At 72.8% G+C, this 56,115-nt stretch carries 52 protein-coding genes, 1 tRNA gene and 1 pseudogene (1 of these 54 only partly in view); 36 read left to right on the forward strand and 18 right to left on the reverse strand.

Going from position 1 to position 56,115, the window contains the following annotated elements; genetic code table 11:
• Positions 1-117 precede the first annotated feature (117 nt).
• A complete protein-coding gene (locus AB0G56_RS34960) occupies positions 118-732 on the reverse strand; it encodes a 5-formyltetrahydrofolate cyclo-ligase (RefSeq protein WP_360977899.1) in 615 nt (204 codons plus the stop codon).
• Positions 733-833: 101 nt separating this feature from the next.
• Here AB0G56_RS34960 and galU point away from each other — a divergent pair, with 101 nt between their 5' ends.
• From galU to AB0G56_RS34995, 7 genes are all read left to right on the forward strand, one after another.
• Complete coding sequence (gene galU / locus AB0G56_RS34965; protein ID WP_360977901.1) at positions 834-1,736, forward strand: UTP--glucose-1-phosphate uridylyltransferase GalU; 903 nt, start codon at positions 834-836, stop codon at positions 1,734-1,736.
• Between the two features lie 5 nt (positions 1,737-1,741).
• Positions 1,742-3,064: a gephyrin-like molybdotransferase Glp gene (gene glp / locus AB0G56_RS34970; protein ID WP_360977903.1), complete on the forward strand. Its 1,323-nt coding sequence runs from the start codon at positions 1,742-1,744 to the stop codon at positions 3,062-3,064.
• Between the two features lie 85 nt (positions 3,065-3,149).
• The gene (gene moaC, locus AB0G56_RS34975) at positions 3,150-3,701 is read left to right on the forward strand and encodes a cyclic pyranopterin monophosphate synthase MoaC (RefSeq protein ID WP_360977905.1); all 552 of its coding nucleotides are present in this window, start codon (positions 3,150-3,152) and stop codon (positions 3,699-3,701) included.
• Entirely contained in the window at positions 3,698-4,240 is a 543-nt protein-coding gene (locus AB0G56_RS34980) for a MogA/MoaB family molybdenum cofactor biosynthesis protein (RefSeq protein ID WP_360977907.1), read from the forward strand. Before moaC ends, AB0G56_RS34980 begins: the two co-directional genes overlap by 4 nt.
• A gap of 20 nt (positions 4,241-4,260) precedes the next feature.
• Positions 4,261-4,875 (forward strand): GNAT family protein, encoded by a 615-nt coding sequence (locus AB0G56_RS34985; protein ID WP_360978092.1) that lies wholly within the window; start codon positions 4,261-4,263, stop codon positions 4,873-4,875.
• Positions 4,876-5,129: 254 nt separating this feature from the next.
• Positions 5,130-6,398: a gephyrin-like molybdotransferase receptor GlpR gene (gene glpR, locus AB0G56_RS34990; protein ID WP_360977910.1), complete on the forward strand. Its 1,269-nt coding sequence runs from the start codon at positions 5,130-5,132 to the stop codon at positions 6,396-6,398.
• A gap of 144 nt (positions 6,399-6,542) precedes the next feature.
• Positions 6,543-6,616 (forward strand) — tRNA-Ala (locus tag AB0G56_RS34995).
• Between the two features lie 149 nt (positions 6,617-6,765).
• On the opposite strand, the gene AB0G56_RS35000 is transcribed toward AB0G56_RS34995, so the two are convergent.
• Complete coding sequence (locus AB0G56_RS35000) at positions 6,766-7,245, reverse strand: GNAT family N-acetyltransferase (RefSeq protein WP_360977913.1); 480 nt, start codon at positions 7,243-7,245, stop codon at positions 6,766-6,768.
• Between the two features lie 91 nt (positions 7,246-7,336).
• Here AB0G56_RS35000 and AB0G56_RS35005 point away from each other — a divergent pair, with 91 nt between their 5' ends.
• Positions 7,337-8,140, forward strand: coding sequence for an exodeoxyribonuclease III (locus tag AB0G56_RS35005; protein WP_360977916.1), 804 nt, complete (start codon positions 7,337-7,339; stop codon positions 8,138-8,140).
• 49 nt (positions 8,141-8,189) lie between these two features.
• On the opposite strand, the gene AB0G56_RS35010 is transcribed toward AB0G56_RS35005, so the two are convergent.
• Complete coding sequence (locus tag AB0G56_RS35010; protein ID WP_360978095.1) at positions 8,190-8,810, reverse strand: MerR family transcriptional regulator; 621 nt, start codon at positions 8,808-8,810, stop codon at positions 8,190-8,192.
• A gap of 201 nt (positions 8,811-9,011) precedes the next feature.
• On the opposite strand from AB0G56_RS35010, the gene AB0G56_RS35015 reads away from it, so the two are divergent.
• The 4 genes from AB0G56_RS35015 to AB0G56_RS35030 all read left to right on the forward strand — a co-directional run bounded on the left by AB0G56_RS35015 (position 9,012) and on the right by AB0G56_RS35030 (position 12,739).
• On the forward strand, positions 9,012-10,541 hold the full coding sequence (locus AB0G56_RS35015; protein ID WP_360977919.1) for an NAD(P)/FAD-dependent oxidoreductase: 1,530 nt from the start codon (positions 9,012-9,014) through the stop codon (positions 10,539-10,541).
• On the forward strand, positions 10,538-11,545 hold the full coding sequence (locus tag AB0G56_RS35020) for an alpha/beta hydrolase (protein ID WP_360977922.1): 1,008 nt from the start codon (positions 10,538-10,540) through the stop codon (positions 11,543-11,545). The genes AB0G56_RS35015 and AB0G56_RS35020 overlap by 4 nt, the downstream gene beginning before the upstream one ends.
• Positions 11,542-12,435 carry an SDR family oxidoreductase gene (locus AB0G56_RS35025; RefSeq protein ID WP_360977925.1) on the forward strand — a complete coding sequence of 298 codons (894 nt, stop codon included), beginning with the start codon at positions 11,542-11,544 and terminating at the stop codon, positions 12,433-12,435. Before AB0G56_RS35020 ends, AB0G56_RS35025 begins: the two co-directional genes overlap by 4 nt.
• 97 nt (positions 12,436-12,532) lie before the next feature.
• Positions 12,533-12,739 (forward strand): hypothetical protein, encoded by a 207-nt coding sequence (locus AB0G56_RS35030; RefSeq protein ID WP_360977928.1) that lies wholly within the window; start codon positions 12,533-12,535, stop codon positions 12,737-12,739.
• Between the two features lie 115 nt (positions 12,740-12,854).
• On the opposite strand, the gene AB0G56_RS35035 is transcribed toward AB0G56_RS35030, so the two are convergent.
• Positions 12,855-16,310 carry a S41 family peptidase gene (locus AB0G56_RS35035; RefSeq protein WP_360977931.1) on the reverse strand — a complete coding sequence of 1,152 codons (3,456 nt, stop codon included), beginning with the start codon at positions 16,308-16,310 and terminating at the stop codon, positions 12,855-12,857.
• A gap of 196 nt (positions 16,311-16,506) precedes the next feature.
• Here AB0G56_RS35035 and AB0G56_RS35040 point away from each other — a divergent pair, with 196 nt between their 5' ends.
• From AB0G56_RS35040 to AB0G56_RS35075, 8 genes and pseudogenes are all read left to right on the forward strand, one after another.
• Positions 16,507-17,154 carry a TetR/AcrR family transcriptional regulator gene (locus tag AB0G56_RS35040; RefSeq protein ID WP_360977934.1) on the forward strand — a complete coding sequence of 216 codons (648 nt, stop codon included), beginning with the start codon at positions 16,507-16,509 and terminating at the stop codon, positions 17,152-17,154.
• Positions 17,155-17,272: 118 nt separating this feature from the next.
• Positions 17,273-19,489: an MMPL family transporter gene (locus tag AB0G56_RS35045; protein ID WP_360977937.1), complete on the forward strand. Its 2,217-nt coding sequence runs from the start codon at positions 17,273-17,275 to the stop codon at positions 19,487-19,489.
• 150 nt (positions 19,490-19,639) lie between these two features.
• Positions 19,640-20,492: pseudogene (locus tag AB0G56_RS35050) on the forward strand (helix-turn-helix transcriptional regulator).
• The gene (locus AB0G56_RS35055; RefSeq protein WP_360977940.1) at positions 20,489-20,689 is read left to right on the forward strand and encodes a DUF397 domain-containing protein; all 201 of its coding nucleotides are present in this window, start codon (positions 20,489-20,491) and stop codon (positions 20,687-20,689) included. The pseudogene AB0G56_RS35050 and the gene AB0G56_RS35055 overlap by 4 nt, the downstream one beginning before the upstream one ends.
• Complete coding sequence (locus AB0G56_RS35060; protein WP_360977943.1) at positions 20,686-20,871, forward strand: DUF397 domain-containing protein; 186 nt, start codon at positions 20,686-20,688, stop codon at positions 20,869-20,871. The genes AB0G56_RS35055 and AB0G56_RS35060 overlap by 4 nt, the downstream gene beginning before the upstream one ends.
• A gap of 39 nt (positions 20,872-20,910) precedes the next feature.
• Positions 20,911-21,414, forward strand: coding sequence for a YbaK/EbsC family protein (locus AB0G56_RS35065; protein WP_360977946.1), 504 nt, complete (start codon positions 20,911-20,913; stop codon positions 21,412-21,414).
• On the forward strand, positions 21,411-22,256 hold the full coding sequence (locus AB0G56_RS35070) for a DMT family transporter (protein ID WP_360977949.1): 846 nt from the start codon (positions 21,411-21,413) through the stop codon (positions 22,254-22,256). The genes AB0G56_RS35065 and AB0G56_RS35070 overlap by 4 nt, the downstream gene beginning before the upstream one ends.
• 84 nt (positions 22,257-22,340) lie before the next feature.
• The gene (locus tag AB0G56_RS35075) at positions 22,341-22,616 is read left to right on the forward strand and encodes a DUF1876 domain-containing protein (protein WP_360977952.1); all 276 of its coding nucleotides are present in this window, start codon (positions 22,341-22,343) and stop codon (positions 22,614-22,616) included.
• Between the two features lie 57 nt (positions 22,617-22,673).
• Here AB0G56_RS35075 and AB0G56_RS35080 read toward each other — a convergent pair whose 3' ends face one another.
• The 4 genes from AB0G56_RS35080 to AB0G56_RS35095 form a co-directional block, all read right to left on the reverse strand.
• Positions 22,674-23,957: a serine hydrolase domain-containing protein gene (locus AB0G56_RS35080; RefSeq protein ID WP_360977955.1), complete on the reverse strand. Its 1,284-nt coding sequence runs from the start codon at positions 23,955-23,957 to the stop codon at positions 22,674-22,676.
• A gap of 67 nt (positions 23,958-24,024) precedes the next feature.
• Positions 24,025-24,777 (reverse strand): ABC transporter ATP-binding protein, encoded by a 753-nt coding sequence (locus tag AB0G56_RS35085; protein WP_360977958.1) that lies wholly within the window; start codon positions 24,775-24,777, stop codon positions 24,025-24,027.
• The gene (gene cbiQ / locus AB0G56_RS35090) at positions 24,774-25,535 is read right to left on the reverse strand and encodes a cobalt ECF transporter T component CbiQ (RefSeq protein ID WP_360977961.1); all 762 of its coding nucleotides are present in this window, start codon (positions 25,533-25,535) and stop codon (positions 24,774-24,776) included. The genes AB0G56_RS35085 and cbiQ overlap by 4 nt, the downstream gene beginning before the upstream one ends.
• 1 nt (position 25,536) lies before the next feature.
• Positions 25,537-26,595, reverse strand: coding sequence for an energy-coupling factor ABC transporter permease (locus AB0G56_RS35095; protein WP_360977964.1), 1,059 nt, complete (start codon positions 26,593-26,595; stop codon positions 25,537-25,539).
• Positions 26,596-26,777: 182 nt separating this feature from the next.
• On the opposite strand from AB0G56_RS35095, the gene AB0G56_RS35100 reads away from it, so the two are divergent.
• Positions 26,778-27,137: an SsgA family sporulation/cell division regulator gene (locus tag AB0G56_RS35100; protein ID WP_360977967.1), complete on the forward strand. Its 360-nt coding sequence runs from the start codon at positions 26,778-26,780 to the stop codon at positions 27,135-27,137.
• A gap of 38 nt (positions 27,138-27,175) precedes the next feature.
• Here AB0G56_RS35100 and AB0G56_RS35105 read toward each other — a convergent pair whose 3' ends face one another.
• The 3 genes from AB0G56_RS35105 to AB0G56_RS35115 form a co-directional block, all read right to left on the reverse strand.
• The gene (locus AB0G56_RS35105; RefSeq protein ID WP_360977970.1) at positions 27,176-28,843 is read right to left on the reverse strand and encodes a penicillin-binding transpeptidase domain-containing protein; all 1,668 of its coding nucleotides are present in this window, start codon (positions 28,841-28,843) and stop codon (positions 27,176-27,178) included.
• A gap of 288 nt (positions 28,844-29,131) precedes the next feature.
• Positions 29,132-30,754 carry a penicillin-binding transpeptidase domain-containing protein gene (locus AB0G56_RS35110; RefSeq protein ID WP_360977973.1) on the reverse strand — a complete coding sequence of 541 codons (1,623 nt, stop codon included), beginning with the start codon at positions 30,752-30,754 and terminating at the stop codon, positions 29,132-29,134.
• A 156-nt stretch (positions 30,755-30,910) separates the two neighbouring features.
• Positions 30,911-32,662 carry a phospholipid carrier-dependent glycosyltransferase gene (locus AB0G56_RS35115; protein ID WP_360977977.1) on the reverse strand — a complete coding sequence of 584 codons (1,752 nt, stop codon included), beginning with the start codon at positions 32,660-32,662 and terminating at the stop codon, positions 30,911-30,913.
• A 98-nt stretch (positions 32,663-32,760) separates the two neighbouring features.
• Between AB0G56_RS35115 and rsmI the strand changes: the two genes are divergently transcribed.
• From rsmI to AB0G56_RS35145, 6 genes are all read left to right on the forward strand, one after another.
• A complete protein-coding gene (rsmI, locus tag AB0G56_RS35120) occupies positions 32,761-33,612 on the forward strand; it encodes a 16S rRNA (cytidine(1402)-2'-O)-methyltransferase (protein WP_360977980.1) in 852 nt (283 codons plus the stop codon).
• A gap of 503 nt (positions 33,613-34,115) precedes the next feature.
• Positions 34,116-34,556 (forward strand): hypothetical protein, encoded by a 441-nt coding sequence (locus AB0G56_RS35125; RefSeq protein ID WP_360977983.1) that lies wholly within the window; start codon positions 34,116-34,118, stop codon positions 34,554-34,556.
• Positions 34,557-34,619: 63 nt separating this feature from the next.
• A complete protein-coding gene (locus AB0G56_RS35130) occupies positions 34,620-35,507 on the forward strand; it encodes a TatD family hydrolase (RefSeq protein ID WP_360977986.1) in 888 nt (295 codons plus the stop codon).
• Between the two features lie 254 nt (positions 35,508-35,761).
• Positions 35,762-37,180: a ubiquitin-like domain-containing protein gene (locus AB0G56_RS35135; RefSeq protein WP_360978098.1), complete on the forward strand. Its 1,419-nt coding sequence runs from the start codon at positions 35,762-35,764 to the stop codon at positions 37,178-37,180.
• Positions 37,181-37,351: 171 nt separating this feature from the next.
• Positions 37,352-38,239: a 16S rRNA (adenine(1518)-N(6)/adenine(1519)-N(6))-dimethyltransferase RsmA gene (rsmA, locus tag AB0G56_RS35140; RefSeq protein WP_360977989.1), complete on the forward strand. Its 888-nt coding sequence runs from the start codon at positions 37,352-37,354 to the stop codon at positions 38,237-38,239.
• Positions 38,236-39,129: a 4-(cytidine 5'-diphospho)-2-C-methyl-D-erythritol kinase gene (locus AB0G56_RS35145; protein ID WP_360977992.1), complete on the forward strand. Its 894-nt coding sequence runs from the start codon at positions 38,236-38,238 to the stop codon at positions 39,127-39,129. The genes rsmA and AB0G56_RS35145 overlap by 4 nt, the downstream gene beginning before the upstream one ends.
• Positions 39,130-39,140: 11 nt before the next feature.
• On the opposite strand, the gene AB0G56_RS35150 is transcribed toward AB0G56_RS35145, so the two are convergent.
• Complete coding sequence (locus AB0G56_RS35150) at positions 39,141-39,764, reverse strand: Uma2 family endonuclease (protein WP_360977995.1); 624 nt, start codon at positions 39,762-39,764, stop codon at positions 39,141-39,143.
• A gap of 157 nt (positions 39,765-39,921) precedes the next feature.
• On the opposite strand from AB0G56_RS35150, the gene AB0G56_RS35155 reads away from it, so the two are divergent.
• The 4 genes from AB0G56_RS35155 (at position 39,922) to AB0G56_RS35170 (ending at position 47,049) form a co-directional block, all read left to right on the forward strand.
• Entirely contained in the window at positions 39,922-41,742 is a 1,821-nt protein-coding gene (locus AB0G56_RS35155; RefSeq protein WP_360977998.1) for an ABC-F family ATP-binding cassette domain-containing protein, read from the forward strand.
• Positions 41,743-41,995: 253 nt separating this feature from the next.
• Positions 41,996-43,969 carry a PQQ-binding-like beta-propeller repeat protein gene (locus tag AB0G56_RS35160; protein ID WP_360978001.1) on the forward strand — a complete coding sequence of 658 codons (1,974 nt, stop codon included), beginning with the start codon at positions 41,996-41,998 and terminating at the stop codon, positions 43,967-43,969.
• Positions 43,970-44,302: 333 nt separating this feature from the next.
• Positions 44,303-46,198 carry a PQQ-binding-like beta-propeller repeat protein gene (locus AB0G56_RS35165; protein WP_360978003.1) on the forward strand — a complete coding sequence of 632 codons (1,896 nt, stop codon included), beginning with the start codon at positions 44,303-44,305 and terminating at the stop codon, positions 46,196-46,198.
• Positions 46,199-46,380: 182 nt separating this feature from the next.
• Positions 46,381-47,049: a LuxR C-terminal-related transcriptional regulator gene (locus AB0G56_RS35170; RefSeq protein WP_360978101.1), complete on the forward strand. Its 669-nt coding sequence runs from the start codon at positions 46,381-46,383 to the stop codon at positions 47,047-47,049.
• 21 nt (positions 47,050-47,070) lie between these two features.
• Here the strand turns inward: AB0G56_RS35170 and AB0G56_RS35175 are convergent, their stop codons facing one another.
• A complete protein-coding gene (locus AB0G56_RS35175) occupies positions 47,071-47,409 on the reverse strand; it encodes a hypothetical protein (RefSeq protein WP_360978006.1) in 339 nt (112 codons plus the stop codon).
• A gap of 21 nt (positions 47,410-47,430) precedes the next feature.
• Complete coding sequence (locus AB0G56_RS35180; protein ID WP_360978009.1) at positions 47,431-49,131, reverse strand: sodium:solute symporter family protein; 1,701 nt, start codon at positions 49,129-49,131, stop codon at positions 47,431-47,433.
• A gap of 232 nt (positions 49,132-49,363) precedes the next feature.
• Here AB0G56_RS35180 and galT point away from each other — a divergent pair, with 232 nt between their 5' ends.
• The 4 genes from galT (at position 49,364) to AB0G56_RS35200 (ending at position 53,416) form a co-directional block, all read left to right on the forward strand.
• Positions 49,364-50,449 carry a galactose-1-phosphate uridylyltransferase gene (galT, locus tag AB0G56_RS35185; RefSeq protein ID WP_360978012.1) on the forward strand — a complete coding sequence of 362 codons (1,086 nt, stop codon included), beginning with the start codon at positions 49,364-49,366 and terminating at the stop codon, positions 50,447-50,449.
• A complete protein-coding gene (galE, locus tag AB0G56_RS35190; RefSeq protein ID WP_360978015.1) occupies positions 50,446-51,414 on the forward strand; it encodes a UDP-glucose 4-epimerase GalE in 969 nt (322 codons plus the stop codon). The genes galT and galE overlap by 4 nt, the downstream gene beginning before the upstream one ends.
• Positions 51,414-52,568 carry a galactokinase gene (gene galK / locus AB0G56_RS35195; RefSeq protein ID WP_360978018.1) on the forward strand — a complete coding sequence of 385 codons (1,155 nt, stop codon included), beginning with the start codon at positions 51,414-51,416 and terminating at the stop codon, positions 52,566-52,568. Before galE ends, galK begins: the two co-directional genes overlap by 1 nt.
• Before the next feature lie 167 nt (positions 52,569-52,735).
• Positions 52,736-53,416: an adenosylcobinamide amidohydrolase gene (locus tag AB0G56_RS35200; protein WP_360978021.1), complete on the forward strand. Its 681-nt coding sequence runs from the start codon at positions 52,736-52,738 to the stop codon at positions 53,414-53,416.
• Positions 53,417-53,558: 142 nt separating this feature from the next.
• Here the strand turns inward: AB0G56_RS35200 and AB0G56_RS35205 are convergent, their stop codons facing one another.
• From AB0G56_RS35205 to AB0G56_RS35215, 3 genes are all read right to left on the reverse strand, one after another.
• Positions 53,559-53,783 carry a hypothetical protein gene (locus tag AB0G56_RS35205; protein WP_360978024.1) on the reverse strand — a complete coding sequence of 75 codons (225 nt, stop codon included), beginning with the start codon at positions 53,781-53,783 and terminating at the stop codon, positions 53,559-53,561.
• Positions 53,780-54,070, reverse strand: coding sequence for a hypothetical protein (locus tag AB0G56_RS35210; RefSeq protein ID WP_360978027.1), 291 nt, complete (start codon positions 54,068-54,070; stop codon positions 53,780-53,782). The genes AB0G56_RS35205 and AB0G56_RS35210 overlap by 4 nt, the downstream gene beginning before the upstream one ends.
• Positions 54,071-54,167: 97 nt before the next feature.
• The gene (locus AB0G56_RS35215; RefSeq protein ID WP_360978030.1) at positions 54,168-54,611 is read right to left on the reverse strand and encodes an N-acetyltransferase; all 444 of its coding nucleotides are present in this window, start codon (positions 54,609-54,611) and stop codon (positions 54,168-54,170) included.
• Positions 54,612-54,899: 288 nt separating this feature from the next.
• Here AB0G56_RS35215 and AB0G56_RS35220 point away from each other — a divergent pair, with 288 nt between their 5' ends.
• Entirely contained in the window at positions 54,900-55,673 is a 774-nt protein-coding gene (locus AB0G56_RS35220; protein WP_360978033.1) for a response regulator transcription factor, read from the forward strand.
• Here the strand turns inward: AB0G56_RS35220 and tamR are convergent.
• A protein-coding gene (gene tamR / locus AB0G56_RS35225; RefSeq protein ID WP_360978036.1) for a MarR family transcriptional regulator TamR crosses the window boundary here: on the reverse strand, positions 55,632-56,115 show its 3' portion. Its footprint extends 14 nt past the window's final position; 484 of the gene's 498 nt are visible here — the last part of the coding sequence; the start codon falls outside the window, past its right edge; its stop codon occupies positions 55,632-55,634. The two genes, AB0G56_RS35220 and tamR, sit on opposite strands and share 42 nt — an antisense overlap.

Consider the following 56,115-nt stretch of genomic DNA (forward strand, 5'->3'; position numbering starts at 1 on the left):
CGCCCCCGCGGGGGGCAAACGGGGCGCCCGGGGCCCGGGGGCCCCCGGCCCCCCCCGGGGCCCCGGCCCCCCCCGCGCGCGCGTGGAGGGCCGTCGCCGTACCGGGACTCCCGGGGGTCAGGTGAAGCGCCGGACCCCCGAAGGCGTGACGACCGCCTGCACCGGTCGGTCGTGCGGCTCGGCGGGGACGTGCTCGACGACCTCATGGTCGTAGAGCAGGACGACGAGGGCGGGATGCGCGTCCGCCCGTTCCAGGCGCGCCAGGACACGGTCGTAGGAGCCGCCGCCGCGCCCCAGCCGCATCCCGCGCGTATCGGCGGCGAGGCCCGGCAGCAGGACGACGTCGGCGGCCGTCACGGCGTCCGGGCCGAGCCGCCGGCCGGCCGGTTCGGACAGCGCCATCCGCCCGCCGTGCCGCACGCGCGCGAGGGACCCCTGACCGGCGTAGGCGCCCCAGTCCAGGTCGTTGTCCGGCAGCAGCGCGGGCAGCAGCACACGCACCCCCCGCGCGCGCAGCGCGTCGAGCAGCGCGAGGGTGCCCGGCTCGGCGCCCACGGAGACGTACGCGGCCACCGTGCGCGCCCGCGCCAGCTCGGGCAGTTCCAGCGCGTGCCGGGCCAGCGCCTCCGCGGCCTCGCTCACGTCGTCCGAGGTCAGCCGGGAGCGCTCGGCGAGCAGCTCCCGCCGCAGGGTCCGCTTGTCCGGCCCCGCCGTCCCTCCGATGTGGCTCAACGTCGCTCCCCTACCCTTCCTCGAAAAGTAAATGTGCTCATATGTGTCCAATGAACCTGAGGCGCGGAGGGCCCCCAAACGCAGCGGTTAAGGTTGCCGCCATGAGTCACGCGCACCCCAGGATCAGCAAGGCTGTCATTCCCGCGGCAGGCCTCGGCACCCGGTTCCTCCCGGCTACCAAGGCCACTCCCAAGGAGATGCTGCCGGTCGTGGACAAGCCGGCGATCCAGTACGTGGTCGAGGAGGCCGTCTCCGCCGGTCTCGACGACGTCCTCATGGTGACGGGCCGCAACAAGCGCCCCCTGGAGGACCACTTCGACCGCAACTACGAGCTGGAATCGGCCCTGGAGAAGAAGGGTGACTCCGAACGGCTCGCCAAGGTGCGGGAGTCCAGCGACCTGGCGATGATCCACTACGTCCGCCAGGGCGACCCGAAGGGCCTGGGCCACGCGGTGCTCTGCGCGGCCCCGCACGTGGGCGAGGAACCGTTCGCCGTGCTGCTCGGCGACGACCTGATCGACCCCCGCGACCCGCTCCTCCAGCGGATGATCGAGGTCCAGGGGCAGTACGGCGGCAGCGTCGTCGCCCTCATGGAGGTCGCGCCCGAGCAGATCCACCTCTACGGGTGCGCGGCCGTGGAGGCCACCGGGGACAGTGACGTCGTCCAGGTGACCGGCCTGGTCGAGAAGCCCGAGCCGGCCGACGCCCCGTCGAACTACGCGATCATCGGCCGCTACGTCCTCGACCCGCACATCTTCGAGATACTGCGCAAGACGGAGCCCGGCCGGGGCGGCGAGATCCAGCTCACCGACGCCCTGCAGCGCCTCGCCGAGGCGGAGACCGTCGGCGGTCCGGTGCACGGCGTGGTCTTCAAGGGGCGCCGCTATGACACCGGTGACCGTGGCGACTACCTCCGTGCCATTGTCAGACTCGCGTGCGAACGTGATGACCTGGGCCCCGACTTCAGGACCTGGCTTCAGCGGTACGTAGCCGAGGAGATGTAACGACGTTGAGCAGCGCCGCGCACCACATCGCAGACCCGGACCGCCTGTGGTCGGTGGACGAGCATCTGGAGGACGTCCTCACCACCGTCCGCCCGCTCGAACCCATCGAGCTGCAACTGCTCGACGCCCAGGGGTGCGTCCTCGTCGAGGACGTCATGGTGCCGCTCTCGCTGCCGCCGTTCGACAACAGCTCCATGGACGGGTACGCGGTCCGGGTCGCGGACGTCGCCGGAGCGAGCGAGGAGTTCCCGGCCGCCCTGGAGGTCGTCGGGGACGTCGCCGCGGGCGCGGCCGAGCCGGTCCGGGTGGGCCCCGGCCAGGCCGCCCGGATCATGACCGGCGCCCCGCTGCCGCCCGGCGCCGAGACCGTCGTGCCCGTGGAGTGGACCGACGGCGGGCTCGGCGAGGGCCCGGTGCGCGGCATGCGCGCCCGCAGCCTGGCCCCCGAGGGCGCCGCCGGGCAGGTGCGCGTGTACCGCCCCGCACAGGCACGCGCGCACGTGCGCGCGGCGGGCAGCGACGTGCAGGCGGGCGACCGCGCCCTGAAGGCCGGTACGGTCCTCGGGCCGCCGCAGATCGGGCTGCTCGCGGCGATCGGCCGCGGCACGGTACGCGTGCGCCCGCGCCCGCGCGTGGTGGTGCTGTCCACCGGCAGTGAACTCGTCCAGCCCGGCGAGCAGTTGTCGGGCGGCCAGATCCACGACTCCAACAGCTTCGCCCTGACCGCCGCGGCCCGCGACGCCGGCGCCATCGGCTACCGGGTGGGCGCCGTCGCCGACGACGCCGACACCCTGCGCTCCACCATCGAGGACCAGCTCGTGCGCGCCGACCTGATGGTCACCACCGGCGGAGTGAGCGTCGGGGCGTACGACGTGGTCAAGGAGGCGCTGTCGCACGTGGGGGACGAGGACGAGCCGGGCGGCGGGGTGGAGTTCCGCAAGCTCGCCATGCAGCCGGGCAAGCCCCAGGGCTTCGGCACCGTCGGCCCCGACCACATCCCGCTGCTGGCGCTGCCCGGCAACCCCGTCTCGTCGTACGTCTCCTTCGAGCTGTTCGTCCGCCCCGCGATCCGCACGCTCATGGGCCTGCCGGACGTGCACCGGCCGACGGCCCGCGCGAGACTGGCGGCGGACAAGGCCCTGACGTCGCCGCGGGGCCGCAGGCAGTTCCTGCGCGGGACGTACGCCGACGGCGAGGTGACCCCCGTCGGCGGCACCGGATCGCACCTGGTCGCGGCGCTCGCGCAGGCCGACGCGCTGATCGTCGTCCCCGAGGACACCGAGTCCGTCGAGCCCGGTGCCGAGGTCGAGGTGGTCCTGCTCGGCTGACCGGCCCGACTTGGCGGTAGCGTGTCGCGCACAACAGGCCCGCGCACCGCACCGCGCCGGGCCCGGACCGGGAGCGCCACAGAGCATGACCACACCTTCCCGGGGGGAGACCCCCGGACCCGTGCAGGACCGACCGCAGGACCGAGCGCAGGGCGGCGTGCGGGACCAGGACCGACTGACGCACATCGACGAGGCGGGCGCCGCCCGGATGGTCGACGTGTCCCGCAAGGACGTGACCGCGCGCACGGCCCGGGCCACCGGCCGGGTACTCGTCTCGCCCCGCGTCGTCGAGCTGCTGCGCGGCGAGGGAGTGCCCAAGGGCGACGCCCTCGCCACCGCGCGGATCGCCGGGATCATGGGGGCCAAGCGCACCCCGGACCTCATCCCGCTGTGCCACCCGTTGTCGGTGTCGGGTGTGAGACTGGAACTGTCGGTCGCGGACGACGCCGTGGAGATCACGGCCACCGTGAAGACGACGGACCGCACGGGCGTGGAGATGGAGGCGCTCACCGCGGTCTCCGTCGCCGCGCTCACCGTGATCGACATGGTCAAGGCGGTCGACAAGGGGGCGGTCATCACGGACGTCAGGGTCGAGGAGAAGACAGGCGGCAAGTCCGGCGACTGGAGCCGGGCATGACCTCCGACGCACAGACGGGCGGCGCCCTGCCCGCGCCGTACAGCGCTCTCGTGGTCACGGCCTCCAACCGGGCCGCCGCCGGGGTCTACGAGGACCGGGGCGGTCCGCTGGTCGCCGACGGGCTGAAGCGCCTCGGCTTCGCCGTCGACGGGCCCCGGGTGGTCCCCGACGGCGACCCGGTCCGGGTCGCGCTGCGCGCCGCCGTCGAGGCCGGGTACGACGTCGTGGTCACCACCGGCGGCACCGGCATCTCGCCCACCGACCGCACACCCGAGGCGACCCGCAGCGTGATCGACCAGGAGGTGCCGGGCATCGCGGAGGCCATCCGGGCGTTCGGCCGGGAGAAGGTGCCGACCGCGGCGCTCTCGCGGGGACTGGCCGGGGTGGCCGGACGGACCCTGATCGTCAACCTGCCGGGTTCCACCGGCGGAGTGAAGGACGGACTGGCCGTTCTGGAGCCCCTGTTGACGCACGCCGTTGACCAGGTGCGCGGCGGTGACCACCCCAGACCCGCCGCCGGCCCCGGGGGTGCGAGCTGAACAGCCCATCCTGGCCCGTGGTGCTCGCGGAGGGCGATGTCGTCCTGCGGCCGATAAAGCTGCGCGACCAACGGGTCTGGCGCGAGGTGAACCGGCGCAACCGCACCTGGCTCAGGCCCTGGGAGGCGACCGTCCCGCCGCCCACGCCCGGCGGTCCGATCACCCACCGGCCCACCTACCGCCAGATGGTGCGGCACCTGCGCGCGGAGGCCAGGGCGGGCCGGATGCTGCCGTTCGTCATCGAGTACCAGGGGCGGCTGGTCGGGCAGTTGACGGTGGCCGGGATCACCTGGGGTTCGATGTGCTCCGGGCACGTGGGGTACTGGGTGGACGAGGCGGTGGCGGGCCGCGGGGTGATGCCGACGGCCGTGGCGCTGGTCGTGGACCACTGTTTCCACACCGTGGGACTGCACCGCCTCGAGGTCTGTATTCGCCCCGAGAACGGCCCGAGCCGCCGGGTCGTGGAGAAACTCGGATTCCGCGAGGAGGGGCTGCGCCCGCGATATCTGCACATCGACGGGGCCTGGCGGGATCACATGGTCTTCGCGCTGACCGCGGAAGAGGTGCCGGACGGGCTGCTGAGCCGCTGGCGGCGCACCCGCGCCGACCGGACGCCCAAGGGAAACCCGGCCTGACCCTCCCGCCTCCCCCCTGCCCTCTCCCGCCCTCTTGCGCCTCTCCGGGCACCGCCCCCGGCGATCACTGGTTGAAATTGAATAAGTGTTCGAATTTGAGTCGGGCCTGATCAGCTCGTGCCGTGTAATTCCCCGCCTTGATGGTCGGCTGATCGCATCGGTCGCAAAAAAAAGTTCGAAATATCAGCCAGATCGTGCGACACACCGGCCCAATTGGCCGATGGCCTCACGCAAACCCCTCTACGGTGTGAGGCGTGAGCAGCAGCGGCCTCATCTACGCAGTCATTGTCGGGGCCTGGGCCGCCTACTTGGTGCCGATGTGGCTCCGTAGGCAGGACGAGCTGAACGAGGCCCGTCCGACGGAACGCTTCAGCACCGCCATCCGGCTGCTGTCCGGACGGGCGGGCATGGAACGCCGTTACGCCAGGGACCTCAGGGCGCGCTCCGCCGACGAGGGGGAGTCCAGCGCCGTGGAACCGGACGCCGTCACCGACTCGGTGGACGTCCGGGCCTTCGCCGTACCCCCGGGCCGTGCGGACGTTCCCGCGCCCGGGGCCGAGGCCGGGCGGATGGCCCGGCCCGCGGTACCGCCCGCACCGGCGGCCCGGGTGACGGCGCCGGCGGCGGAGTCCGCACCGGCGCCGGATGCCGGCCCCGAGGCGGAGACCGCCCGGACGGACGAGGGCGCCCCCACCCGCAAGCGGATCCCCGCGGCCCGGCGCGCACCCGGCGCGGAGGCGGCAGCCGCACGCGCCCGGCGCTCGAAGGTGCTCGCGCGCCGCCGACGCACCACCGTCGTGCTCTTCCTCGCCTTCACCGTGGGCGCGGTCGTCGCCGCCGTCGGTGGGCTCGCCTTCCTGTGGGCGCCGGCCGTGCCCGCCGTGCTGCTCAGCGCGTACATCGCCTACCTGCGCACCCAGGAGCGGCGCCGCTTCGCCTACCAGATGGACCGCCGCAGCGCCGAGGCCGCCGCGCAGCGGCTGCGGGAGAGCCGCCGCCAGCCGCGGCGGCGCGCGCCCGTGGGCGCGACCACGGAGGCGGACCTGGAGGAGCCGGACGCGGGCCCCGAGCCGGAGACGGACCCGGGACTGTCCGCGCTCGCCGCCGACCGGCGTGCCCTGGTCGAGCAGACGGACCACGCGGAGTGGCTGGACCAGCAGCAGCGCGAGCGCCGGCGGCGCCCCGGCCGCGGGGACAGCTGGGACCCGGTGCCCGTGCCGCTGCCGACGTACGTGACCGCGCCGGTCGCCCCGCGGGCCACCTCCGACGTGGACCTGGGCGCACCGGACACCTGGAGCTCGGCACGCTCGTCCTCCGCCGTGCCCGAGCAGGAGGCGGCCCCCGCCGCCGAGGAGCCGCAGGCGCCCGCGACGGGCGCGGCGGACGCGGAGGACCGCCCCGCCGCCGACGGCCGCACCGACGCCCGCCGTGCCGCCTCGGCCCGCCGCTCCCGCGAGCGCGGCCGTACCCCGCTCTTCGACCAGTACGAGGACGGCGACCGCCCCCGCGCGGCCAACGAGTAGGGCGCTACGGCGAGCGCTCGGCGAAGGAGCGCCCCGGACTCGGTGACACAGCCTCAGAAGCCACCCGGGACCCCCGTCGCTGACCAGCCCGGGAACGGATTTCCAACCACCCGGATGAGGATGCTAGAGTTTCACTCGTTGCAAGGGCCTGTGGCGCAGTCCGGTAGCGCACCTCGTTCGCATCGAGGGGGCCAGGGGTTCAAATCCCCTCAGGTCCACGCAGCACGAGATCCCGATCAGACGGTCACCGTCGGATCGGGATCTCGTCGTTTCGGCGCACCGTCGGCCGGATGCCGGATGCCGGATGTCGAGCGGCGGATGGCGGGGAAGGGGCCCGGCCGGTCCCTTCCCGTCGCTCATCGTGCCGTCACCCGAGGGCCTTGGCGTAGCACAGGCTCGACTCGTACTCCCGGTAGTAGCCGAACTTGGCGCACGGCTCGTAGCCGCTGGAGGTGTACAGGGCGATCGCCTCCGGCTGCTGGTCACCGGTCTCCAGCACCATGCGGACGCGGCCGGCCTCGCGGGCGTCGTCCTCCAGGGCGGCGAGGATGCGGCGGGCCAGGCCCCGGCCGCGCATCGACTCCACGACGAACATCCGCTTCAGCTCGGCGTCGCCGTCCTCGTTGCCCTCGGCGTTCTTGTCCTGGCTGCGCCAGCCGCCCGTGGCGACGGGGGTGCCGTCCTCGTCGTAGGCGATGAGGTACACGCCGTTCGGCGGCCGGAAGTCGGCCGGGTCCAGGTGCGTGGCGTCGCCGCCGTCGCCGTAGCGCACGTGGTACTCGGCCTGGACCTCGTCGTTCAGCTTGACGGCGTCGGGATGGTCGAAGGCAACCGGACGAATAAACATGTTATGTACCGTATATCAATGCAGTAGTGACGGGAGAGTCTGGACGGGGTCTCTTACGGGACCCCGTCCAGTGTGACGGTAAAGTGCGCCTGTGCTGACTGTGACCTCCGCCAACGTCAACGGACTGCGAGCCGCCGCAAGGAAGGGCTTCGTGGAGTGGTTCGCCGGGACCTCCGCCGACGTGCTCTGCCTCCAGGAGGTGCGGGCCGAGCCGCAGCAGCTGCCCGAGCACGTGCGCACGCCCGAGGGCTGGCACGTGACGCACGCTCCCGCCGCCGCCAAGGGCCGCGCCGGGGTCTCCCTCTACACCCGCCGCGAGCCCGACGCCGTCCGCGTCGGCTTCGGGTCGGCGGAGTTCGACGGCAGCGGACGGTACGTCGAGGCCGACCTGCCCGGCGTGACGGTCGCCTCCCTCTACCTGCCCTCCGGGGAGGTCGGCACCGAGCGGCAGGAGGAGAAGCTCCGCTTCATGGGCGAGTTCCTCGCCCATCTGAAGGAGCTGCGCGAGCGGTCCGCCGCCGACGGCCGCGAGGTCCTGGTCTGCGGCGACTGGAACATCGCCCACCAGCAGGCCGACCTGAAGAACTGGCGCGGCAACACGAAGAACTCCGGCTTCCTGCCCGAGGAGCGGGAGTGGCTCGGCCAGGTCCTCGCCCGGGAGGCGGGCGGGTACGTGGACGTGGTGCGCGCGCTGCACCCGGACGCCGAGGGCCCGTACAGCTGGTGGTCCTACCGGGGTCGCGCCTTCGACAACGATGCGGGCTGGAGGATCGACTACCACGTGGCCACGCCCGCTCTCGCGGGCCGTGCCGTCAAGGGGTTCGTGGAGCGGGCGGCCACCCATGCCGAGCGGTGGTCGGACCACGCGCCCGTGACGGTCGTGTACGACCTCTAATCCTCTGGACCTCTAGGTCCCTCAGCCCCCTCCTGGCGGACGGCCGGCCCTACGGGTCCTTGCGCAGCCGCCGGTCCAGGGCCATCGACAGTTCCGCGTCCACCACGCTCTTCGCCAGGGGGCGCAGCCGGTGGAGGTCCTCCTCGGGGGCGTGGCGGGTGATCAGGTCGGTGAAGAGGTCCGCCAGTGCCTCGGCGTGCTGCCGGACGCGGTGGCCGGCGTCGAGGACCTCGGCGAGTGGGATGCCCTCGCGGACCAGGGCGGCGGAGACGTCCAGCAGGCGGCGGCTGATGTGGACGATCTCGTCGCCGTCGGTGCCGAGGTAGCCGAGGTTCATGGCGGCGGCCAGGTTCTCGGCGGTGACCTCGCCCGCGAAGTGGTCGGCGAGTTCCTCGGGGGTGAGGCGGACCGGGGTCTCCTCGGTCGGGGCGCCGACGCCGAGGAGGTCGCCGACGTCGCGGCCGTGGTCGAAGGCCTCGGCGAGTTCGGCGATGCCGCTCAGGGTGTGGCCGCGTTCCAGCAGCGCCGTGATCGTGCGCAGGCGGGCCAGGTGGTGGTCGTCGTACCAGGCGATGCGGCCCTCGCGGCGGGGCGGCGGTATGAGCTTGCGTTCGCGGTAGAAGCGCAGGGTGCGCACGGTGATGCCGGCCAGCCGGGCCAGCTCCTCCATGCGGTACTCGCGCGGGCCAGCGCCCTGTCCGTCGCGTCGTCCAGCGTCGTCTGCCACACCGGAAGCCTATGTTGTACCGCCGGTAACTTTCCCCGGCCCAACCCCTACCGCTCAGTAGGCGCCTCCTCTACGCTCCCCATTGCGCCAGTGTTCACTGGCAGAGTTGCTGGGAGCCGGTACGCGAGTCATGGAGGGCGCTCAATGGCCGAGCACGAGTACGAGCACGTACGGGTGGCGGTGATCGGGTCGGGTTTCGGCGGGCTGGGCGCCGCCGTGCGGCTGCGCCGGGAGGGGATCACCGACTTCGTCGTCCTGGAACGCGCGGACAGCGTCGGCGGCACCTGGCGCGACAACAGCTACCCCGGGTGCGCCTGCGACGTCCCCTCCCACCTCTACTCCTTCTCCTTCGCGCCCAACCCCGAATGGCCGCGCACCTTCTCCGGGCAGCGGCACATCCGCGCCTACCTGGAGCACGTGGCCGACGTCTTCGGGCTCCGTCCGCACCTCCGCTTCGGGGCCGAGGTCGAGAAGACGGCCTGGAACGCCGAGCGGCTGTGCTGGGACATCGAGACCGCCGGCGGGAGGTTCCGCGCCGACGTCGTGGTCTCCGCGACCGGCCCGCTGTCCGACCCGAAGGTCCCCGACATCCCGGGCCTGGACACCTTCCCCGGCAAGGTCTTCCACTCCGCCCGCTGGGACCACGACTACGACCTGGCGGGCAAGCGGGTCGCCGTGATCGGCACCGGCGCCTCCGCCATCCAGATCGTGCCCTCGATCCAGCCCGAGGTGGCCCGCCTGACCCTCTTCCAGCGCACCCCGCCCTGGGTGATGCCCCGCGTCGACCGCGCCATCAGCGGCCTGGAGCGCTCGCTGCACCGGGCGGTGCCGGCCACCGGCCGGCTGCGCCGCGGGATGCTGTGGGGCATCCGGGAACTCCAGGTCCAGGCGTTCACCAAGCGCCCCGACGAGCTGGGCTTCGTGGAGCAGCTGGCCAAGCGCAACATGGCCCGTGCCGTCAAGGACCCGGCGCTGCGCGCCAAGCTCACCCCCGACTACCGCATCGGCTGCAAGCGGATCCTGCTGTCCAGCACGTACTACCCGGCGCTCGCCCAGGACAACGTGGACGTGGTGGCCGGCGGCCTCAGCGAGATCCGCGGCTCCACCCTGGTCGCCGCCGACGGCACCGAGGCCGAGGCCGACGCGATCGTCTTCGGCACCGGTTTCCACGTCACCGACATGCCGATCGCCGAGCGGGTCGTCGGCGCGGACGGCCGCACCCTCGCCAAGACCTGGAAGGACGGCATGGCCGCGCTGCGCGGCGCCACCGCGGCCGGCTTCCCGAACTGGATGACGATCATCGGCCCCAACACCGGCCTCGGCAACTCCTCGATGATCCTCATGATCGAGTCCCAGCTGAACTACATGGCCGACTACCTGCGCCAGCTCGACGTCCTCGGCGGCCGGGTCGCGCTGGACGCCCGGCAGAGCGCGGTGGACGGCTGGAACCGCACGGTGCAGGAACGCATGAAGCGCACGGTGTGGAACACCGGCGGCTGCACCAGCTGGTACCTCGACGCCAACGGCCGCAACACCACCGTATGGCCGGGTACGACCACCGAGTTCCGGCGTGCCACACGGCGGGTGGACCTCGCGGAGTACGAGGTCGTACGGCCGCCCCGGCCCGCCGCCGCCCGGGCCGCGGCCCCCCGGCCCGCCGAGGTGGACGCGTGAGCGGGGCGGTGCGCGCCCCCTCCGCCGCCGGCGCCCCGCCGGCCCCCGCCCGCCACCTCACCGCGGTCTCCACCGACGGCGCCCGCCTGCACGTCGAGGTGCACGGGCCCGAGGGCGCCCCCGCGGTCGTCCTCGCCCACGGCTGGACCTGCTCCACCGCCTTCTGGGCCGCGCAGATCCGCGAACTGGCCGCCGATCACCGGGTCATCGCCTACGACCAGCGCGGCCACGGACGCAGCCCGGCGAACCCGGCGTGCAGCACGCGGGCGCTCGCCGACGACCTGGAGGCCGTGCTCGCCGCCACCCTCGCGCCCGGCGAGAAGGCGGTGGTCGCGGGCCACTCCATGGGCGGGATGACGGTGATGGCCGCGGCCGGCCGGCCCGGCTTCCGGGAACACGCGGCGGCCGTCCTGCTGTGCAGCACGGGCAGTTCACGGCTGGTCGACGAGTCGACCCTCCTGCCGATCAGGGCCGGCCGGCTGCGCACCCGGCTGACCCGGCGCGTCCTCGGCTCCCGCGCGCCGCTCGGCCCCGTCACGCCGCTCGCGCTGCGGATCCTCAAGTACGGGACGCTGGGGCCGGGTTCGGCGGCGCACGTGGTCGAGGCGTGCGCGCGGATCGTGCACGCCTGCCCGCGCCGGGTGCGCCACGCCTGGTCGCAGGTGCTCGACACGCTCGATCTCGACGACGGTGTACGGCAGTTGCGCGTGCCGGCCGCGGTCCTCGCGGGCACCTGTGACCGGCTGACCCCGCCGGTGCACGCGCGGGCGCTGGCGGCGGCGCTGCCGGACTGCGTCGGCCTGACCGAGCTGCCCGGGATCGGCCACATGACCCCCATGGAAGCGCCCGAGCAGGTCACCGGGAAGATCCGGGACCTCGTCACCGCCCACATACCCGCGCTCGGGCACGACGACGACACCGCCGATGACACCGACACCGACATCGACATCGACACCGACACCGACACCGACAACGACGCCGCACGGATCGGAGAGGGCGCATGAGCAAGGTCAGCCTGGAAGGACAGGTCGCGGTCGTCACGGGGGCCGCGCGCGGCGTCGGTGAGCTGCTCGCCCGCAAACTGTCCGCGCGCGGCGCGAAGGTCGCGCTGGTCGGTCTGGAGCCGGACGCCCTCAAGCAGGTCGCGGAGCGGCTGCACGGCGAGAGCGCCCACTGGTACGCCGACGTCACGGACCACGAGGCGATGGCCCGGGTCGCGGCGGAGGTCCAGGAGCACTTCGGCCGGGTCGACGTCGTGGTCGCCAACGCGGGCGTGGCCACCGGCGGTCCGTTCGCGGCCTCCGACCCGGAGTCCTGGCGGCGCGTGATCGAGGTCAACCTCATCGGATCGGCGGTCACCGGCCGTGTGTTCCTGCCCGCGTTGAGCGCGAGCCGGGGCTACCTGCTCCAGATCGCCTCGCTCGCCGCGATCACCCCGGCGCCGATGATGACCGCGTACTGCGCCTCCAAGTCCGGGGTGGAGGCGTACGCGCACAGCCTGCGCGCCGAAGTCGGCCACCAGGGCGTGCGGGTGGGCGTGGCCTACCTGTCGTGGACCGACACCGACATGGTGCGCGGGGCCGATCAGGACGACGTCATGCGGGAGTTGCGCCAGCGGCTGCCGTGGCCGTCCAACAAGACCTACCCGCTGGGCCCGGCCGTGGACCGGATCGTGGACGGCATCGAGCGGCGCGCCGCCCACGTGTACGGGCAGTGGTGGCTGCGCGGGATGCAGGGGGTGCGCGGGTACCTGCCCGGCGTCATCGGGACCGTGGGGCAGCGGGAGGTGCGGCGGTTCGCGGACCGGCTGGCGGGGATGCGGATCGGGCTCGTCGGGGCGGGCGGAGCCGCCGACGAACAGCACCGGACGGCCTCTGTCACGCACCGTCACTGATCGACATGCACAGGGTCACCGCCCGTGTGAATCTGGTCGAGGTCGATCCCCGCACCGACGTGGGGATCCCCCTCATCCACACGGGAGTTGAACCAGCATGGGTATGAAGGACAAGTTCCAGGAGCAGTCCGAGAAGGCGCGGCAGCAGGGCCAGGAGCGCACGCAGCAGGGCCGCGAGAAGGCCGGCCGGCGCGAGGGCCAGCCGTCCGAGCGTGCGCGTCAGGGCGCTGAGCGTGGGCGTCAGAACATCGATGACGCGCACGACGAGATGGAGGACCGCCTCAACGAGGACTACGACCGGTAACCGGTTCTCAGCCGAGATCCGTTGCTGAGCTGTGGGGTGCCCCGCCCTGTGTGCCGGGGCACCCCACGTTCACGACCGCGCCACCGCCCGCCGCGGCGTGCCGGCCGGGGGTACGTCAGCCGTTGCGCGGGGGCAGCTTCGGGCGGGCGAGGTCGGGGACGTCGCCGTAGTCCGGCGGGGTCGCGGCCGGGTGGGACTCGAGGAGCCGCAGGGCCAGTTCGATGGCGTCGTCCATCCCGACGTGGCGGCCCTCGGCCCAGTCCAGCGGGGTGCGCAGGGCCTCGACGTCGGGTGAGACGCCGTGGTTCTCCACGGACCAGCCGTACGCGTCGAACCAGGCCGCGTTCATCGGGACGGTGATGACCGTGCCGTCGCCCAGGCGGTGCCTGCCGGTCATGCCGACCACACCGCCCCAGGTGCGCTGGCCGACCACCGGGCCGAGCCCGAGCAGTTTGAAGGCGGCCGTGATCATGTCCCCGTCGGAGGAGGTCGCCTCGTCGGCGAGGGCGACGATGGGGCCCCGGGGCGCGTTCGAGGTGTACGAGACCGGCTGGGCGTCCCGCGTCAGGTCCCAGCCCAGGATGGTCCGGGTCAGCTTCTCGATGACGAGTTCGCTGATGTTGCCGCCCGCGTTGCCGCGCACGTCCACGATGAGCGCGGGCCGGGACATCTCCATGCGCACGTCGCGGTTGAACTGCGCCCAGCCGGAGCCGCCCAGGTCGGGGATGTGCAGGTAGCCGCACTTGCCCTCGCTCAGTTCATGGGTGACGGCACGGCGTTTGGTCACCCAGTCCTGGTAGCGCAGCGGCCGGTCGTCGATCAGGGGGACGACCGCGACCCGGCGCGCGGGCCCCTCGCCCCCGGCGGGCGAGAACGTCAGCTCCACGGTCGTACCGCCGGAGCCGTCCAGCAGCGGATAGGGCCCCGCCACCGGATCGACCGGGCGGCCGTCGACGTGCGTCAGGACGGAGCCCTCGCGGATGCCGGTGCCGGCCAGCGGCGAGCGGGCGCGTGAGTCGGAGGAGTCGCCGGGCAGGATCCGCCTGACCACCCAGCCGGCGTCGCGGCGCACCAGGTCGGCGCCGAGCAGTCCCTGCCAGCGCTGGTAGTGCGCGGGGCCCTCGTTGCGGCGGGCCGCGGCGACGTAGGCGTGGGAGGTGCCCAGTTCGCCGAGGACCTCGCGCAGCAGGTCGGCGAACTCGTCGGGGGAGGCGACCCGTTCGACCAGCGGCCGGTACTGGGCGAGGACGCCGTCCCAGTCGATGCCGCACATCCGCGGCTCCCAGAAGTAGGCGCGGATCAGCCGCCCGGCCTCCTCGTACGCCTCGCGCCACTCGGCGCCCGGGTCGACGACGTGCATGACGCGGCGCAGGTCGATCCAGGTCGTGGTGTCGCTGTCGCCCAGCTCGGTGGCGGGGACGGCGCGCAGGTCGCCCTCGTCGACCACGACGAGCCGGGTGCCGTCGCCGCTGACCGTGAACCAGTCGAGGTGGGCGACGAGTTCGGACTTCTTCGCCTTGCCGAGGGTGAAGTACTCCAGGGTGGGCCTGCCGGTCGTGTCGTCCGGGTTGGCGAACGTCTCCCCGAGCGCGCCGGAGATCGGCCAGCGCAGCCAGACCAGGCCGCCGCCCGCGACCGGGGTGAGCGCGGAGTACTTGGAGGCGGTGACGGGGAAGGGGGTGACCCGGTTCTCCAGGCCCTCCACCTCCACCGTGACGGCGCCGGGCTCGCCGCTCTCCTCGTCCTCGACGGGGTCGAGTCCGCCCGCGGCCGGCCGGCCCTCGGGGTTGAGCGCGAAGGGGGAGGGCGTGGCGGAGGAGAGCGGGACCAGGTAGGGCTTGCAGCCGAGCGGGAAGGACAGGTCGCCGGTGTGCACGTCGTACACCGGGTCGAAGCCGCGCCAGGACAGGAAGGCCAGGTAGCGGCCGTCCCGGGTGAAGACGGGGTTCTCGTCCTCGAAGCGGCCGTTGGTGACGTCGACGACGTGCCGGTCCTTGATCCGCGCCATCTTGATCTGCCGCAGGGTCCGGCCGATGCCGGGGTGCGACCAGGTGAGCCACGCGCCGTCCGGGGAGAAGGCGAGGTCGCGCACGGGGCCGTTGACGGACCGGACGAGTTCGGTGACGCGCGCGCCGCCGGCCTCGGTCCCGGCCTCGGTCCCGGCCCCGGGTCCGGTGCCTTCCGCGCCGGTCTCCCCGGTGCCGCCGCCGGCCTCCGCGGCCGTGTCGCCGGTGCTTGCCGTACCGGTGCCCCCGGCCGTTTCCGTACCTGTGTCCCTGATGGGGTCCGTACCGGTGTGCCCGGCCGTTTCCGTACCGGTGTCCCCGGTGGTTTCCGAGCCGTCCTCCTCCTCTACGTCGAGCAGCAGCAGCCGTCCGTCGTGCGAGGCCAGGGCGAGCCTTTCGCCCTCCGGGTCGGAGACCATCTCCAGCACCCGGCCCAGTTCCCCCGAGGCGAGCCGGCGGGGCGGGCGGGCACCCGTAGCACGGGGCAGGTGGGCGATCTCCACGGCGTCGTCGCCGTCGGCGTCGGTGACGTAGGCGATCCGGCCGCTCGCGCCGAGCATCTCCGGGAGCCGGACGCGGACGCCAGGCGTGTCGGTGAGGGTGCGCGCGGGGCCGTCGCGGTGCGTGAGCCAGTACAGGGAGCCGCGGACGACGACGGCGCTGGCCCGGCCGGTCTCGTCGACGGAGAGGCCGTCCAGGTTCTGGGCGGCGGGCACCGGGTAGCGGCGGCGGCCCGCGCGCGGGCCGCTGAGCCGGACGTCCAGCCGGTGCGGGGCGGAGTCCGCCCGGAGGTCGTCGACGATCCACAGCTCGCCCGCGCACTGGTACACCACGCGGGTGCCGTCGCTCGCCGCGTGGCGGGCGTAGAAGGCGTCGTGGTCGGTGTGCCGGCGCAGGTCGGAGCCGTCGTACGCGCAGGAGTAGAGGTTGCCCACGCCCTCGTGGTCGGAGAGGAAGGCGATCCGGCCGCCGACGAACATGGGGCAGGCCAGGTGGCCGCGGATGTCGGGGAGGATGCGCTGCCCGTGCAGCCAGAGCCGGCCCGTGGCGCCGCCCCGGTAGCGCTTCCAGGAGGCGGGTTCGTGCGGCGGGGTGCCGGTCAGGAGCAGGCTCCTGCGCTCGCCGTCCAGTTCGGCGGCCTGGATGTCGGAGACCGGCCCCCAGGGCAGTTTGCGGCCGGGGGAGCCGTCGGTGGCGACCTTGTAGGCCCAGGTGAAGTAGGAGAACGGCTCGCCGTGCGAGGTGACGGCGAGGATCTCGCTGTGCCCGTCCTCCTCGGGCGGCGACCAGCCGCACACCTGGGTGTCGGAGCTGCCCCAGTACGTCAGCTGGCGGGCCGGCCCGCCGTCCACCGGGACGAGGTGGATCTCAGGGGCGAGGCTGCGCCAGCTGGTGTAGGCGATGTGGCGGCCGTCGGGGGAGAAGCGCGGGTGGCCGGTCTTGGTGCGGTCCACGGTGAGCCGCCAGGCCCGGCCCGCTCCGTCGAGCGGTGCCAGCCAGAGGTCGTCCTCGGCCACGAAGCACAGCAGATCGCCGCTGAGGTGCGGCAGGCGCAGATAGCTCACCTCCTCAATGCTTCGCCCGGGGACCCGCGCCAGCAACCGGAGCACCTTATGCGGACCAGACTTATACCGACCCGACTTATACGGACCCGACAGGAGTGACCGAGCGCACGTACGAAACTGTTTCGTTTCGATGGGAGCGTGCGCTACATTCGTGTCGTACGAAACCGTGTGGCGCAGAAGCGGGAAGGCGGACGGGATGGCGGAGGCAGCCAAGGGCGCGGCGGCAGCCGCTCCAGTGGAGCCGGTGCCCGCACCGGGGGCACGCCGGAGCCGGATCACGCCCGAACGCGAGGCCGAACTGTACGAGGCCGTGCTCGACCTGCTCCGCGAGGTCGGCTACGACGCCCTCACCATGGACGCCGTGGCCGCCCGCACCCGTTCCAGCAAGGCCACGCTCTACCGCCAGTGGGGCGGCAAGGCCGAACTGGTCGTCCGGGCCGTCCGGCACGGCAAACCCGGGAAGCTGGAGGGCACCGACACCGGCTCGCTCCGCGGCGACCTGCACGAACTGATGAGCCGCGAGGACGACTGCGCCATGGAGCAGAACTCCGCGCTGATGCGCGGTCTGGCCATGGCGATGCACTCCAACCCGGACCTCAGACAGGCCTTCCGGGAACAGCTCGTCGAACCGGAGATGGCCGAGTTCCGCAAGCTGGTGCAGCGCGCCGTCGACCGGGGCGAGATCCGCCCGGACTGTCCGGCGCTCGACTTCGTGGTGCACATGCTGGCCGGCGGCTTCGTCGTCCGGGCACTGATCGAGAACCAGCCGCCGACCCAGGCGTTCCTGCGTTCGTACATCGACGCCGTGGTGCTCCCCGCCCTCGGCGCCCCCACCACCTCCTGACGCCCTTCCCCGGCACCCACCTCCCCAGCAAGCCCACCCTCTGACGTCACCGCTCACGTCGTCGGGCTGATGACCCCTGCCCTGATCCACCCCACGACCTGACCGGGAGTACGCCCACGTGGCCACGTTCCTGTACAAACTAGGACGCCTCGCCTTCAGGCGACGGCACTTCGTCGCCCTGATATGGGTGGCGCTGCTGACGCTCGCCGGTGTCGGCGCCGCCTCCGCGCCCCCCGCGGGCAACACCTCCTTCTCCATCCCCGGCACCGAGGCGCAGAAGGCCTTCGACCTGCTGGAACAGCGCTTCCCCGGCGCGAGCGCCGACGGCGCGACCGCGCGGGTGGTGTTCAAGGCGCCCGGCGGGCAGAAGATGACGGACGCCGGCAACAAGGCGACCGTCCAGAAGGCCGTCAAGGAGCTGTCCGACGGCTCCGAGGTCGCCTCCGTCGCCGACCCCTACACCGGGCACGCCGTCAGCAAGGACGGCACCGTCGCCTACACGTCGGTGAAGTACAAGGTCTCCGGTATGGAGCTGGAGGACTCCTCCCGCACCGCGCTGAAGGACACCGCGCAGCACGCACGGGACGCCGGGCTGACCGTGGAGATCGGCGGTGACGCGCTCAGCGCCGCGCCCGAGACCGGCGCCACCGAGGTCATCGGCATCGCCATCGCGGCCGTCGTCCTCGTCATCACCTTCGGCTCCCTGCTGGCCGCCGGGCTGCCGCTGCTGACCGCGATCATCGGCGTCGGCATCGGCGTCTCCTCGGTCACCGCACTCGCCAGCGCCCTCGACCTGGGCACCACCACGTCGACCCTGGCCTCGATGATCGGCCTCGCCGTCGGCATCGACTACGCGCTGTTCATCGTCTCCCGCTACCGGGGCGAACTGGCCGAGGGCCACTCCCGCGAGGAGGCCGCGGGCCGGGCCACCGGCACCGCCGGCTCCGCGGTGGTCTTCGCCGGGCTCACCGTCGTCATCGCCCTGGTCGGCCTGTCCGTCGTCAACATCCCGATGCTGACGAAGATGGGCATCGCCGCGGCCGGCACGGTCGTCATCGCCGTCCTCATCGCGCTGACCATGATCCCCGCGCTGCTCGGCTACGCGGGCCGCAAGGTCAAGCCGGCCGGTGAGAAGAGCAGGCTGCTGGGCGGCGGCCGGGCCGCGAAGAAGCCGGCCCGGACGAACATGGGCACCCGCTGGGCGAGCTTCGTGGTCCGCCGTCCCGTCGCCGTGCTGCTGCTCGGCGTGGTCGGCCTCGGCGCCGCCGCCGTACCGGCCGCCTCCCTCGAACTGGGCCTGCCGGACGACGGCTCCCAGCCCGTCTCCACCACCCAGCGCCGCGCCTACGACCTCCTCTCCGAGGGCTTCGGGCCCGGCTTCAACGGGCCGCTGATGGTCGTCGTCGACGCGAAGAAGAGCGCCGACGCGAAGGCCGCCTTCACCGAGGTGACCGACGACATCAAGGGCCTCAAGGACGTCGTGACGGTCACCCCGGCCCAGCCCAACAAGGCCGGCGACACCGCGACCATCACCGTCATCCCGAACTCCAAGCCGTCCTCCACCACCACCGAGGACCTGGTGCACGCCATCCGTGACGCGGGCAGCGGCATCAAGGACAAGACGGACGCCGAAGTCCTCGTCACCGGCTCCACGGCGATGAACATCGACGTCTCGCAGAAGCTGAACGACGCCCTCTTCCCGTACCTGGCCCTCGTCGTCGGCCTGGCCTTCCTGCTGCTGATCGTGGTCTTCCGCTCGGTCCTGGTCCCGCTGAAGGCGGCGCTCGGCTTCCTGCTGTCGGTGATGGCGGCGCTCGGCGCGGTCGTCGCGGTCTTCCAGTGGGGCTGGCTGTCCGGCCTGATGGGCGTGGAGGAGACCGGCCCGGTCATGTCGATGATGCCGATCTTCATGGTGGGCGTCGTCTTCGGCCTCGCGATGGACTACGAGGTCTTCCTCGTGACCCGGATGCGTGAGGCGTACGTCCACGGAGAGAAGCCGAGCCAGGCCGTCGTGACCGGCTTCCGGCACGGCGCGCGGGTTGTCACGGCCGCCGCGGTCATCATGATCGCCGTCTTCTCCGGGTTCATCGGCTCCAGCGAGTCGATGATCAAGATGATCGGCTTCGGACTCGCGATCGCCGTGTTCTTCGACGCGTTCGTCGTCCGCATGGCCATCGTCCCCGCGGTCCTCGCCCTGCTGGGCCGCCGCGCCTGGTGGCTGCCGGCGTGGCTGGACCGCGCCCTGCCCAACGTGGACGTGGAGGGCGAGGGCCTGCGCGTCCACGACTCCCGGCGCCCGGACCCGGACGAGGACAGGGAACCGGCCCTGGCCTGAGTGGTCCTGACCGGACCTGACCGGACGCGAGGACGAGGGCGCGGCTCCCCGAGGGGGCCGCGCCCTTCCCGTTCTGTCCGGTGTCTGTCCCGTGCTGTCTTGGCTCTTCGCTGCGTTGTACGGGTATGCGTGCGCGTCGAAGGAGGGGCCATGGGTGATGATGTGGACGAGTCCGGTTGGTCCGTAGAGCCCGGCGACGAGATCGAACCGCTGGTGCAGGCGGTGGGGCGGCTGCTGAAGGTGTGCCGCGAGGCGGCGGGGATGCGGCCCGGAGAATTGGCGGAAGTGCTCGGGTACGGCGAGGACTTGGTCCGGAAGGTCGAGCGAGGCCAACGCATCCCCCGGCCGGAATTCCTTGACAAGGCCGACCGCGTGCTGCATGCGCAAGGCCATCTCCGGCGCGTTCATGGAGGACATGAGACGGGCGCGGTACCCGAGGAAGGTCCGGGAACTGGTCGACATGGAGGGTCGTGCGGTGGAGATGCTGCTGTACAGCACCCACAACATCAACGGCCTGCTACAGGCGCCGGAGTACATGAGGGCGCTGTATGAGGTACGCCATCCGCCGCTTCCAAAGGACGTCATCGAGCGGGAGATCGCTGGACGCTTGGACCGGCAGGCGGTGTTCAAGCGGGACCCCGCTCCGCTGATCAGTTTCGTCCAGGAACAGGTGACGCTGGAACGGCCGATCGGAGGGAAGGCAGTGTTGCGCCTTCAACTTGAACACATGCTGGAACTAGCCCAGCTGAGGAACGTGTCCATCCAGATCATGCCGACCGATCTGGAGAATCATGCCGGCATGTCGGGAGATGGCCAACTCCATGTGCTGAAGTTCGCCGACGGCTCGGGAGCCGGTCGGGCCACCGGCGCGTTCCACGGTCGCCCGGTCGGGGGCCTCAGAGATCTCCGCATCCTCGAATCGCGCTATGGCATGATCCGTGCGCAGGCGCTCACACCGAGAAGGTCACTGGCCTTCATCGAGCAGATGTTGGGGAGACTATGAGCACTCCGGAACTCCACTGGTTCAAGAGCACCTTCAGTGACGGCAACGACCCCGGCGACTGCGTCGAGGTGGCCACCACGCCCGCCGCGGTCCACGTCCGTGACTCCAAGACCCCCGCCACCACCCGGCTGACGATCACCCCCTCCGCCTGGACGGACTTCCTCGCGCACACCGTGGAGGGCGGCGGCCCGGCATGAGCACTCCGGAACTGCACTGGTCCAAGAGCGGCTACAGCAGCAGTGGTGAGCCGGGCGACTGCGTCGAGGTCGCCGCCACGCCCGCCGCGGTCCACGTCCGTGACTCCAAGCGTCCGGAGTCGGCGCGTCTCGCAGTTGCCCCCGCTTCCTGGGCGGACTTCGTCGCGTACGTCGGTGAATGACTTCGCGTGGTGCGTGCGAGCACCGCTAGCGTGCCGGGCATGACGATGACGAACGGTGCTCCTGACGTCCACCCCCGGTTCGTCGCGGCCCTGCGGGAACTGGGGCTCGACGAGCTGGCCGGGCGGGTACGGCACTTCCCCGAGGCCACCCGCACCGCCGCCGAGGCCGCTGCCGCCGTCGGCTGCGAGCTGAGCCAGATCTGCAAGTCGCTGATCTTCGCGGCAGACAGCGTACCGGTGCTCGTCCTCATGGACGGCGCCTCCCGCGTGGACGTGGAGCGGGTCCGGGAGGAACTGGGCGCGGACAAGGTCACCCGGGCCAAGGCCGACGTCGTGCGCGAGACCACCGGGTACGCCATCGGCGGCGTCCCGCCCTTCGGGCACCGGAGGAGGACCCGCGTCCTCGCCGACCGGTCGCTGCTGGAGCACGACGTCGTCTGGGCCGCCGCCGGCACCCCGCACACCGTCTTCCCGATGGCCCCGAAGGACCTGGTCACCCAGGCCGGGGCCGCCCTCGTGGACGTGCGCGAGCGCACTTCGTGACGCCGCTGGTCACCACGGCCGTCCTGCTCGCCGCGGTCACCCACGCCTGCTGGAACGCGCTCGCGCACCGCATCCCCGACAAGCTCGTCGGCTTCACGCTGATCTCCGGCGGCGGGCTGCTCATCGGCGCGGCCCTGGCACCGGTCACCGCCGTCCCGGCGGCGGGCGCGTGGCCGTACCTCGGCATATCGGCGGTCCTGCACATCGTCTACTACGCGCTGCTGATGACGTCCTTCCGGCTCGGTGACTTCGGGCAGGCCTACCCCATCGCCCGGGGCACCGCCCCGCTCGTCGTCACGATCCTGGCCGCCGTCTTCGCGCACGAGGTGCCGGATGTGTGGGTGACCGCGGGCGTCGCGCTGTCCTGCGCGGGGCTGACCGGCGTCGCGCTGTGGGGGCTGCGCGGGCGGCGCCCGGACTGGACCGCGGTCGGCGCCGCCCTCGCGACCGGGCTGTCCATCGCCGCGTACACGGTCGTCGACGGACTGGGCGTACGGGCCTCCGGGACGTCCCTCGGGTACATCGCCTGGCTCATGGCGATCCAGGGCGTGGTCATCCCGGCGTACGCCGTCACGCGCCGGCGCCGCCGGACGGCCGCGCTGCTGCGCCCCTACGCCGCCCTCGGCCTGCTCGGCGCCGCGCTGTCCGTGACCGCGTACGGCCTGGTGCTGTGGGCCCAGACCAGGGCCGATCTCGCGCCCGTCTCGGCGCTGCGCGAGTCCTCCATCCTCGTCGGCGCGGCCATCGGCGCCCTCTTCTTCAAGGAACGCTTCGGCGCGCCGCGGATCGCCGCGGCCGGCCTGCTCGTCGTCGGCATCGGCCTCATGCTGCACGCCGGTTAGGGGCCGCTGCCCGGCCGGGACTGGTGCTGCACGCCGGTCGCGGAGGGAGCACCCTGGAAGGAGGTGTTCCCGGAGGTGATGGCCATGTTGAAGACAGCCGTGGGATGGCATGTGGAGATGGAGTTCGAGGAGGACGGCCAGCACACGCGGGCGGTGGCGATGGTCCGCCTGCCCGACGGCAGCGAGGTCAGGGCACACGGCCGGGCCAGCCGGCACCGCACCGACTCCGACCAGCCGCGCGTCGGCGAGGAGATCGCCGGGGCACGCGCCCTCAACGAACTCGCCATGCAGCTCCTCACCAAGGCGCACGAGGAGATCGACGGCGCGTCGGGCCGCACGTCCTCCCCCATCCACGTCTGAGCCGGGGGCGGTCGGCCCGGGGCGTGCCGGGGGCGTGTCCGGGGCGAGCCGGGGGCGTCAGACCTGCCGCGCCGCCGCGGTCCGCACCGCCCGTACGAGGGCCTGGGCCCGCGGGTCCGCCGTCACGCCGCTACGGAAGCCGTTGGTGACGTAGCCGAAGGCGATGCCCGCCTCCGGGTCGGCGAAGCCGAGGGCGCCGCCGCGGCCCGGGTGGCCGAAGGAGCCGGGGCCGAGGAGCGGGGACGCGCCGCCGTGCAGCATGTACCCGAGACCGAACCGGGTGCCCACCACCAGCACCCGGTCCGGGCCCGCGGACCGCTCGGCGCGGGCCAGCTCCACCGTCCCGGGCGTGAACAGGCGCCTGCCGCCGTCGACCTCGCCGATCAGCGCGGCGTAGAAGCGGGCCAGGCCGTCGGCCGTGGCGATGCCGTTGGAGGCGGGCAGGACCGCGGCGCGGAAGGCGGCGTCGTTCTCGTCGGGCAGCGGGGTGATCGCGGCGAACGCCCGCCGGGTCAGCGAGGCGGGGTCGGCGTACGCCTCGGCCACCGACCGCTTGGGCCGGACGCGCAGCCCGCCGCCCGTGGAGCGCGGCGCCTCGACCGGCCCGACCCGGCCCACGCGCCCGGCCTCGCTCCCGGGCAGCCCGACCCACAGGTCCGCTCCCACCGGTCCGGCGATCTCGCGTGCGATCCAGGCACCGATCGGCTCGCCCGTCGCCCGCCGCACCAGTTCGCCGGTCAGCCAGCTGTACGTCTGCGGGTGGTAGCCGTGGTCCGTGCCCGGCTCCCACGCGGGTGCCTGGGCCGCGACCGCCTGGGCGCCCAGCTCCGGGTCGAGGGCCTCGGCGGGCGTGAGCGGCCGGTCCAGGACCGGTACGCCCGCGCGGTGGGCGAGGAGGTGCCACACCAGCGCCTTCTCCTTGCCCGCCGCCTTGAACTCCGGCCAGTACGCGCCCACCGGCGCGTCCAGGTCCAGCTCCCCGCGCTGGTGCAGCAGCAGGAGCACGGCCGCGGCGACGCCCTTCGTCGCGGAGCGCACGATCTGCGCGGTGCCGTGTTCCCAGGGCGCCGCGGCCACGGCACCGGTGCTCGTACCGTCCGTGCCGGTCGTACCGTCCGTGCCGGTCGTACCGTCCGTGCCGGTCGTACCGTCCGTGCCGTCGACGTCGCGCGTCCCGGCCCACAGGTCGACGACCTTGTGCCCGTCCCGGTACACCGCGAGGGCCGCGCCCCGCTCGCCGCGCGCGGTGAAGTTCTCCGCGAACGCTTCCCGGACCGGTTCGAAGCCCTCGGCCACCGCACCGCTCACGTCCACGTCCACGCCCGCACTCCTGCCACTCATCACTCGTATCCGTCCGCTGCCTGCGACAGTGAGTGCAACACAGCCGTGGCGCCTGCGATTCCTCGGGTCACGCGCCGGTCGTCACCGAGCGCGGGTCGAAGCCGAAGGGGAGTTCCAGACGGTTGGCGCGCATCAGCGCCTCGTCGGAGAGGAGCGCGCCGGTCGCGCCGTCCGCCGCGATCACCCCGTCGCTGAGGATCAGCGAGCGCGGGCACAGTTCGAGGGCGTAGGGCAGGTCGTGCGTGACCATGAGGATGGTGACGTCCAACGCGCGCAGCACGTCGGCCAGCTCGCGGCGCGAGGCCGGGTCCAGGTTGGAGGACGGCTCGTCCAGGACCAGGATCTCCGGTTCCATGGCGAGCACCGTGGCCACGGCGACCCGGCGGCGCTGGCCGAAGGAGAGGTGGTGCGGCGGCCGGTCGGCGAAGCCGGCCATGCCGACCCGCTCCAGGGCCGTGCGCACCCGCCGCTCCAGCTCGGGCCCCTTCAGCCCGGCAGCCGCCGGACCGAACGCCACGTCCTCGCGCACGGTCGGCATGAAGAGCTGGTCGTCCGGGTCCTGGAAGACGATGCCGACCTTCTGCCGGATCTCGGCCATGTGCTGTTTGCCGACCGGCAGTCCGGCCACCGTCACCGTGCCCGCGCCGCCGCCGAGGATGCCGTTGAGGTGCAGGACGAGGGTGGTCTTCCCGGCGCCGTTCGGGCCGAGCAGCGCCACCCGTTCACCGCGCGCGACGCTGAAGTCCACGCCGAACAGGGCCTGGTGGCCGTCGGGATAGGCGAAGGCGAGGCCGGAGACCTCCAGGGAAGGCGCAGTCATAGCGTCCATCCCAGCACACAGACGACGAGCGCCGCACCGGGCAGGGCGAGCGCGTACGACCACTGCGCCCGGGAGGCGGTCACCTCGTCGATGACCGGCATGGAACCGGCGTAGCCGCGGCTCACCATGGCCAGGTGGACGCGCTCCCCGCGCTCGTAGGAGCGGATGAACAGGGCGCCCGCGGACTTGCCGAGCACGCCCCAGTGGCGCACGCCGCGCGCCTCGAAGCCGCGGGAGGCGCGGGCGATGCGCATGCGCCGCATCTCGTCGGTGATCACGTCCCCGTAACGGATCATGAAGGAGGCGATCTGCACCAGCAGCGGCGGGAGTTTCAGGCGTTGCAGACCCAGCAGCAGTTCCCGCAGCTCCGTCGTGCTCGCCAGCAGGACGGAGGCGGCGACGCCGAGGGTGCCCTTGGCGAGCACGTTCCAGGCGCCCCACAGGCCGTTCACGCTGAGCGAGAGCCCGAGGACGTGCGTGCGCTCGCCCTCTGCCACGAACGGCATCAGCACCGCGAAGGCCACGAACGGGACCTCGATCAGCAGCCGCTTGAGCAGGAAACCGGCCGGCACCCGGGCCACCGCCGCCGTGGCGGCCAGCAGCACGGCGTACAGCGCGAACGCCCACACGGCCTCGCGCGGGGTGGACACGACGACCACCACGAACGCGAACGCCGCGGCGAGCTTGGTGTGCGGCGGCAGCCCGTGCACGGGGGAGTCCCCGGCCCGGTACAGCCGGTGCGCGTGACCCGCTCCCATGTCAGGCCGAGGCCTGGGAGGAGGTGGCCTCCGGGCCTGCCGTACGCCGCCTGCGGACGATCCAGAAGACACCGCTGCCGACGACGACGGTCACGCCGACGCCGATCACGCCCGCGAGCCCGCCGGACAGCCGGGCGTCGGAGACGTCCTTGACGCCGTAGTCGGCGAGCGGGGAGTTCGCGGAGGAGTGCGCCTCCTCCTTCTTGTCGATGCCCTTGTCGTGGGCGACCTTCTCCAGGCCGTCGGGGCTCGCGGAGGCGTAGAAGCTGACGAACCCGGCGAGGACCAGGGAGGTGACCAGGCCGGTGATCCACAGCTTGCGGTGGGACCTTGCGGCGGCCGCCGGGACCGGGGCCGGCGCGGTGGCAGGGGCGTCGACCAGTTCGCCGTTCACGCGTAGTTTCAGGCGCTGTTCCAGGCCGCGCGCCCCGTACACCAGGTCCGGGCGTACGGCGATGACGGCGCCGACGGTGAGCGCGGTGATCGCGGCCTCGCCGATGCCGATGAGGACGTGCACGCCGATCATCGCGGTGGCGACCTTGCCGATCGCCACGTCCGTGGTCCCGCCGGCCGCGTAGATCAGGGTGAAGGCGACGGCGGCGGCCGGGACGGAGACGAGCGCGGCCACGAAGGAGGCGACCGTGACGGAGCGGCGGCGGCGTGGCAGCACCTTCACCAGGCCGCGGAAGACGGCGTACGCCACGACCGTGGTGACGATCGCCATGTCGGTGATGTTGACGCCGAGGGCGGTCAGCCCGCCGTCGGCGAAGAGGATGCCCTGCATGAGCAGGACGACGGAGACGCACAGGACCCCGGTGCAGGGGCCCACGAGTATCGCCGCGAGGGCTCCGCCGAGGAGATGGCCGCTGGTACCGGCCGCGACGGGGAAGTTGAGCATCTGCACCGCGAAGATGAACGCGGCGACCAGCCCCGCCAGCGGCGCGGTCCGCTCGTCGAGTTCGCGGCGCGCGCCCCGCAGGCTCACCGCCACGGCACCGGCGGCGATCACTCCGGTCACGGCGGAGGTGGGGGCGTTGATGAATCCGTCAGGCACATGCACCGTTCGATGATAGTGGCGTGTTGCGAACTCTTTGCAAGAGAGAGGCGAGCGGCATCTGCCCTGGATGTGCTCCTGTGCGGAGCGATACCGAACCAACAGGCATGGATCGGAAAATATGGGACATTTGTAACTAAGTCGATAAATGTCTTGCGTAGGCGTCGCTGAGTGTGAGGGGCCGTCCGATGGCTGTAGTCGAACAGTACGCGCGAGCCCGTATCGTCACCGAGGACGACCAGCGGGACGAACACTGCTCCGTCCCGGTCCTGCTGCGCCACGACCCCGAGGACGACCCGCGCTCGGTCCGGATCGCACTGCCCGACTCCCGGGAGTGGACGTTCCCCCGGTCGCTGCTCGAACAGGGGCTGTGGGCCCCGGCCGGCACCGGTGAGGTGCGGGTGTGGCCGTGCGGCCGGGTGCAGACCGTGGTGGAGTTCCACTCGGCGCGGGGCGTCGCGGTGGTGCAGTTCGAGACCAAGTCGCTGCTCAGATTCCTGCGGCGGACGTACACCGCCGTGCCGGCCACGGAGATGGTTCACCGGTAGGGCCGGGCAGGGCCCCGTCGTACTCCCTCGCGCCGGGGTCAGGCGCCCTTCTTCAGCAGTGCCGCCACGATGGGGCCCGCCGTGTCGCCGCCGTGGCCGCCCGCCTGCACGACGCCCGCCGCCGCGAGGTCGCCGCGGTAGGCGGTGAACCAGCCGTTCGGCTTCTTCTGCCCGTCGACCTCGGCTGAGCCCGTCTTCGCCCCGTAGTCCGGACCGAGCCCGGCCATGGCCTGGGCGGCCGTGCCCGAGGAGGCGGTGTACGCCATCAGCTCCCGCAGCTGGGACAGGGTGGAGGCGGACAGCGTGCGCGAGGCCGAGGCCAACTTGCGGTGGTCGGCGGAGGGGGAGACCAGGTAGGGCTGGTGGAAGGTGCCCGCCTTGACCGTCGCGGCCACCGACGCCATGTTCAGCGGGTTCATCCGGACCCCGCCCTGGCCGATGAGCGAGGCCGCCTTCTGGGCGGCCGACTGCACCGGCACCGCGCCGTCGAAGGACGGCACCCCGATCGCCCAGTCGTCCCGCGCCAGGCCGAACACGTCCTGGGCCTGCCGGGTCAGGTCGTCGTCCTTCAGCTTGCCCGCCTGGCTGATGAAGGCCGTGTTGCAGGAGCGCGCGAAGCTCGCCTTGAACGTGCCGCCCTTGATCTCGAAGTCGTCGTCGTTGTGGAACTTCCAGCCGCCGTAGGTGAACGTCTTCGGGCACGGGTGTTCCTTGTCCGCGGACGCCAGCCCCTTGTCGATCAGCAGCGAGGAGGTGATGACCTTCATCGTGGAGCCGGGCGCCAGGGACCCCTGGAGCGCGGTGTCGAAGCCGTGCCCGCTGTTCGCCGCCGCGAGGATCTCCCCCGTGGAGGGGCGCAGCACCACGACCGAGGCGCGGTCCCGTCCGGCCACCTCGTGTTCGGCGGCCGACTGGAGCGACGGGTTCAGCGTCGTGTGTACGGTGCCCGGGGTGCCCTTGCTCAGTTCGGCGAGGGTCTTGTCGGACAGTCCGGCCTTCTTCGACGCCTTGCCGCGCACCACGCGCAGTTCGATGCCGGCCCTGCCGCCCGCCGTCTTGCCGTACTTCGCGCGCAGCCCGTCCAGCACCGAGCCCAGCGACGGGTACGCCGCCGTGGTGATCGCGCCGCCGTCCCGGTCGAGGGCCCTGACCGGCGGTGTGCCGGACTCCCCGGTGACCAGGGTGTCGCCGTCCTTCAGGTCGGGGTGGACGAGCGCGGCGTGCCAGTCGACGACCGGGGCGCCGTCGGCCGCCCGGCGTACGACGGTCAGCGCGCTGTCGTAGGCCAGCGGTCTGCTCACGCCCTTGTACGCGATCGTCGCCTTCACGGAGAACGGGACCTTGCCGCCGCTCGGGGTGCCCTGCGCCAGGGTGAGGCCCGTCAGGTGCGCGTCCTTGGTGTAGCCGGCCAGCAGCGCGGTGGCCGCCGCGGAGTCGCTGGTCGAGGCCGCCGCCTGGGCCGTCCTGCCCTGCTGCCAGGCCGTCAGGAACCTCCCGGCCGTGGTCTGCGTCTCCAGGGCCGTCACCGGGCCGGTCCTGACCTTCTTCTGGGTGCCGGCGGACGCGGTCCTGCCCTCCGCCTCGGCGCCGCCGCCGGAGAGCGTGTAGGCACCGACCGCGACACCGCCGACGACCACGGCGATCACCCCGCCGACCACGGCCGGTCTCGTCCTCCGTCGCTCGGCCACGCGCCTTCTCTTGCCCACTGCCGTCCGTCCTCCGCGCTCCCGGGCCCCCGCTGCCGTCGTCCAGGTCCTCGTTCCCGCGGATGTCCCGCGGCCGCGCCGCACGGACCGACGACGCCCACCACCCTAGGGGCCTGGCCCCGGGGGATGGCCGTCACGAGCCGTCCGTAGCCAACCTGCGACAAACGCCCCCCCGACGCACGCCGGCGAACCCGACCGGCCCACCCCGACGAACCCGACCGGCCCAGACCCCGCCGTCCCGCTGGCGCACGGGGCCGCCGGCCCGTCGGCTCACCGCGGGCCGACCCCTCAGCCGGCCGCGCGCAGTACCGCCGCCACGATGGGGCCGGCCGCGTCGCCGCCGTGGCCGCCCTCCTGGGTCATGGCCGCCGCCGCCACGTCGCCCCGGTAGCCGGTGAACCAGCTGTTGGACTTCTCCTGCCCGTCGACCTCGGCCGAGCCGGTCTTCGCGCCGATGCTGCCGCTCAGCCCGGACATCGCGGCGGCCGCGGTCCCGGTCGTCGCGGTGCGGTGCATCATCTGCCGCAACTGGGCGGCCGTGCCGGCGGGCAGGCCCTTGGCCGTGGCCAGTTCGCGGTCGTCCAGGCCGGGGGAGACGAGGACGGGCTGCCGGAAGGCGCCCGTCATCGCGGTCGCCGTCACCGAGGCCATGTTCAGCGGGCTCATCTGCACCTTGCCCTGCCCGATCATGTTGGCGGCGGTGTCCGGGCCCCCGGACGCCGGGACCGAGCCGTCGAAGGAGGGGATGCCGGTCTTCCAGTTGTCCCGGCCCAGCCCGAAGCGGTCCTGGGCCTCGTGGGTGAGCGAGTCCACCTTGACCTCGTCCGCGTACTTCACGAACGCCGTGTTGCACGAGCGCGCGAAACTCTCGGAGAGGGTGGCCTGTTCGTTCGGCCGCATGCCCTCCAGGTTGTGGAACGTCTGGCTCTGCCAGACCGCCTTGTCGGGGCAGGGGGCGGGCCCGGTGGCCTTGGTGATGCCGTTGTCGATGAGGGTCGCCGCGCTGATGATCTTCATCGTGGACCCCGGCGCGAGCCGGCCGAGGAACGCCGCGTTGAAGGCGTCCTCGCGGTGGTTGGCGACCGCCAGCACCTCGCCGGTGGACGCCTCGACGGCCACCACGGACGACTCGGAGAACTTTTCCACCGCCTTCTCGGCCGCCGCCTGCGCGCTCGCGCTGAGCGTCGTACGCAGCTTGCCGGGGCGCCCCTTGGTGAGGGTGGCGAGCGGGGTCTCGGCGGCCTCGGTGTCCGCGTGATGGATGCTCAGCTCGACGGAGGGGGTGCCGCCCGCCTTGTCGCCGTACTTGTCCCGCAGTTCGTCCAGGATCGGCCCGAGCGAGGGGTACTTGTCCTTGGTGAGGACGGTGCCGTGCCGGTCGACGGCCTCGATCGGCGGGGCGGCCGAGTCGCCGGTGACGAGCGTGTCGCCCTTCTTCAGGCCGGGGTGCACGAGGGCCGGCTGCCAGTCGACCAGCGGCTCGTGGCTGGTCTGCCCGCGTACCACGGTCAGCCTGCTGCTGTAGGCGAGCGGCGCGGACTTGCCGCCGTAGGACACGGTGGCCTTGACCGAGAACGGCACGGTGGTGCCGGAGACGGTGCCCGGCGCGATCTTCACCCCGGTGATGTGCGCCTCGTGCCCGTAGGAGGACAGCAGTTCCGTGGCCGCCTGCGGGAAGTCGGTGTAGGTCGCGGCCTTCGCCGCGTCCCCCTTCTCCCAGGCCGCGAAGAACTTCGACGTGGTGTCCTTCACCTCGTTGCGGCTCGGCGGCCCGGTCCTCGCGGGCGCGGCCGTGCCGGACGTCGCGTCGCCCTCCAGCGCCGAGATGATGTTGTACCCGCCGTACGCGGCTCCTCCGACCAGCACGACGACCACACCCCCGATGACGGCGGCCTTGGTGCCCTTGCGCATGAGCGCGCTCCTCCCCGGTCCCTCCCTGGTGCCTTCGCCCGCGCGGGTTGTTGAACGCGTTCAAAGACGGTGCGTCCCTGGCACTGTATGCGGATCGGGAGGCCCGCGTGGCGGCCGTTGCCGGATGGTGTCCGAAGAGAGATCAGCCGATCCGCGTCAGACCCACGTATCCAGCCACATACGGGCCCGCCAGTCGCCGATCGGGATCGCGGTGCCGGTGTACAGGGGCCAGAAGTAGATGAAGTTCCAGACGATCAGCAGGACCAGGACGCCCGCCCCGGTGGCGCCGGCCACCCGGCGGGTGTCCGTGGAGCCGGGCGGTCCGAGCAGGGCGCCGGCCAGCATCGTGACGGCCAGGCAGAGGAACGGCACGAAGACGACGGCGTAGAAGAAGAAGATCGTGCGCTCCTGGTACAGGAACCAGGGCAGGTAGCCGGCCGCGACGCCGCAGGCGATCGCGCCCGCGCGCCAGTCGCGGCGGAAGAACCAGCGCCACAGCACGTACACGAGCGCGGCGCAGGCCGCCCACCACAGCATCGGCGTGCCCAGGGCGAGGACCTCCCGGGCGCACTTGTCGCCTGCGTCGGCCGGGCAGCCCGCCGTGCCGGGCGAGGGGGACTCGTAGAAGTACGAGACCGGACGGCCGTCGACGATCCAGCTCCACGGGTTGGACTGGTAGGTGTGCGGCGAGGACAGGCCGACGTGGAACTTGTAGACCTCGGACTCGTAGTGCCACAGGCTGCGCCACCAGTCCGGGAAGAGCCACGACCAGGAGCTGCCGCGGCCGTCCGTCGCCGCCCAGTTGCGGAAGTAGCCGCCGGTGCCGTCGGTGGGGGAGAAGATCCAGCCGGCCCACGACCAGACGTAGGTGACGACGGCCACCGGGACCGTGGCCAGGAAGGCCCAGCCCAGGTCGTGGCGGACCACCGCCTGGTACGGGTGCCGGGCGCCGGCGGTCCGGCGGGCGCCGACGTCCCACAGCACGGTCATCACGCAGAACGCGACCAGGATGTACAGGCCGTTCCACTTGGTGCCGATCGCCAGGCCCATCATCAGGCCGGCCGCCCAGCGCCAGGGGCGCAGGCCCAGGCGCAGGGTGTCCGCCGTGTGCGCGTCGGCCCGGACCCGGCCGTCCGCGCCCGCGGGCAGGGCGGCGGCGAGCCTCTCGCGGGCCCGGTCGCGGTCGACCAGCAGGCAGCCGAAGGCCGCCAGTACGAAGAACATCAGCACCCCGTCGAGCAGCGAGGTGCGGCTCATCACGAAGTGCAGGCCGTCCACCGCCATCAGCGTGCCCGCCAGGCAGCCGAGGAAGGTGGAGCGCAGCAGCCTGCGGCCGATCCGGCACAGCAGCAGCACCGAGAGCGTGCCCAGCAGCGCGGTCATGAAGCGCCAGCCGAACGGGTCGAACCCGAAGATCAGCTCGCCCAGGCCGATCACGTACTTGCCGACCGGCGGGTGCACGACGTACGACGCGTCGGCCGGGATGGTGACGTGGCCGCCGGTGCTGAGGATCAGGTCGTTGGCGTTCTTGTCCCAGTTGACCTCGAACCCGCGGTGGACGAGCGCCCACGCGTCCTTGGCGTAGTACGTCTCGTCGAATATCACCGCCTTCGGGCTGCCCAGGTTCCAGAACCGCAGCACCCCCGCGAACAGCGTGACCAGCAGCGGGCCGCCCCAGTCCGACCAGCGCGCCAGGCGCGCGCCGAAGGCCTGCGGGACGCCCAGGGCCGCCCACAGCCGCGGGCCCGGCCGCGTGAAGGGCGGCACCAGGCGCTCGCGCACGTCGGCTGCGGGCCCCGCCGGATCCCCCGTGTGGCCGAAGCGGCGCAGCCGCCGCTGCCACGCCGGGCGTCCGTCGTGCGGGGCCAGGTCCTGCCGGGTGTCCGTGGAGGACGCGGTACTGGTCACCGCGCCATCGTAGGGAACGGCGCTGTGCGAGTCCCGTGCATGGGCGACTGCGGGTGGGGACGCGTCCGCCGCCGCGCGTGCTTGAGAGGATGGGGGACGTGACAGGAACCCTTGTTCTGGCAGGTACTCCCATCGGCGACGTCCAGGACGCGCCGCCCCGGCTCGCCGCGGAGCTGGCGGACGCGGACGTGATCGCCGCCGAGGACACCCGGCGGCTGCGCCGCCTCACGCAGGCGCTCGGCGTCACCCCGCGTGGGCGCGTCGTGTCGTACTTCGAGGGCAACGAGTCCGCCCGCACCCCGGAGCTGGTGGAGGAGCTGGTGGGCGGGGCCCGGGTGCTGCTGGTCACGGACGCGGGGATGCCGTCCGTCTCCGACCCGGGCTACCGGCTGGTCGCGGCGGCCGTCGAGAAGGACGTGCGGGTCACCGCCGTCCCCGGGCCGTCCGCCGTCCTCACCGCGCTGGCGCTGTCCGGGCTGCCGGTCGACCGGTTCTGCTTCGAGGGCTTCCTGCCCCGCAAGACCGGCGAGCGGCTGTCGCGGCTGCGGGAGGTCGAGGGCGAGCGGCGCACCCTCGTCTTCTTCGAGTCCACGCACCGCGTCGTGGAGACGCTCGCCGCGATGGCGTCGGTGTTCGGCGCCGACCGGCGGGCGGCCGTGTGCCGTGAGCTGACCAAGACGTACGAGGAGGTCAGGCGCGGCGGGCTCGGCGAGCTGGCCGCGTGGGCCGACGCGAGCGGCGGGGTGCGCGGCGAGATCACGGTCGTGGTCGAGGGCGCGCCGGAGAAGGGGCCCGAGGAGATCGGCGCCGAGGAGCTGGTGCGGCGGGTGCGCGTCCGGGAGGAGGCGGGCGAGCGGCGCAAGGAGGCCATCGCGGCGGTCGCCGCCGAGGCCGGGCTGCCCAAGCGCGAGGTGTTCGACGCGGTGGTGGCGGCCAAGCACTCGGGGTGACGCGGCGACGCCGGACATCCACGGGGACACGGTGACGCCGGGTGTCCCGGGTGGCCCGGGGCGATGCGGGGCTTGTCGGGTACTGCCGGGCGATGCGGGGCATCCCGGGTGGTGCGGCGGCGCCGGGCACCCCCGGCTGGCGCGGCGTGCCGAGCGCTGCGGGCGGTGCGGGGCGCAGTTGGTGTTCCGGGTGGTGCGGCGTGCCGGGCGCTGCGGGTGACGTGGCGGACGCCCCTTGACGCGGAGCGTCCCCGTGAGCGCCGCGAGACCTCGCTCACACCCCCTCTGAGCAGGGCGTATCTCCCATGAGCGCGCGCCCCATGAGGGAGTAAAGCGACGTTTCGGGACAGCAAAGCGAGACCTGCCGTTCAGGGGACCCTTGGGCAAGCGTCGCCCAAATCGGGTCCAACACTCGACAGGGCCGGTGCGTTCACGCTGGTGGAGGCGTCAACTGGGGGAAGGGACGTACCCGTCCCTTCGTCCAGCGGACACGAGGAGCTGGCATGAGCGAGATAGCAGGGCAGGCCGCCCACCGCGGTTCGGCCACCGCCGTCGTCAACGAGTCGTACTCCTTCGCCTGCATGCGGTGCGGGCACGGATGGGAGCAGTCCTACGAGATAGAGCACCACAGGGACGCCGACGGCAACGAGTTCGTGCGGTACGTGGCGGACGGCCGCATCGTGCCGTCGCCGCTGACGAGGCCGAGCTGCAAGAACTGCGACGGTCACGTCGTCCGCATCATGCGGGCCGGCCGGGTCTCGTCCGCGCAGAGCCACCTGCACGAGCATGAGCACGCGCACCACCGGCACCAGGCACCCGCGGGACCCGTGACGGCCCCGCTGCCCGAGTCCGCGCCCGGGGAGGAGGCGGCGGACCGCAAGCCGGAGGAGCACCACTGGCACCTGTCCGACCTGTTGCACCCGTTCCACCGCAAGGAGGACTGACGGCGCCCGGGGGCGGGTGACCGGCGGAACCGCGACGGCCTGCCCCTTTCGTAGGATCGGGGCATGCCCTCGAACGCCGACAAGGCCGACAAGAACGCGGCGCCCCCGCTCCCGGAGCCGCTGCGGATACCGGTCGCCGACTCCCACACCCACCTCGACATGCAGTCCGGCACGGTCGAGGAGGGCCTGGCCAAGGCCGCCTCGGTGGGCGTGACCACGGTCGTCCAGGTCGGCTGCGACGTACGCGGCTCGCACTGGGCCGCGGAGACGGCCGCGGCGTACGCCAACGTCCACGCGGCGGTCGCCCTGCACCCCAACGAGGCACCCCGCATCGTCCACGGCGACCCCGACGGCTGGTCGCGGCAGGGCGCCCGGCAGCCGGGCGGGGACGCGGCCCTCGACGAGGCGCTCGCCGAGATCGACCGCCTGGCCGCGCTGGAGCACGTCAAGGGCGTGGGCGAGACCGGCCTCGACCACTTCCGCACCGGGCCGGAGGGCAAGGAGGCGCAGGAGCGGTCCTTCCGCGCCCACATCGAGATCGCCAAACGGCACGGCAAGGCGCTCGTCATCCACGACCGCGACGCCCATGCCGACGTGCTGCGGGTCCTCAAGGAGGAGGGCGCGCCCGAGCGGACGGTGTTCCACTGCTACTCGGGCGACGCGGAGATGGCCGAGGTGTGCGCCCGCGCGGGCTACTTCATGTCCTTCGCCGGCAACGTCACCTTCAAGAACGCCCAGAACCTGCGGGATGCCCTCGCCGTCGCCCCGCTGGAACTGGTCCTGGTGGAGACCGACGCGCCCTTCCTCACCCCGGCGCCCTACCGCGGACGGCCCAACGCGCCGTATCTCGTGCCGGTGACGGTGCGCGCGATGGCCGCCGTGCGAGGTGTCGACGAGGACACGCTGGCCACGGCGCTCGCCGCCAACACCGCACGCGCCTTCGGCTACTGACCCGCTCCGGCGCACACTGAGCGTAGCCGCGCCGCTTTGGAGAGTGACGGCGGCTCCGCTAGGTTCTGGGGGCCCCGATCTCGGCCCCAGGAGTGTGTCGGTTGAGCAGCTCGCCGTACGAGACATGCGAGGCGTACGAAGCCTGTGAGGCGTACGAACGGTACGAACCGTATGCGCCGCACGAGCCGTACGCGTCGGCGTACGAGCCACGCGAACCGGCGTACGAGGCGATGCACGGACCGGCGTACGAGGCGATGCACGAACCGGCGTACGCAGCGACGCGCGAAGCGGTGCGCGGACCGGCGCATGGACCGGCGTCCGAGCCGTATGGGCCGTACGGGGAGCATGAGCCGTACCGGGTGTCCACGACGGCCTACGACCCCGGCGGGCCGCCGCCGCGGCCGACCCCGCTGCCGACCCCGCCGCCGTACCAGGACACCTACCGGCCCGCCTACGAGGCGGCGGCCCAGTCGCCGGCGGGCCGGCGTTCCGCCGTTTTGCCGGTGGTGCCGCGGCAGGCGGCCGAGCGGGGCGGGCGACGGCGTGCGCGGCGGCGCGGCCCGCGCCCCGCGCACCTGCCCGAGACGGGCCTGCGGCGGCTGCTGCCGCAGGCGCTGGTGGTCGCCTTCCTGGCGGGCGGCACCACCGCGTTCGTCGCCAACGACAAGGCGGTCGACCTCAGCGTCGACGGCAGGCCGCGCAGCCTGCACACCTTCGCCGACGACGTGTCGGAACTGCTCGCCGAGGAGGGCGTACGGGTCGGCGAGCACGACGCGGTGGTCCCGGCTCCCGGCACGGCGCTCACCAGCGGGGGAGAGGTCGTGGTGCGCTACGGGCGCCCCGTGCGGCTCACGCTCGACGGACACCGGCGCGAGGTGTGGACGACGGCGCGCACGGTGGCGGACGCGCTCAGGGAGTGGGGGGTGCGCGCGGAGGGCGCGTACCTCTCCGCCGCGCGCTCCCGGCTCATCGGACGCGCCGGCCTCACGCTCGACGTCCGCACCGAGCGTGCCGTCACGGTCATGGCGGACGGCCGGCCGCGCACCGTCCGCACCAACGCGGCGACCGTGCGGGAGGCCGTCGAGGAGGCCGGGGTCACCCTGCACGGCCAGGACACCACCTCCGTCCCGCCGGACAGCTTCCCGCGCGACGGGCAGACGGTCACCGTGCTGCGGATCACCGGCGGCCGGGAGGTGCGCGAGGAGCCGATCCCGTTCCGCGTCCGGCGCACCGCCGACCCCACCCTGTTCCGCGGCACCGAGGTCGTGGAACGGACGGGGCGGCCCGGCGTGCGCCGGGTCACGTACGCGCTGCGCTCGGTCAACGGCGTGCGGCAGCGGCCGCGGCGCGTGGAGTCGGAGGTGGTGCGCGCGCCCAGGACGCAGATCGTGAAGGTCGGCACCCTGCCGCACCCCCCGTCGGTGCGCGGCGCCGACCACCTGAACTGGCAGGGGCTGGCGCAGTGCGAGTCCGGGGGCCGCCCCGACGCGCAGGACCCCTCCGGCACCTACGGCGGCCTGTACCAGTTCGACCAGGGCACCTGGCACGGCCTCGGCGGCGCCGGCCGCCCCCAGGATGCCCCGGCCGAGGAGCAGACGTACCGCGCCAAGAAGCTCTACGTGCGCCGGGGCGCCGCCCCCTGGCCGCACTGCGGCGACCGACTGCGTTCGTAGGCCCCGGTGGGTGCCCCGGTGCGGCCCGGGTGAGAACCCGGTAATGCCCCGCTGAGGCGCCGGTCAGGCCCCCGGTGAGGCCGCTGCCACCGGGTGCCTCTCCGGGAGGGCGCGGCCGGTGCGGGTGCCGGAGCGGGCGGGGCAGGACCCGGCGCCCCGTACCCTTGTGCCGTGAGCAGCCCCATCCCCGACGCCCTGCTGGGCCCCGCCGACGTCCGCGAGCTGGCGGCGGCCCTCGGCGTCCGCCCCACCAAACAGCGCGGCCAGAACTTCGTGATCGACGCGAACACGGTCCGCCGCATCGTCCGCACCGCCGACGTCACCCCCGAGGACGTGGTCGTCGAGGTGGGGCCGGGGCTCGGCTCCCTCACGCTCGCCCTGCTGGAGGCCGCCGACCGGGTCACCGCGGTGGAGATCGACGACGTGCTGGCCGCCGCGCTGCCCGCCACGATCGCCGCGCGCATGCCCGAGCGCGCCGACCGGTTCGCGCTCGTCCACCGCGACGCGATGCACGTCGCCGAACTGCCGGGCCCCGCCCCGACCGCGCTGGTGGCGAACCTGCCGTACAACGTCGCCGTCCCCGTGCTGCTGCACATGCTCGACACCTTCCCGAGCATCGAACGCACCCTCGTCATGGTGCAGGCGGAGGTCGCCGACCGGCTCGCCGCCGCCCCCGGTTCCAAGGTGTACGGCGTGCCGTCCGTCAAGGCGAACTGGTACGCCGAGGTCAAGCGCGCCGGAGCCATCGGCCGCAACGTCTTCTGGCCCGCCCCGAACGTCGACAGCGGACTGGTGTCCCTGGTCCGCCGCAGCGAGCCCCTGAAGACCACCGCCACCAGGCGCGAGGTGTTCGCGGTCGTCGACGCGGCCTTCGCCCAGCGCCGCAAGACCCTGCGGGCCGCGCTCTCCGGCTGGGCCGGGTCGGCGGCGGCGGCGGAGGCGGCGCTGGTCGCCGCCGGGGTGTCGCCGCAGGCACGCGGCGAGTCGCTGACCGTGGAGGAGTTCGCGCGGATCGCAGAGCACCGCGCCGTCGGACCCGAGGAGCCCGAAGCCCAGTGAGCGTCACCGTCCGCGTCCCCGCCAAGGTCAACGTCCAGCTCGCGGTGGGCGCCGCCCGCCCCGACGGCTTCCACGGCCTGGCGAACGTCTTCCTGGCCGTCGGCCTGTACGACGAGATCACCGTCACCGAGGCCGACGAACTGCGCGTGACCTGCGCGGGCCCGGACGCCGGCCAGGTCCCCCTGGACCGCACGAACCTCGCAGCCCGCGCCGCTGAGGTCCTCGCCGAGCGCCACGGCCGCGCTCCCGCCGTCCACATCCACATCGCCAAGGACATCCCCGTCGCCGGTGGCATGGCGGGCGGCAGCGCGGACGGCGCGGGCGCGCTGGTGGCCTGCGACGCGCTGTGGGGGACCGGCGCCTCCCGCGACGAACTCCTCGACATCTGCGCCGGGTTGGGCAGCGACGTACCGTTCAGCCTGGTGGGTGGGGCGGCGCTGGGCACCGGGCGCGGGGAGCGGCTGACGCCGCTGGAGGTGGGCGGCACCTTCCACTGGGTGTTCGCGGTCGCCGACGGCGGGCTGTCCACGCCCGCGGTCTACGGCGAGTTCGACCGCCTGAACGAAGGGTTGCGGGTCCCGGAGCCGGTCGCCTCGGACGACCTCCTGGCCGCTCTGGCGAAGGGCGACGCCCGCGCGCTGGCCGCCACGCTCACCAACGATCTCCAGCCCGCGGCGCTCTCCCTGCGGCCGTCCCTGGCGGACACCCTCGCGGCGGGCCGTACGGCGGGCGCGCTGGCGGGGCTGGTGTCGGGGTCGGGGCCTACGACGGCGTTCCTGGTTCCTGACGAGGAGACGGGGGCGGCGGTGGCGGAGGCGCTACTCGCCTCCGGGACGTGCCGGACCGCCCGGGTCGCCGGGTCACCGGCGATGGGAGCGATGGTCGTCTGAGTAACCCGCCATCAGAGAAGGTCGATCTCCGTCAGGTCGATGTCGATGTCGAAGGGGACGGTGAGCTTCAGCCGCTCATGGTGGATTCCGGTGACTGAGTATGTCTTGGTAACCGGGTCGCGCTCGTATACGTAGACGACGGGGCGCTCCTCCGCGCCTGCCATTTCCACCAGCCAGAAGTGGTCGATGCCTGCGGCGGCATACTTGCGCGGCTTCGTATCGCGGTCGCGTGCTTCGGAATCAGGTGAGACCACCTCAACGGCGAGGACTACGTCGGAGGCCCGGAACGACGTCTGGGTGCGGCTGGTGACGGCTTCCGCGCGGATGATGGAGACATCCGGCTCGGGCCCGTTCTTCCGGTCGATGACGACGGTCATCTCCCGGGTGACCTTCAGCTTCGGCGGCGCTGTCCGGCGCAACCCGCTCACCAACAGGTCGATGACGAGGCTGTGGAAGTAGCGCTGCGGACTCACGAAGACCAAGCTCCCGTCGATCATCTGGGTGTGTGGCGGGAGGTCGGGCAGCGTGTGCAGGTCATCCACGGTCCAGCCGTCAAGGGGCGGCCTCGGCCAACGAGACCTCGGCTCGGCCTCCGACTCGTGCGCGGAGGCCTCGTGGATCGGCTCGGCAGTCATGGTTCCTCCCATGGGTGGGATCCTGCGACCTGCGTTTCCACCGTAGCGGCCGAATCCCGATCACGTCATCGCAAAGAGTGATGGCATGCCCACACCGAGGCCCCTTCCCGAAGGCCCTACGCTTGAAAGTCGATCCATCCCCCCGGGCAGGAGTGAAATGGCCGTCAACCTGGTCAATGTCGAGAACGTCAGCAAGGTGTACGGCACGCGTGCCCTGCTCGACGGTGTGTCGCTCGGCGTGTCCGAGGGGGACCGGATCGGGGTCGTCGGGCGCAACGGCGACGGCAAGACGACGCTGATCCGGATGCTGGCCAGGGCCGAGGAGGCCGACACCGGGCGGGTCACGCACGCGGGCGGGCTGCGGCTCGGCGTGCTCACGCAGCACGACTCGCTCGACCCGGAGGCGACCGTCCGGCACGAGGTCATCGGCGACCTCGCCGACCACGAGTGGGCGGGCAACGCCAAGATCCGCGACGTGCTGACCGGGCTGTTCGGCGGTCTCGACCTGCCGGGCTTCCCCAAGGGCCTGGACACCGTGATCGGCCCGCTGTCCGGCGGCGAGCGGCGCCGCATCGCGCTGGCCAAGCTGCTCATCGAGGAGCAGGACCTGCTCGTCCTGGACGAGCCCACCAACCACCTCGACGTCGAGGGCATCGCCTGGCTCGCCGGACACCTGCGCGCGCGCCGCTCCGCGCTCGTCTGCGTCACCCACGACCGCTGGTTCCTCGACCAGGTCTGCACCCGCATGTGGGACGTGCAGCGCGGCACCGTCTACGAGTACGAGGGCGGCTACTCCGACTACGTCTTCGCCCGCGCCGAACGCGAGCGCATCGCCGCCACCGAGGAGACCAAGCGGCAGAACCTGGTCCGCAAGGAGCTGGCCTGGCTGCGCCGCGGCGCCCCCGCCCGCACCTCCAAGCCGCGCTTCCGCGTGGAAGCCGCCAACGAGCTGATCGCGGACGTGCCGCCGCCGCGTGACCGCAGCGAGCTGATGAAGTTCGCGTCCTCCCGGCTCGGCAAGACCGTCTTCGACCTGGAGGACGTGACCGTCCAGGCCGGGCCGAAGGTGCTGCTCAAGCACGTCACCTGGCAGCTCGGCCCCGGCGACCGCATCGGCCTGGTCGGCGTCAACGGCGCGGGCAAGACCTCCCTGCTGCGGGCCATGGAGCGGGCGGCGCGCACCGAGGGCGAGACGCAGCCCGCGGGCGGCCGGATCGCCGTCGGCAGGACCGTCAAGCTGGCCTACCTGTCCCAGGAGGTCGCCGAACTCGACCCCGCCTTGCGCGTCCTGGAGGCCGTGCAGCAGGTGCGCGAGCGCGTCGACCTCGGCAAGGGCCGGGAGATGACCGCCGGGCAGCTGTGCGAGACGTTCGGCTTCGGCAAGGAGAAGCAGTGGACGCCGGTCGGTGACCTGTCCGGCGGCGAGCGCCGGCGGCTGCAGCTGCTGCGCCTGCTCATGGACGAGCCCAACGTCCTCTTCCTCGACGAGCCCACCAACGACCTCGACATCGAGACCCTCACGCAGCTGGAGGACCTGCTCGACGGCTGGCCCGGCTCGATGATCGTCATCTCCCACGACCGGTTCTTCGTCGAGCGCACCACCGACACGGTGCAGGCGCTCCTGGGCGACGGCGCCCTGCGGATGCTGCCGCGCGGCATCGACGAATACCTGGAGCGGCGCCACCGCATGGAGCAGCAGGCCGCGCTCGCCCCGGCCGCCGCGCCGGCGCCCGCCGCCGGCCAGAGCGCCGCGCCCGAGAAGAGCGCCGCCGAACTGCGCGCCGCCAAGAAGGAACTCCAGAAGATCGAACGGCAGTTGGACAAGGTCTCCGAGAAGGAGAGCACCCTGCACGCCCGGATCGCGGAGAACGCCACCGATTTCGCGAAGGTGGCCGAACTCGACGCCGAACTGCGCGACCTGGCGGCCGAGCGCGAGGAACTGGAACTGCGCTGGCTCGAACTCGCCGAGGACGCGTAGCGAGCGCACGGCGTGCACGACGGGGCGCGTGCGCCGCGTGAAGGACGCGTGAAGGCCCGGACAGGCGCGTAACGAGGCCATCACAGGCCGGTTCTCCCTTGGGAACGGGGGCGGGCACGGCACGGTGGGGTGTCGGCGGCCAGTGATAGAAAGGGCCGTTGGGACCCTGCCCGGAACCATCCGTGTACGACTCCGCGTCCACTACGGATCTCAGGGCGTGGCTAAAAATCAGTGAACGAGGGGGGACGCGCTGATGACTCAGCCGCCCAGTCAGCCGCCGCAGGGCGGCTTCGGAGCACCGCCGCCACAGGACGGGGCTTCGCAGCCGCAACCACCGCAGGGCGGCGGAGCCGGCGCCGCGAAGGACCCGCGGCAGGCCACGCCCCCGCCCCCGGCCCAGCCGCCCCAGGGCGCACCGCGGCCCCCGCAGACCGCGCCCCCGGCCGGCCCGCCGCAGCCCCAGCCCGGCTACGGCTACCCGCAACAGCCCCAGCCGGGCTACGGCCACCCCCAGCAGCCGGGCCCTTACGGCGGACCGGGACCGAACGCCCAGCCCGGCCCCTACGCGCAGCCGGGACCGTATGCCCAGCCGGGTCCCTACGGAGCACCCGCCGCCCAGGGCCCCTACGGAGCACCCGGCGCCCCGGGCACCCCCGGCACCCCCGCCCCCGGCCCGTACGGTCCGCCGCAGCAGCCGGGCCCGTACGGGCAGCAGCCCGGATACGGCTACCCGCAGCCGCAGTTCCCCGGTGCGCCCGGCACCCCGCCGCCCGGCGGCGGCTCCCGCAACCCCTTCAGGAACAGGCCCGCCCTCGTCATCGGGGCGGCGGTGGCCGCGCTGGCGGTGGTCGGCGGCACCGTGTGGGCCACCGCAGGCGGTGGCGACGGCGAGAAGAAGCCGGTCGCGCAGCAGAGCGGCGACGCCAAGGCGTCCGGGTCCACGGGCGCGGCCTCGAACGCGCCGGTCGACCCCGGTGACGGCAGCGGCGACGGTGCCAAGGACCCGGCGGACCTCAACCAGGGCCGCAAGGCCGGCGAGGCCCGGGTGCTCTGGTACAAGGAGGCCCCGGACGCGCCCGGCAGCGGCGCCGAGGCCCCCGGCATGTGGATCACCGGCAAGGCGGCGGTGAAGGCCGCCTACAAGCAGGTCTTCGCCTACGGCGTCGGGGACGGCAGGCCGGCCTGGGCGCCGATCACCTTCCCGCAGAAGATCTGCGCGGTGACCGAGCAGAAGACGGCCGACGACAAGGCCGTGGTGGCGTACATGAGCGGCACCAGCGACCGCGCCAAGTGCAACCAGCTCCAGCAGATCGACCTGGACACCGGCAAGAAGGGCTGGACCGCGACGGTCGCCGACGGCGCGCTGTTCGACAGCGCGCTCACCGTCGAACTGTCCGTCACCGGCAAGACGCTGATGGTGGGCCGCTCGCAGTCGGGTGTCGCGTACAACGTCGACACCGGCGCCAAGATGTACGAGAAGACGAAGTACGGCCAGGCCTGCTTCCCGACCGCGTTCGCGGGCGGCGCCCGGCTGGTCTCGGTCGCCTCCTGCGGGGCGGGCGGCGCGAGCGCCCACGACGAGGTCCAGGAACTCGACCCCGCCACCGGCAAGGCCAGGTGGACCCGGAAGATCCCCAAGGGCTGGTCGGTGCAGCGGACCTACTCCGTCGACCCGCTGGTCCTGTACTCGACCGACGAGGACAAGAAGCACTGGAACCTGTCGACCCTGAACAGCGACGGGTCCGTCCGTTCGCAGGCCGACGTCAAGGGCACCTTCGCCCCCGAGTGCGGCTGGGCCGTCCTCAACCGTGAACTCCAGGGCTGCCAGGGCGTGGCGGCCGACGCGGACACCCTCTACCTGCCCACGAAGGCCACGAGCGGGCCCAACGAGATCGTCGCCGTCAACCTCGCCACCGGCAAGGAGAAGTGGCGGGTCAAGTCGCCCTCGGACACCTCGATGATGCCGCTCAAGGTGGAGAACGGGCAGCTCATCGCCTACGTCGAGCCGTCGTACGACCAGGGCGGCCAGGTCGTGTCCGTGGCGGCGGGCGGCTCGAACCACACCCCGGTCAAGCTGCTGCAGAACCCGCAGGGCACCGCGGAGATCGAGAACGGCTTCTTCTCCCGGGACGTCGACTGGGTCGACGGCCGCTTCTACATCTCCACGACCCGGCTGAACGGCAACGACAAGACGAAGGAGAAACTGATGCTCGCCTTCGCCAAGTGAGCCGACCCTCCACCGCAACCCGGCCCGGCCACCGGCCGACCCGGCTGGGCCACCGGCGCCCCCGGGCCGCCCGTCGGCCGGGCCGCCCGCAGGCAGCCCCGCCCCGGCTCCCCCGGAGCCCCGGTCACCTGCCGGCAGTCCGCGCCGGGCGGGCGGGCAGTCCGCGCCGGCCGGTCCGGCAGCCCTGCCGGACCCCGGCACCGCGCAGGGCCGCCGGCTTCGTCTCCCGCACTGCCCCTGGGCCCCTGCTCGGCCCCGGCCCGGTTGCGACCCAACTGCCGTGTCCGTCGTCGTCGTTCCCGTCGTTCCCGTCGTTCAGAGGTGCATCCGTTCATGACCCAACCACCGCCCCCGCCGCCCCAGCAGCCGCCCCACCAGGGTGGGTTCGGTCCGCCTGCGGGCGATCGGCCGCAGGACCAGCCGCCCGGGCAGCCGGGGGTGCCGCCGCAGGCCCCGCCGCCGCAGGCACCGCCCGCGCCCGGCGGCCCCGGCTTCGCCGGGCCCCCGCAGCCGGCGCCGGGTTACGGCTATCCGCAGCCCCCTCAGCAGCCCCAGCCCGGGTACGGCTACCCCCAGGCACCCCAGGCACCCCAGGCACCCGCGGGCTACGGCTACCCGGGCCAGTCGCCGACGCCGGCCCCTGACGCGTACGGCGCGCAGCCCGGTTACGGGTATCCGGGTCAGCCCGCTCAGCCGGGCTACGGCTACCCGGGCGGGCCCGGACACCCCGCGGCCCCGACGCAGCCGCAGCCGCAGGCGGGCGTGCCGGGCGGGGGCGGGGCGGGTCGCAGGGACAACAAGCAGCTGCTGATCATCGTCGCGGCCGTCGCCGCGATCGCCCTGATCATCGGTGGCGGCGTCTGGTACGCGAGTTCGTCCGGTGGCGACGGCAAGAAGGACTCCGCCTCCTCCGACGGCGGCGACAAGTCCGGCGGCGGCGACAAGTCCGCCGGCGGCGGCACGGCGACGGGCGGCAAGGAGAAGGTGCCCTCGAACCCGGCCGCCAAGGTCCTGTTCCAGCTGCCGGTGCCCGCCGTCGACGACACGACCGCCACCACCGGCTCCTGGCTCACCGGCAAGGTGTACGCCAAGACGGGCAACGCCGAGATCGTCGGCTACGACCCGGTCAAGGGCACCGAGCGGTGGTCGCTCAAGCTGCCCGGCCCGGTCTGCCAGGCCACCCGCCACGTCACGGGGAACGACAGGACGGCGATCCTGTACGAGCCCGCCATGCCCACCAAGGCCAAGCCCTCGCACGGCTGCAGCCAGGTCGCGGTGATCGACCTCGCGGCCGGCAAGAAGCTGTGGACCCGGCAGGTCAAGTCGGGGGACGCGCCGGTCAACCTCAACAACGTGACCATCGGCGGCGGCAGCACCGTCGCCGTGGGCAGCACCAGCGGCGGCGCCGCCTTCGCCCTCGCCGACGGCAAGCAGCTGTGGGCCCCCAAGCCCGGCGACACCTGCTACGACGCCGGCTACGGCGGCGGCCGGAAACTGGTCGCGGTGCGCAAGTGCGGCACGTACGGCCAGCGTCAGCTGCACATCCAGACCATCGACCCGAAGTCGGGGAAGGTCGTCTCGGACTACAAGCTGGCCAAGGGCATCGAGTACGCGGGGATCGTCTCGACCGACCCGCTCGTGGTCGCCCCCCCCCCCGGCGGCGCCCCCCGCAACTCGGGCATAGTAGCCCGCGACACCCCCACCCGCCCGCGGGGGTGCCCCCACAACGCCCCCCGCGCCCCCTACGGGGGCCGCTGCGACGCGATCACCAGGATCGAGTACTGCGCGGGCATCGTGGCCGGCAACGACCGGCTGTACCTGGGGACCGAGCAGCACGACGGCGGCGGCGAGCACGGCCAGACCAACGAGATCGTCGCCTTCGACCTCGCCACCGGCCGGCAGACCGGTCAGCGCGCCGACGCGGGCGACGGCTACCAGATCTACCCGCTGCGCACGGACGGCGGCGCCCTGCTCGCCTACAAGCGCCCGCCCTACGACAAGGGCGGCCAGGTGGTGAGCATCGACGGCAACAGCTTCAAGGAGACCGTGCTGCTGGAGACCCCGGCCACGCGGGACGTACGGGCCGCGCAGACCGGTATGTCCCCGGACTACGCGGAGATCCTCTTCCGGCAGGGCCGCCTCTACATGGCGTCGGTCTACGCCCACAAGCAGCGGTCGTCGGCCTTCGGCAAGGAGTACCTGGCGCTGGCCTTCGGCGCGGGCGGCTGAGCCCCGCCGCCCCCGCCCACGGCCCCGCCCCCGGGTCCTCCCGGGAGCGGGGCCGCGCGCGTCACTCCGGGGGTGCTTCCGCGCGCCGGGTGTTTTCGACGATCCGGGGCACTTCTCGCCGGTAGGGGCAGCGCGCCGGGGGACGAGCGTGTAGCTTCCGGGAGGGAACTGGGGGGTTGCCGATGGGAGTGCGGCTCATGGTGGTCGACGACCACCGACTGCTCGCCGAGGCACTGGCCTCGGCGCTGAAACTGCGGGGGCACCGGGTGCTGGCCGCGGCGGCGCCCGCGGCGGGCGCGGCGGAGCTGGTGATCAGCCGCGCACCGGAGGTCTGCCTGCTGGGGACGGCGGCGCCGGCCGAGCCGCACGTGTTCGACCCGGTGACGCGGATCAAGCAGGAACGCCCGCAGGTGGCGGTGGTCGTGCTGGGCCCGGTGCCCTCCCCGCGGGGCATCGCCGCGGCCTTCGCCGCGGGCGCCTCGGGTTACGTACGGCACGACGAGCGCATAGAGGGCGTGGAGCGGGCGATCACTAAGGCGCGGGCCGGTGAGGCGGCGGTCGCCCCGCAACTGCTCCAGGGCGCCTTCGGCGAGCTGCTGAACCCGGCCGCCCAGCCGGACGACGAGGCCCAGCGGCTGCTGCGGATGCTCACGCCCCGGGAGGTGGAGGTCCTGGTGCGGGTGGCGGAGGGCGAGGACACGCGGCTGATCGCGGCCGGGATGGGCATCGCCCCGAGCACGGCCCGCACCCATGTGCAGCGCGTCCTGATGAAGCTGGGCGTGGGCTCCCGCCTGGAGGCGGCGGCCCTGGCGGCCCGCACGGGTCTGCTGGACCGCGCGGGCCGCACCTGAGGGGGAAGCGACGACCGGGGCCTACTGGGCGTCCGGTCCCTCCGCGGGCGGCTGAGGCGCCGTGGCCGGCCGCAGCTTCAGCCACACCAGGAAGAACACGCCGAGGGCGAGCATCCCGATCCCGGTCCACAGGTTGATGTTGACGCCCTGGGCCTTGTCGATGGCCGCCTGCGAGTCGGTGATGCCGGTGATCGTGACGATGACCCCGTAGAGGACGAACAGCCCGCCGATGATCCGCCGCAGGTCGAAGATGCGCGCGGCGGTCGCGGACTTGCCCTCCAGTTCGGTGACTTCCCGCTGGACGTCCGCCTCGGAGTAGCCGGAACGCTCGGACCGGTCGGGGTTCTGGGACTGTGACATGGTTTCTCCATCCTCCCGCGGTCAGAACGAGAACGGGATGTAGCAGGCGGCGGCGAGGACGACGGCGCCCCAGCCGAGCAGGGCGGGCTTGCGGTACCAGGCCTCGTCGCCGGGGGCGGGCGCCTCGGCCATGCCGGGGGACCTGGTGCCGTAGACGAGGCCTTGCAGGGCCGCTTCCGGCTTGGGCTTGGTGAACAGGGTGACGGCCACCATGACCACCGCGCCGGCGACGAAACCGGCGATCGCCGAGACGAAGTTGGCACCCTGGTCGGTGGGGATGTGGATGATGTCCTTCTTGTACAGGACGAAGTAGTTCACCATCGCCGCGGTGGTGCCCGCGAGCAGGCCCCAGAAGCCGGACTTCACGGACGCGCGCTTCCAGAACATGCCGACGATGAACACCACGAACATCGGCACGTTGAAGAAGGAGAACAGCGTCTGCAGGTAGCTCATGATGTTCGAGAACGACGACGCCAGGAACGCGGTGCCGACCGAGGCGAGCACGCCGATGGCGGTGATGAGCCGGCCGAACCGCACGTAGTAGGAGTCCTCGCGGTCCTTGACGACGTACTTGGCCCAGATGTCGTTGGTGAACACGGTGTTGAAGGACGACACGTTGGCGGCCATGCCGGCCATGAAGGCGGCGAGCAGACCGGTGACCGCGATGCCGAGGACGCCGTTGGGCAGCAGTTCCTGCATCAGGTACGGGATGGCGTCGTTGTACTGGAGCCCGGAGGCGGGGGTGCCGATCTTCGGGACGACGGCGGCGGCGACCAGACCCGGGATCATCACCAGGAAGACGATGAAGATCTTCGGGAACGCGGCGATCAGCGGGGTGCGCCGCGCGGCCGAGAGGTTCTTCGCGGACAGGGCGCGCTGCACCTCGGCGAAGTTGGTCGTCCAGTAGCCGAAGGAGAGCACGAAGCCGAGGCCGAGGACGATGGTCAGCCAGTTGGCGCCGAGCGGGTTGGCGTGGCCGATGCCGGTGCCGCCCCAGGCGGTGGTGAAGTTCGCCCCGTGGGTCTCGGTGAGCTTGTGGGTCAGGCCGTCCCAGCCGCCCACCTTCTTCAGGCTGAGCACCACGAGCGGGATGAGGGCCGCGAGGATCACGAAGAACTGCAGCACCTCGTTGTAGATCGCGGAGGACAGTCCACCGAGGGTGATGTAGGCCAGGACGAAGAAGCCGGCGACGACGATCGCGACCCACTGCGGCCAGCCGAGCAGCGCCTCGACGACGATCGCGAGGGCGTAGAGGTTCACACCGGCGATCAGGATGGCCGCGAAGGCGAACAGGATCGAACTGAGCAGGTGCGCGCCCCTGTCGAAGCGCAGCAGCAGGAACTCGGGGACCGAGCGCACCTTGGAGCCGTAGTAGAAGGGCATCATCACCAGGCCGAGGAAGACCATGGCGGGGATGGCGCCGATCCAGTACCAGTGCACGGTGTAGGCGCCGTACTGGGCGCTGTTGGCGGCCATGCCGAGGATCTCGGTCGCGGCCAGGTTGGCGGAGATGAACGCCAGGCCGGTGATCCACGCGGGCAGGGAGCGTCCGGAGAGGAAGAAGTCGAGGCTGGTCTTCACGGAGCGGCGGGCGGCGAAACCGATGCCGAGGACGACGACGAAGTAGATGGCGAGGATCGTGTAGTCGAGGGCGTTGGTCGGCAGCCGTAGCTCCGCCGCCAGGTACGCGGGCGCGTATGTGGGGGATGTGGGGGTTTGCATAAAGAACTCGCTTCGTTGCGCGAACGGATCCAGCCGGGAACCTACGCCTTCGCGTTCATGAATTGAACACTTTTGTTGGTTGTCTTTGTTTGATTGTGATGTGAACCCCGTGGCCCGTCCGTGCGTCCCACCGGTAGCCTCCCATGGTGAGTTGTGATGTGTTATGTTTGATTGTGTTGGGTGACTGAGTGGTCGGGTACGGCCCGGGTTTGGACGAACAGGGAGTCCGACAGTGAAGAAGACCTCGACCCGGCTGGCCGACGGTCGTGAGCTGATCTACTACGACCTGCGTGACGACACCGTCCGCGACGCCGTCGACCGGCGCCCGCTGGAGCCGACCGTCACCACCTCCGAGATCCGCCCCGACCCGCTCCTCGGCGACGCCGTCGCCGTCGCCTCCCACCGCCAGGGCCGCACCTACCACCCGCCGGCCGACGAGTGCCCCCTGTGCCCCACCCGCGGTGAGCGGCTCACCGAGGTCCCGGACTCCTCCTACGACGTGGTGGTCTTCGAGAACCGCTTCCCGTCGCTGGCCGGCGACTCGGGCCGCTGCGAGGTCGTCTGCTTCACCTCCGACCACGACGCGTCCTTCGCCGCGCTCACCGAGGAGCAGGCGCGCCTCGTCCTGGAGGCCTGGACCGACCGCACCTTCGAGCTGTCCCACCTGCCCGCAGTGGAGCAGGTGTTCTGCTTCGAGAACCGCGGCGCCGAGATCGGCGTGACCCTCGGCCACCCGCACGGCCAGATCTACGCCTACCCGTTCACCACCCCGCGCACCGCGCTGATGCTGCGCTCGCTGGCCGCCCACAAGGACGCCACCGGCGGCGGCAACCTCTTCGACGCCGTCCTGGAGCGCGAACTGGCCGGTGAGCGGGTCGTCCTGGAGACCGAGCACTGGGCGGCCTTCGTGCCGTACGCGGCGCACTGGCCCTACGAGGTCCACCTCTACCCCAAGCGCCGCGTCCCCGACCTGCTCGCGCTCGACGAGGCCGCGCGCACAGAGTTCCCCCAGGTCTACCTGGAACTGTTGAGGCGCTTCGACCGGATCTTCGACGGGGGGGATGGTGGGGAAGGCTCCGTGGGTGAACCGCCGACGCCGTACATCGCCGCCTGGCACCAGGCGCCCTTCGGCGCGCTGGAGGAGTTCGACGGAGTCGTCCGTGAGGACTTCGCCCTCCACCTCGAGCTTTTCACCATCCGCCGAACTTCCGGCAAGCTGAAGTTCCTCGCGGGCTCCGAGTCCGGCATGAACGTCTTCATCAACGACGTGCCGCCGGAGCGCGCGGCCCAGCGATTGCGAGAGGTAGCGAGTTCATGAGCGGGAAGTACCTGGTGACGGGTGGCGCGGGTTACGTCGGGAGCGTGGTCGCCCAGCACCTGCTGGAGGCCGGCCACGAGGTCGTCGTGCTCGACAACCTCTCCACGGGCTTCCGCGAGGGCGTGCCCGCCGGCGCCTCCTTCGTCGAGGGCGACATCCGCGACGCCGCCAAGTGGCTTGACCCCTCCTTCGACGCGGTGCTGCACTTCGCCGCGTTCTCGCAGGTCGGCGAGTCGGTGGTGAAGCCGGAGAAGTACTGGGACAACAACGTCGGCGGCACCATGGCGCTGCTCGCCGCGATGCGCGAGGCCGGCGTGCGCAAGCTGGTCTTCTCCTCCACCGCCGCGACCTACGGCGAGCCCGAGCGGACGCCGATCCTCGAGACCGCCCCGACCAGGCCCACCAACCCCTACGGCGCCTCCAAGCTCGCCGTCGACCACATGATCACCGGCGAGGCGGCGGCGCACGGCCTGGGCGCGGTCTCCCTGCGCTACTTCAACGTGGCCGGCGCCTACGGTGCCTGCGGCGAGCGCCACGACCCCGAGTCGCACCTGATCCCGCTGGTCCTCCAGGTCGCCCAGGGCCGCCGCGAGGCCATCTCGGTCTTCGGCGACGACTACCCGACCCCCGACGGCACCTGCGTGCGCGACTACATCCACGTGGCGGACCTCGCCGAGGCCCACCTGCTCGCGCTGCGGGCCGCCACCCCGGGGGAGCACCTGATCTGCAACCTCGGCAACGGCAACGGCTTCTCCGTCCGCGAGGTCGTCGAGACGGTCCGCCGGGTCACCGGCCACCCCATCCCGGAGGTCGTGGCCCCGCGCCGGGCCGGCGACCCGGCGGTGCTGGTCGCCTCGGCCGACGCCGCCCGCGACAAGCTCGGCTGGAACCCGTCCCGCGCGGACCTCGCGGGAATCGTCGCGGACGCCTGGGAGTTCGCGCAGCACATCGCGAGGGAGCAGTAGTGGGGGCACAGCAGGTCCGGGACTCGTTCGCCGAGCTGTACGGCACCGACCCGGAGGGAGTGTGGGCGGCACCCGGCCGCGTCAACCTCATCGGTGAGCACACCGACTACAACGACGGCTTCGTGATGCCGTTCGCGCTGCCGCACGAGACGATCGCCGCCGTGGCCCGCCGCGACGACGGCGTGCTGCGGCTGCACTCGGCCGACGTCCCGGGCGACCCCGTCGAACTGCGCGTGGCCGACCTGGCGCCCGAGTCCGACAAGGACTGGACGGCGTACCCGGCGGGCGTGGTCTGGGCACTGCGCGAGGCCGGCCACGCGGTGCCGGGCGCGGACGTCCACCTGACGTCCACGGTGCCCTCCGGCGCGGGCCTGTCCTCCTCGGCGGCCCTGGAGGTCGTCGTCGCCCTGGCCCTGAACGACCTGTACGGCCTCGGCCTGAAGGCCTGGCAGCTGGCCCGCCTGTGCCAGCGCGCCGAGAACGTCTACGTCGGCGCCCCCACCGGCATCATGGACCAGACGGCCTCGGCCTGCTGCGAGGCGGGCCACGCCCTCTTCCTCGACACCCGCGACCTCGCCCAGCGCCAGATCCCCTTCGACCTGGCACGCGAGGGCCTGCGGCTGCTCGTCGTCGACACCCGCGTCAAGCACGCCCACAGCGACGGCGAGTACGGCAAGCGCCGGGCCGGCTGCGAGAAGGGCGCGGCGCTCCTCGGCGTCGACGCCCTGCGGGACGTGCCTTACGACGGCCTGGACGCGGCCCTGGAACGGCTCGGGGACGAGGAGGAGATCCGCCGCCTGGTCCGCCACGTGGTGACGGAGGACGCCCGCGTCGAACGCGTCATCGCCCTCCTCGAATCCGCCGGCGCCCGCGCGATCGGCCCGGTCCTGACCGAGGGCCACGTCTCCCTGCGCGACGACTTCCGCATCTCCTGCCCGGAGCTGGACCTGGTCGTCGACACCGCCCTGGCCGCCGGCGCGCTGGGCGCCCGCATGACGGGCGGCGGCTTCGGCGGCTCGGCGATCGTCCTCACCCGGGAGTCCGACGTCCCCTCGGTCACCGAGGCGGTCGAACAGGCCTTCGCGCAGGCCGGTTTCACCTCCCCGCGCGTCTTCGAGGCGGTGCCCTCGGCGGGGGCGCGGCGCCTGATCTGACGGCGTGCCGGAGCGGGGCCGGCGGCACCGGGCGCGACGCCCCGGCGCCCCGGCCCGCTGCGGTCCGGGCCCGCGGGGCGGCTTGGCCACGGCGACGTGCCGGGCGGCGGACGCCCGAGCGCTCCCGCGTACGATCGGCCGGTTCCCCCCGTAAGGAGCCACGCCCGGTGACCACCTCCTCTCCCGTCTCCGCCCCGCCCGCCGGCCCGTGCGGGGCGCGGCTGCTGACCCGCGCCGAGGACGGTGAGCGGCTGCACGCGCTGCTGTGGCGGGCGGGCCCGGGGTGGCGGATGATCAGCAGCGCGGTGCTCGGCGGCGGCATCGGTGCGCGCGGCTGGGTCCTCAACGCCCAGGTGCCGCACGGCTACCGGCGCACCGACCCGGACCGCCACCTGGCCGAACTGGCGGCCGGGGCCGGCCTGGACGGTTCGGGAGTCGGCCTGATGACGGCGGCCGACGTCTCCCGCCACGCCCGCGCGGCGGACGGCGGAGCGCAGGCCCTGGTCACCGCGGGCATCGACGTACGGGGCTGGGCCGCCGCCCCGGCCGAAGGCACCGCCGTCCCCGCCCAGCCGGGCACGATCAACATCGTCGTCGCCGTCCCCGCGGCCCTGACCGACGCGGCCCTGGTCAACGCGGTCGCGACCGCCACGGAGGCCAAGGTCCAAGCCCTCCTGGAGGCCGGCCACGACTGCTCCGGCACCCCCACGGACGCGGTCTGCGTCGCCGCCCGCGCCCCGGCCCCCGGTGAGCGGCCCCACGCCTTCGCGGGCCCGCGCTCCCTGTGGGGCGCCCGGCTGGCACGGGCGGTGCACCGGGCGGTCTCGACGGCTGTGACGAGCGGGTGACTTCGGTGCTGCACCCCCAGGGCCCCCTGTCGTGGCAACATCGCGCGGGGCTTCAGAACCCGGTGCCGCCGCCTGCGAAGCGGACCGGCGACACAAGTGCGATCCGGATCAGCCCTGGTCCGGGTGGCGGCGCGTCGTAGACCTAGGTGACGGTGAGAGCCGGACGCGTGGCCGTGGCTTCGAGACGGGTCGTGTAGAGCCGCATGCCGTCGGCCGCACTGCCTGCAGGGTGGCCGAGTGCCGGGGACTTCTCCAGTTCGGCGCGCAAGGCCTCGACGGCTTCGAGAGTGCCTCCACCGATGGCCTGGCAGCGGACGCGCGCCGCATGCGTGATCTCGGCGATCACCGATTGCTGGTTCTCGGTCACCGAGTAGTCCCCCGGGCGGCGCGGATCTCGGCCACGGCAGCGGCGACCGCGGAGTCGAAGACCGGGTCTTGGCGGGCGATGATCCGGCTGCGGAACTCCTCGGCCAGGCGGACGACGCCGCTGAGATCGGCGGGATCGGCGAGATTGATCTCGCGGGCCGGCTCGGCTTCGAAGTCGTCGGCGTCGCCGGGAAAGCCGTGGCCCATGGTGAGGGCGGCGCGGAGTTCGCCGATGGTGCGCATGGGGGGGAGTTGCGGCGCGCAGGGGTCTGCCAGGTGTGCGGTCACGATGGCCGTGGCTCCTTTTGCGGTGTTGTTTTCACCGTACCCGGGCGCGCCGCGGTGTGTCCGCGAGAAGCAGCCGCGACCCGGCGCGGCCGGGCGCTCACCGCAACGGCTTGATCAGCGTGTACTCCGTGATGCCCGGCGGATAGTCGGGGATGGCGCAGACCACCTTGTAGCCGTGCTTGCGGTAGAAGCCCGGGGCCTGGAAGTCCCAGGTCTCCAGGCGGGCGGCGGTGCAGTCGCGGCGGTCCCGGGCGATGCGTTCGGCGCGGCGCAGGAGGTGGGAGCCGAGGCCCGCGCCGCGGTGGCGGGCGTCCACCCACAGGTACGCCACGTGCAGCCACTGAGCCCAGGTGTGGCCCACCAGACCGCCCCCCAGGCCGCCCAGGTCGTCCACGGCCCACAGGTGCAGCGGGACTTCGCGGGCGGCGGGGGTCCTGCGCAGGGCGGCCAGCGCGGGCGACCCGGCCGTGTTCGTGTCACGGAGGCGGGAGCGGAGCAGATCACGGCGCTCTTGGTCGACTTCTGCCTCAATACGGAACATGCGGCACACCCTAAACGCGCCCGTCGGTCAGTTCTGTGAATTCCCTTCCCCCTCCGGCCACCGGCCGTACTCTGAGGAGCGGTACCGGTGGGGGCCGGTGCCGATCAGGGGGCGAGACAGCCGGGTACGGCGCCCGAGGTGGGGGTAGCAGTTCCGCATGGCGGCGGCCGTGCGGTCCGGCGGCCCCGGGTGCCGTGCCCGCGCAGCCGGCTCCTCGACGAGGCCGGTCGCCGTCTTTGATGACCGGAATCCCCTGCTCTGCCAAGGAGCTCGGGGAAGGGGGTTTCAGTGGTTCGTGTCCGAGTCCTGGTCGTCGACGACCACCGCATCTTCGCCGAGTCGCTCGCCGCCGCCCTGGCCGCCGAGCCGGACGTCGACGTCTCCGCGGCCGGCTCCGGTCCCGCCGCCCTGCGCTGCCTGGAGCGGGCCGCGGCCGAGGGCCGCCGCTTCGACGTGCTGCTCGTCGACGCGGACCTCGGCGGCAACGTGCCCGGCGGACGGGCCGCCGTCCCCGTCCAGGAGGGCAACGCCGACGGGCTCGTGGACGGGATCTCCCTGGTGGCCGGGGTGCGGGGCACCCAGCCGGGAGTGCGGACCGTGGTGCTCGCCGAGAAGGACGACCCGCGGCGGGCCGCGCTCGCCCTGCAGGCCGGAGCCTGCGGCTGGGTCGCCAAGGACTGCTCGCTGTCGAGGCTGCTCACCGTCATCCGCGGGGTGCTGCGCGACGAGACCCACCTGCCGCCCGCCCTGCTCACCGGCGTGCTGCGGGAACTGACCGCCGCCCGCAAGCACCGCACCGAGAGCGAGCGGCTGGTGGAGTCGCTGACCCCGCGCGAGCGGGAGGTGCTGCGCTGCATGGTCGCCGGGCTCGGGCGCAAGGCGGTCGCCGAACGGCTCTACCTGTCCCCGCACACCGTCCGCACCCACATGCAGAACGTGCTGGGCAAGCTCGGCGTGCACTCCACACTCGCCGCCGTGGCACTGGCCCGCCGGGCCGGGGTGGGACCGGCGGATCTGGGATCAGCCGGGGATGTTGTCGAACGGGGCGGTCAACTGGCGTAGCAGCCCGGCGAGTTCGCCGCGCTGGGCGGTGGACAGTTCGGCGAGGATGGCCCGCTCCTGGTCCAGCAGGCCGGACAGGGACTGGTCCGCGCGGTCGCGGCCCTCGTCCGTGAGGCGGACCAGCACGCCCCGCCGGTCGCTGGGGTCGGGCAGGCGTTCCACCAGGCCCTTCTTCGCCAGCCGGTCGATGCGGTTGGTCATCGTGCCCGAGGTGACCAGGGTCTGGGTGAGCAGCTGTCCGGGCGAGAGCTGGTAGGGCGCGCCCGCGCGGCGCAGCGCGGTCAGCACGTCGAACTCCCAGGGCTCCAGGCTGTGCTCGGAGAAGGCCAGCCGGCGGGCGCGGTCCAGGTGCCGGGCGAGTCTGCTCACGCGGCTCAGCACCTCGAGCGGTTCCACGTCGAGGTCCGGGCGCTCCCGGCGCCACGCTGCGACCAGCCGATCG

Source organism: Streptomyces sp. NPDC021356 (genome assembly GCF_040641015.1).
Taxonomy (GTDB): domain Bacteria; phylum Actinomycetota; class Actinomycetes; order Streptomycetales; family Streptomycetaceae; genus Streptomyces.

Bases quoted from the DNA above. Each gene is read 5' to 3' on its own strand.
- AB0G56_RS35025 (WP_360977925.1), top strand. From the start codon at position 11,542: ATGAGCAAGGTCAGCCTGGAAGGACAGGTCGCGGTCGTCACGGGGGCC.
- AB0G56_RS35000 (WP_360977913.1), bottom strand. From the start codon at position 7,245: ATGTTTATTCGTCCGGTTGCCTTCGACCATCCCGACGCCGTCAAGCTG.
- AB0G56_RS35160 (WP_360978001.1), top strand. From the start codon at position 41,996: ATGACTCAGCCGCCCAGTCAGCCGCCGCAGGGCGGCTTCGGAGCACCG.
- AB0G56_RS35175 (WP_360978006.1), bottom strand. From the start codon at position 47,409: ATGTCACAGTCCCAGAACCCCGACCGGTCCGAGCGTTCCGGCTACTCC.
- AB0G56_RS35015 (WP_360977919.1), top strand. From the start codon at position 9,012: ATGGCCGAGCACGAGTACGAGCACGTACGGGTGGCGGTGATCGGGTCG.
- AB0G56_RS35065 (WP_360977946.1), top strand. From the start codon at position 20,911: ATGACGATGACGAACGGTGCTCCTGACGTCCACCCCCGGTTCGTCGCG.
- AB0G56_RS35040 (WP_360977934.1), top strand. From the start codon at position 16,507: ATGGCGGAGGCAGCCAAGGGCGCGGCGGCAGCCGCTCCAGTGGAGCCG.
- AB0G56_RS35150 (WP_360977995.1), bottom strand. From the start codon at position 39,764: ATGACTGCCGAGCCGATCCACGAGGCCTCCGCGCACGAGTCGGAGGCC.
- AB0G56_RS35075 (WP_360977952.1), top strand. From the start codon at position 22,341: ATGTTGAAGACAGCCGTGGGATGGCATGTGGAGATGGAGTTCGAGGAG.
- AB0G56_RS35080 (WP_360977955.1), bottom strand. From the start codon at position 23,957: ATGAGTGGCAGGAGTGCGGGCGTGGACGTGGACGTGAGCGGTGCGGTG.
- AB0G56_RS35100 (WP_360977967.1), top strand. From the start codon at position 26,778: ATGGCTGTAGTCGAACAGTACGCGCGAGCCCGTATCGTCACCGAGGAC.
- AB0G56_RS35130 (WP_360977986.1), top strand. From the start codon at position 34,620: ATGCCCTCGAACGCCGACAAGGCCGACAAGAACGCGGCGCCCCCGCTC.
- cbiQ (WP_360977961.1), bottom strand. From the start codon at position 25,535: ATGGGAGCGGGTCACGCGCACCGGCTGTACCGGGCCGGGGACTCCCCC.
- AB0G56_RS35170 (WP_360978101.1), top strand. From the start codon at position 46,381: ATGGGAGTGCGGCTCATGGTGGTCGACGACCACCGACTGCTCGCCGAG.
- galU (WP_360977901.1), top strand. From the start codon at position 834: ATGAGTCACGCGCACCCCAGGATCAGCAAGGCTGTCATTCCCGCGGCA.
- galE (WP_360978015.1), top strand. From the start codon at position 50,446: ATGAGCGGGAAGTACCTGGTGACGGGTGGCGCGGGTTACGTCGGGAGC.
- AB0G56_RS35135 (WP_360978098.1), top strand. From the start codon at position 35,762: ATGCACGAACCGGCGTACGCAGCGACGCGCGAAGCGGTGCGCGGACCG.
- AB0G56_RS35060 (WP_360977943.1), top strand. From the start codon at position 20,686: ATGAGCACTCCGGAACTGCACTGGTCCAAGAGCGGCTACAGCAGCAGT.
- AB0G56_RS35030 (WP_360977928.1), top strand. From the start codon at position 12,533: ATGGGTATGAAGGACAAGTTCCAGGAGCAGTCCGAGAAGGCGCGGCAG.
- AB0G56_RS35010 (WP_360978095.1), bottom strand. From the start codon at position 8,810: ATGGAGGAGCTGGCCCGGCTGGCCGGCATCACCGTGCGCACCCTGCGC.
- AB0G56_RS35085 (WP_360977958.1), bottom strand. From the start codon at position 24,777: ATGACTGCGCCTTCCCTGGAGGTCTCCGGCCTCGCCTTCGCCTATCCC.
- AB0G56_RS35165 (WP_360978003.1), top strand. From the start codon at position 44,303: ATGACCCAACCACCGCCCCCGCCGCCCCAGCAGCCGCCCCACCAGGGT.
- moaC (WP_360977905.1), top strand. From the start codon at position 3,150: ATGACCACACCTTCCCGGGGGGAGACCCCCGGACCCGTGCAGGACCGA.
- AB0G56_RS35110 (WP_360977973.1), bottom strand. From the start codon at position 30,754: ATGCGCAAGGGCACCAAGGCCGCCGTCATCGGGGGTGTGGTCGTCGTG.
- AB0G56_RS35125 (WP_360977983.1), top strand. From the start codon at position 34,116: ATGAGCGAGATAGCAGGGCAGGCCGCCCACCGCGGTTCGGCCACCGCC.
- AB0G56_RS35180 (WP_360978009.1), bottom strand. From the start codon at position 49,131: ATGCAAACCCCCACATCCCCCACATACGCGCCCGCGTACCTGGCGGCG.
- AB0G56_RS35215 (WP_360978030.1), bottom strand. From the start codon at position 54,611: ATGTTCCGTATTGAGGCAGAAGTCGACCAAGAGCGCCGTGATCTGCTC.
- AB0G56_RS35155 (WP_360977998.1), top strand. From the start codon at position 39,922: ATGGCCGTCAACCTGGTCAATGTCGAGAACGTCAGCAAGGTGTACGGC.
- AB0G56_RS35055 (WP_360977940.1), top strand. From the start codon at position 20,489: ATGAGCACTCCGGAACTCCACTGGTTCAAGAGCACCTTCAGTGACGGC.
- AB0G56_RS34980 (WP_360977907.1), top strand. From the start codon at position 3,698: ATGACCTCCGACGCACAGACGGGCGGCGCCCTGCCCGCGCCGTACAGC.